The organism is Bacillus benzoevorans, assembly GCF_014207535.1.
Taxonomy (GTDB): Bacteria; Bacillota; Bacilli; order Bacillales; family Cytobacillaceae; genus Bacillus_BD; species Bacillus_BD benzoevorans.
The window spans coordinates 230687-288357 of record NZ_JACHGK010000003.1 but is presented as its reverse complement, the minus strand read 5'-3'; the positions used below and the strand labels follow the sequence as shown (position 1 = coordinate 288357).

Sequence of the window (57671 nt, the reverse complement as noted above, 5' to 3'; positions counted from 1 at the left end):
ATTAAGAGAAGTACTGCAATGGCTGACGGAAAATCAATTGATTTGCAATATTGAATTGAAAAATAATGTGTTTGCATATGCAGGAATGGAAGAAAAGGTGATCAAGCTGATACGTGAATATGGTTTATCGCATCGTATCATCTTATCTTCCTTTAACCACAATAGCTTGGTACTGTGCCGCAGACTGGCACCAGAAATTGAAACAGCTGCGCTTTTGTCACAACAAATTTATCAGCCATGGGTTTATGCCGCCTCCATTGGGGTGCAGGGAATTCATCCAAAGTATGTGCATCTTTCGGATGATACTTTGCAGCAATCACTGGCCAATGGTGTGGCGGTCAGACCATATACGGTTAATAAAGGAAAGCATATGCGGCGTCTATTTCACTACGGCTGTACCGCTTTTATTACGGATGATCCCGCTTATGCTGTATCACTCCGTCGTAATCTGAACAATCCTCATTTTGGTGTTTAAGACAGTCAATCGAATGGTATTCTTCCAAGCACATTTACATAATCAGACCACTCAAAAAGCCTGATGCTCATGCATCAGGCTTTTTGTCATCGTTCTTTTCGTCTGGTTCGCGATTTTGAAAACGTGATTGTACTTTATTCTTCTTTCGATCACGATGAAGAATAAAACCGGCAATGAACCATATACCTGCGATAAACATAGCCAGTCCAAGCAAAAATTGCAGCCAAAGAAACGGTATCGGTTTATAGAGAATCCCGAATACCATATCCTTCATTAGTTTAAAGCCAACTACAGCCATGATTCCCGGTAATAATAAAATAATAAGTGCTAGAATTCTATTCATGAAGAGACCCTTCTTTTTATCGTGATATCAAAATCATAAATCATCCAAAAGATTTGTCAAGGCGGGCAATAAAGAATAAAATAGAAATGCGAAAAATAATGCATAAGGCTTTGTTTTAATATGAAAAATTTTTCATAGGAAGAGGACGTCATGATGGAATCCATGATTCATGAATTAATATTTAATTCAACCAACGATGGCATGATTGTGATTAATAATGATGAAAAGATTATTCTTTATAATAAAAGCGCGGAAAAAATGATCGGGGAGGAAAGCTTCGCTGTGATCGGAAAGCATATTCACGAAGTGATTCCGTCCAGCAAGCTGCCGCGTGTGCTGCGAACGCGCAGAATCGAAACGAACCAGGAAATCCGTTTAAACAACGGGCGCAAAATCATTTCAGCGAGATTCCCGATCATTGATGAGAATGGGCGGTTAAACGGAGCGTTGTCTGTTTTCAAGGACATTACCGATGCCGTCCGTCTTGCGGAAGAAATTACGAATTTAAAAGAGGTAGAGACGAAATTACAGGCTATATTCAATTCCAGTGATGAAGCGATTTCGGTGGTAGATGAAAATGGGTACGGCATGATGATTAATCCGGCCTATACGAGAATTACGGGTCTCGCGGCCAGCCAGATTATCGGCAAACCGGCGACAACGGATATCGCGGAGGGCGAAAGTGTTCATATGAAAGTGCTGCAGACGCGGAGGGCTGTTAGAGGGGTGTCGATGAAAGTCGGACCGAATAAAAAAGAAGTCATTGTCAACGGTGCACCGGTCATAGTTGATGGAAAGCTGAAGGGAAGCATCGGGGTCATTCGGGACGTATCGGAAATTCAGGATTTGAGCAGAGAATTACACAAGGCAAGGCAAATCATCCGAACGCTTGAGGCAAAATATACCTTTGAAGATATTATCGGAACATCGACAGAAATGAAAACGTCCATCGGACAAGCTAAACTGGCGGCCAAAACTCCGGCAACCATTCTCCTGCGCGGGGAGTCGGGTACAGGAAAAGAAATGTTCGCCCATGCGATCCATGATGAAAGTGAGCGGAAATATAATAAATTTATCCGTGTTAATTGTGCGGCCTTAAGTGAATCCCTGCTCGAAAGCGAACTGTTCGGGTACGAGGAAGGCGCCTTTTCCGGGGCGAAGCGGGGAGGAAAAAGAGGTCTGTTTGAAGAAGCGCAAAACGGCAGTATTTTTCTTGATGAAATCGGTGATTTGCCTTTGAATACCCAGGTAAAGCTTTTGCGGGTGCTGCAGGAGAATGAAATAACAAGGGTCGGCGGAACAAAGCCGACTTCCCTAAATGTACGAGTCATTGCCGCAACCAATGTCAATCTGGAAAAAGGGATGCTGAACGGTTCGTTTCGTGAGGACTTGTATTACCGCCTGAGCCGCATGCCGATTTATATTCCGCCTCTTAGGGAGCGCAAAGATGACATTAAGCCGTTAGCTGAGCGGCTGATTGAAAAAATGAATCAGGAGTACGGTCGTAATGTGGAAGGATTAACCAATGCCGCGCATACCCGTCTAATGGCATATCACTGGCCGGGAAATGTCCGCGAGCTGGAAAATATTATAGGCAGAGCCATGATCTTTATGAATAAAAATGAAACATTCATTGATGAAAATCATCTGCATGGTATGACAAACGTTTTATCTTCGGAGAAAAAGGCGCAAGAAAGCATGGGTACCAACCGTACATTATCTGAGAGGATAGAGGAATTTGAGAAAAAAATCATTATGGAAGCTCTAGAGCAGCAGAACGGAAATAAAACATTAACGGCTAAGAGCCTCGGTCTTTCAGTGCGAAACTTATATTATAAGCTGGAAAAATATCATCTTGCAAATAATGACGTGCAATAAATTTCATAACCATGCAAAGTCTTTCATGTTTTCATTGTGAAAAGAATGGCAAGAATGGTCATAAAAGCGAATATGACAACTTTTTTCCTTCCCAAAAGTTGACTTCTAGTTGGCATGATTCTTGCATTGATATAATGTGAGTAAAAAGAAAAATGTATGCAAGCTCCAATTCAGTATGTAAAAATATTCTATTACTATAGTGAAATGACTGTGGTTAATTCTTTTACGATATATGTCCAGATGTTCCAACTATCCTGCCGGAGACGTCGAGACTGCTGCATTCTTTGACTTTCAAAGATCATTGGGAGGAATGGACGTGGAATTATTTCCTTATTTGGAAAAATACCATTATGAACAGCTGCTGTTTTGTCATGACTCTTCATCGGGCTTAAGGGCGATCATTGCCATCCATGATACAACTCTAGGCCCAGCGTTAGGCGGTACAAGGATGTGGACCTATCATTCAGAAGAAGCCGCCATTGAAGATGCCCTTCGCCTGGCACGAGGAATGACCTATAAAAATGCGGCATCCGGGTTAAATCTCGGCGGCGGAAAAACCGTCATTATCGGCGATCCAGAGAAAGATAAAAGCGAGGCAATGTTTCGTGCATTCGGCCGCTTTATCCAGGGCTTAAACGGCCGCTATATTACAGCAGAAGACGTCGGAACGACCGTTGCTGATATGGATATTATTCATGAAGAAACGAATTATGTCACAGGAATATCACCGGAGTCTGGCTCCTCGGGCAATCCTTCGCCTGTCACGGCGTATGGCGTATACCGCGGCATGAAGGCGGCAGCTAAAGAAGCATTCGGCAGCGATTCGCTGAATGGACTCTCGGTCGCTGTTCAGGGAGTAGGAAATGTGGCATATGTGCTGTGTCGCTACCTCCATGAAGAGGGAGCGAAATTGATTGTGACGGATATCAGAAAATCAGCCGTAGAGCGGGCCGTAGCGGAGTTCGGAGCAATACCCGTTGAACCGGATGACATCTATGAAGCAGATTGTCATATTTTTGCACCATGTGCTCTTGGCAGTGTCATCAATGATCAGACTATTCCGAAGTTGAAAGCGAAAGTGATTGCCGGGTCGGCGAATAATCAGCTAAAAGAGCCCAGACATGGCGACATCCTTCATGAAATGGGAATCATCTACGCTCCAGATTATGTTATTAATGCTGGTGGTGTGATTAATGTGGCCGATGAACTCCATGGCTATAACCGCGAGCGCGCGATGCGGAAGGTGGAAATGATTTATCAACAAATAGCCAAAGTACTGGAAATATCGAAACGCGACGAAATTCCAGCCCATCAAGCCGCTGACCGGATGGCGGAGGAAAGAATCGAACAAATGCGGAAGTCGCGGAGCCAATTTCTGCAAAACGGTCTTCACATTTTGAGCAGGAGATAAGGTGAAAATGGAATGGGGAGGCTTTCGTTCTTCCGGTCTCTCCTTTTTCCCCGCGGCAGGATGAAGAATTGAATGGAGGCGGTAACGTTGCGTGAACACAAATTTAGAATGCTCATCATGAGTCCAAGTTTAAACAGCACAAAAATAGGGATATTTGAAAATGAAATTTCGATTTTCGAAAAAAACATCACACATAATAGCGGAGAAAACAATTCTTACAAAAGAATTACCGATCAATACCAACTCCGGAAAAACGATGTGCTTGAAATATTACATAACGAAGGTATTAACATTTCAAAGCTGGATGCTGTATGTGCCCGCGGCGGGCTGCTGCGTCCAATTGAGGGGGGGACTTATGAAGTCAATGAGCAAATGCTGAGTGATTTGCGTACCGGCTTTTCCGGCGAGCATGCCTCCAATTTAGGCGGCATTATCGCCTATGAAATTGCTTCCGGTCTCAATATCCCGGCCTTTATTGTTGACCCGGTCGTCGTCGATGAACTGGATGAAATAGCGAGGGTATCCGGTTTCCCTTTAATCGAGCGGAAAAGTATCTTTCATGCTTTAAACCAAAAAGCGGCGGCCCGCAGAGTGGCAAAGGAGCTTGCGCGCCATTATGAGGAATTAAATTTAATTGTCGCCCATTTAGGCAGGGGCATTACGATTGGTGTGCATAAGCAGGGAAAAGTGGTCGATGTTAACGACGGCCTGCACGGCGAAGGCTCTTTCAGTCCGGAACGAGCTGGTACTGTACCGACGGGTGCTTTGATCAATCTTTGTTTTTCCGGCAAGTATAGCGAAGAGGAAATCATCGCAATGCTCGTGGAAAAAAGCGGTTTTCTCGGTTACTTGGGAACGATTGACCACAGACAAGTGGAAAAAAGGATTTTGAATGGAGATAAAAAAGCAGAACTGATTTTTTCCGCCATGGCTTATCAGGTGGCCAAAGAAATCGGCGCAGCCGGTACGGTCTTAGCGGGCAGGGTGGACGCCATTATTTTGACGGGAAAATTGGCAGAAAACAAAAGGTTAACGGAAAAAATTTCAGGCCGCGTCAATTGGATTGCCGATGTTTTTGTCCATCCGGGAGAAAATGAACTGCTCTCCTTGGCGGAGGGAGCCCTAAGGGTCCTTCGCGGGGAAGAGAATGTAAAGGAATATCCAAACGTGAAGGTATCGATTAGACCATAAACGACTATGACAGGCATTCTATACAAGGATATTCAACTTAAACAGGGGAAATGGAATTTAAAGGCCGAATAGGCTGGCATTCTTCCTCTACAGGGAGGTTAACGAATTGGCTACTGAATACGATCTCGTCATTCTTGGCGGGGGAACCGGCGGTTATGTCGCAGCGATACGCGCAGCACAGCTTGGACTGAAAACTGCGGTAGTAGAAAAAGAAAAACTTGGCGGTACATGTCTTCATAAAGGCTGTATCCCATCGAAGGCGTTACTGCGCAGCGCTGAAATTTATGCAACGGTTAAACGCAGTGAAGAGTTTGGGATCACAGTCAGTGATGCAGCGCTGAACTTTGCAAAAGTGCAGGAACGAAAAGAGAAAATCGTATCCCAGCTTCATAAAGGGGTCCAGCACCTGATGAAAAAGGGAAAGATTGATGTGTACGAAGGAAAAGGACGTATTTTAGGACCCTCGATATTTTCTCCTCTTCCCGGAACGATCTCCGTCGAAATGAACAGCGGCTGCGATAACGAAATGCTTATCCCTAAAAATGTTCTGCTTGCAACTGGCTCACGTCCGAGAACCCTGCCGGGGCTTGACATCGATGGGGAATATGTTCTGACTTCAGATGAAGCTTTGGTCTTCAAGGAACTGCCGTCATCGATCATCATTGTCGGCGGTGGAGTAATTGGAGTGGAATGGGCTTCGATGCTGACCGATTTCGGTGTATCAGTCACAATACTTGAATATGCAGAACGCATTCTTCCGACAGAAGATGCGGAGATTTCCAAAGAGATGGAGCGCTTATTTAAAAAGAAAGGGATCCAAGTGAACACAGGAGCTAAAGTGCTGCCAGAAACATTGCAAAAAGAGAACGGAGTTACGATCACCGCGATGATCAATGAAAAATTATGCGAATTCCAGGGAGATAAGCTGCTTTTATCCGTCGGCAGGCAGGCGAATGTGGAGGGAATTGGTCTTGAAAACACAGATGTTGTGCTTGAAAACGGCGTGATTAAGACGAATGAATATTATCAGACAAAGGAATCCCATATTTACGCCATTGGCGACTGTATCGGCGGTATTCAGCTGGCCCATGTCGCATCGCATGAAGGTATGACAGCAGTAGAGCATTTGGCTGGTGTTATGCCGCATCTGCTTGATTACAGCTTGATTCCTTCTTGCGTTTACAGCCATCCTGAGGCAGCGAAGGTCGGCTTCACAGAGGCAGAGGCGATAGCAAAAGGCTATAAAGTCAAAATAGGCAAATTTTCATTCCGGGCGATCGGGAAAGCGCTAGTATTCGGTGAAAGTGATGGTTTTGTGAAAATCGTTGCTAACGCAGAAAACGATGATGTGCTCGGAGTACACATGATTGGTCCAAATGTCACCGATTTAATTTCAGAAGCGGGGCTTGCCAGGGTGCTCGATGCTACCCCATGGGAAATTGCCCATAGCATCCATCCGCATCCAAGCCTTTCCGAAATTATGGGGGAGGCGGCATTGGCAGTTGACGGCAAAGCGATTCATGGATAAAAGGGAACTAAACTACCGTCAAAAAAGAGTGCTGTCCGTGAGACGGGTTGTAGAAAACTAGCCGTAAAGTCCAGAATCGAGCTTCTTTAGAAAATGGTTAGGGAGGATTTATATATGGGTGAAAATCGCCATCAGGCACTTGGTTTAACGGATAAACAAGTGTTAGAGATGTATGAAACGATGCTCTTAGCAAGAAAAATAGATGAAAGAATGTGGCTTTTAAATCGTGCCGGGAAAATACCTTTTGTGATTTCCTGTCAAGGACAGGAGGCTGCACAGGTTGGGGCATCATTTGCCCTTGACCGGAGCAAGGATTACGTTCTGCCTTATTACCGCGACCTTGGAGTTGTATTAGCCTTTGGCATGACGACAAAGGAAATTATGCTTTCAGCCTTCGCGAAGGCTGAAGATCCGAATTCAGGGGGACGCCAGATGCCCGGTCATTTTGGGCAAAAGAAAAACCGGATCGTTACTGGTTCTTCTCCTGTTACGACACAGGTACCGCATGCTGTAGGGATTGCTTTAGGGGCAAAAATGGAGGGGAAAGATCTCGTTAGTTTCGTGACATTCGGCGAGGGTTCCTCGAACCAGGGAGATTTCCATGAAGGGGCTAATTTTGCCGCCGTTCACAACCTGCCCGTCATCTTTATGTGCGAAAATAACGGCTACGCTATTTCCGTTCCATTAAAGAAACAAGTGGCATGCGAATACATTGCCGACCGGGCGATCGGTTACGGCATGCCGGGAGTGACGGTAGATGGCAATGATCCATTAGCCGTTTATACAGCGATGAAGGAAGCAGCCGATCGGGCACGGAGGGGAGAGGGTCCGACATTAATTGAAACGATTGTTTACCGTTTAACCCCGCATTCATCGGATGACGATGATTCCAGTTACCGGACAAAGGATGAAGTCAGTGAAGCGAAAACCAGGGATCCATTGTTCACGTTCCGCGCCTATTTAAAAGAAACAGGTGTTTTAACAGAATCCCTGCAAGAAGAACTGGAAAAGCGTATCGCGGTGATCGTCAATGAGGCGACAACATATGCCGAAGAGGCACCATATGCCGAACCACAACATGCTTTGCGGTATGTATACGCAGAAGAACAGGCAGGGGGGAAATAAGACATGGCTGTAATATCCTATATTGATGCCATCACTCTGGCCATTCGTGAAGAAATGGAGAGAGATCCGCGCGTGTTTATTATGGGCGAGGATGTCGGGGTAAAAGGTGGAGTATTTAAAGCGACACATGGACTTTACGAGCAGTTCGGCGAGCATAGGATCATTGATACGCCTTTGGCTGAATCAGCAATAGCCGGAGTTGGTATTGGCGCCGCAATGTATGGTATGCGCCCGATTGCCGAAATGCAGTTTGCCGACTTTATTATGCCGGCGGTGAACCAAATTATTTCTGAGGCGGCGAAAATCCGCTACCGATCCAATAATGACTGGAGCTGCCCTATGGTCATCCGTGCACCGTATGGAGGCGGGGTTCATGGTGCCTTATATCATTCCCAATCCGTTGAGGCTGTATTCGCGAATCAGCCTGGGTTGAAAATTGTGATGCCATCAACACCGTATGATGTCAAAGGTCTGCTAAAGGCAGCGATTCGCGATGATGATCCGGTATTATTTTTCGAACATAAACGGGCCTACCGTCTTCTAAAAGGGGAAGTACCGGAAGATGATTATGTTCTGCCACTGGGGAAGGCGGAAGTGAAGCGAGAGGGAGAGGATATCACCGTCATTACTTACGGACTCTGTGTCCATTTTGCTCTCCAGGCAGCTGAAAAGTTAGCGGCTGATGGCATTTCCGTCCATGTCGTGGATTTGCGGACCGTCTACCCGCTGGATCAAGAGACCATTATCGAAAGTGCGGCGAAAACGGGCAAGGTGCTGCTCATTACCGAGGATAATAAAGAAGGCAGCATTATCAGTGAAGTAGCGGCAATTATTGCTGAAAACTGCTTGTTTGATTTAGATGCACCGATTAAACGGCTTGCCGGACCAGATGTCCCGGCAATGCCATACGCACCAACAATGGAGAAATATTTTATGATGAACGAAGATAAAATAGAAAAGGCCATGCGCGAATTGGCTGAATTCTAAAGAAGGGGGAGGGTCAATTTTGGCCATAGAAAAAATTACAATGCCTCAGCTGGGCGAAAGCGTAACGGAAGGGACGATTACGAAATGGATGATCGCGGTCGGTGATCGGGTAAATCAATATGATCCCCTTGCTGAAGTGATGACAGATAAAGTAACGGCGGAAATCCCCTCCCTGTTTACGGGGATTATTACAGATTTAGGGAGTGAGGACCACACCTATGCCGTGGGTGAGGTGATTTGTTCCATCGAGACAGAAGCAGCCGGGGATGCAGCAGCCGTTCATCCTGTCTCTGTAAAAGCAGAGGGAGAACCTGCTCCACAAATGGAGGATGGGGAACAGACAGCAGGCAAAAGCCGATATTCCCCTGCGGTACTGAAGCTTTCACAGGAACATGACATTGATTTAAAAGCCGTTAAAGGAACAGGAGCGGGCGGGAGGATTACGCGTAAAGATGTGCAGCGCATTATCGAATCCGGCGTCATCCCGCAAGTCACGGAATCGGCGCAAGAAGCGACAGTCGTACAGTCGGAAGTGCAGGAGCCGGCATTGGCACCAGCTGCTCTTCCGCCCATGCCGGTCATCACCGGTATGGGGGATATTGAGATTCCGGTAACCGGAGTGCGCAAGGCGATCGCGTCAAATATGGTGCGGAGTAAGTCTGAAATCCCGCATGCCTGGATGATGATCGAGGCCGATGTCACGAATCTTGTGAAATACCGCCAGGAGATTAAAGATGAGTTTAAGCAAAAGGAAGGCTTCAATTTGACCTTTTTCGCCTTTTTCGTCAAAGCGGTAGCGCAAGCCTTGAAGGAGTTCCCGCAGTTGAATTCCACATGGGCCGGCGATAAAATTATTCAAAGAAAAGAAATTAACATCTCAATAGCTGTTGCTTCAAATGAAGAGTTATTTGTCCCTGTCATCAAAAATGCCGATGAAAAATCAATCAAGGCTATCGCTAGGGAAATTACGGAGCTGGCAGCGAAAGCGCGCACCGGACGTCTGACAGTTAATGATATGCAGGGCGGTACTTTTACGATTAATAACACAGGAACATTCGGTTCGATTCAATCCGTTGGGATTATTAATTACCCGCAGGCAGCGATCCTGCAGGTGGAATCGATCGTGAAGCGTCCGGTTGTCATCGATGATATGCTTGCGATCAGGGATATGATCAATCTATGTCTTTCTCTTGATCACCGGATCCTCGATGGATTAATTTGCGGTAAATTTTTATCCAGGGTAAAAGAATTGCTTGAGAAAGTATCAAAAGAACATACTTCTGTTTATTAACTATTAGATAAAAAAGCTGATTCATTCATGGTGAATCAGTTTTTTTCTTGTTGCTAGTTTTGTTATCGTGTAATAAAATTATGTTATGCGATGAAGATTTTGAATTTTATCACAATTTATTGCCAGCAATTTCTATTTTATGAGGATTTCGAAGGGGGGGAATGCTGTCTATTGCAGGCGGCATGTCATGAGTTTAGAGGATATCATTGGATACTCATTTCCAGAACAGACATTTGAAAGCTGGAGACAAAAGGCAGAAGAATCCTTAAAAGGCAAAAGTTTGGAAAGTCTTTCAAGGAAAACTTATGAAAACATTCAATTGAAACCGCTTTACACGAAAGAAGATCGGGCAGGGTGCGTTGTTCCGCAATTCCCTGGTCAAGGAGATTATCGGCGTGGAAGCAAGGCTTTGGGCTATATAGAAGAAAACTGGAAGATTGCCCAAAAAATCAATGCTCCGGATTTGGGGCAGCTGCAAGAACGTTTAACTTCATCGATGAATAAGGGGCAAAATACTGTTTCTTTTGTTCCAACTGAAGAGATCGTAAAGGAATTATCTACACTGTTGCAAAATTTGGATCAGAACATTCCGTTTGCGGTTAATGCAGGGGACTATCTGGAGGAGATCCTCGCAGCGGTCGAAGCAGTGGCTGATCAAAACAGCGGCTATATTGCCAAGGATCCAGTTTCTCTTCGTGCACAAAATGGCAGGAGTTTTGCGGGAGACGAGGTAGAATATGCCCAATTTGCACAAACGATTCAAAAAGGTATGGCAGCAAATCCAAACTTGAAAACGATTCTTACGGATACAACCGTTTACCATAACGGCGGAGCCAGTGCGGTTCAAGAGTTAGCGATTGCGCTCGCAACAGCCGTCTATCATATTGAACAACTGAAAAGTCATGGTCTGTCAGTCGATGACATTGTCCCGAAAATGGTCTTCCATTTTTCCATCGGCAGCCACTTCTTTACGGAAACAGCGAAATTAAGAGCTGCAAGAGTCCTTTGGAGTAAAATGACTGAAGCCTATCAAGTGGCAGAAGAACTTCAAGGGCAAATGGAGATTTCCGCTGATACATCCTGGTTTACGAAAACAGCTTATGATCCATATGTGAATCTATTACGCGCTGGAAATGAAGCGTTTGCCGCGGTATTAGGCGGAGTACAGTATTTACATGTTAGTCCCTTCGATGAGCCGGAAGGGAAATCTAGTGAATTTTCCGAACGGATTGCCCGCAATACACAGCTGCTTTTAAGAAATGAAGCACGTTTAGGTTCCATTATTGATCCGGCAGGAGGTTCCTGGTATATCGAATCACTGACAGACGAATTGGCTGAAAAGGCATGGGCACTTTTCCTTGAAATCGATGAAAAAGGCGGGATTGCCGCGGTGTTAGAAAGCGGCTGGCTGCAAGCACAAATCGAAGAAGTGAAAGCAAAACGGATGTATGATACTGCGACACGCAAACAAACGATTGTCGGTACGAATCAATATGCAAACCTCAAGGATAAGCCGCTGACAGCACAAGTTGAGGAAACGGGTTTAGTGACCGATTTCGCTCCGGTGAAACAGGAACGTTTAGCAGAGCCATACGAAAAGCTGCGGCAAAGAGCAGAGAAGTTAGCGCAGATGAATCAGGAACCTATCAGCGGGTTGATTTGCTTAGGATACTTAAAAAATCATAAAGCACGGGCTGATTTTATCGATGGATTCCTAGCTCCCGGCGGAATTGCGGCAGAGCGGAGCGGTGAATTACAATCATCTGAGGATGTTTCGAGTTTTATCAACGAAAAGAAATGTGATTTTTATGTACTATGCGGCTCAGATGCACAATATGCCGAATCAGGCTTAAGTGTAATAAAGACCATCCGTGAGAGTTTCCCTGAGCTTCAGCTTTATGTAGCAGGGCTTGCACCGGAGGGAGAGACAGAAGCTTGGAAGCAGGCCGGTGTTATTGATTTTATTACAATGAAAAGCAATTGTTATGAAACATTGCGTTCCTTTTTAAATGAAATAGAGGTGAAAAAGGTCCATGAGTAAGAAACCGGATTTCAAAAGCATCTCATTTGCTTCCGCCAAGAAGGGTGACGGCAGTAAATGGAAGGAAGAAGCAGAGCGTCAAATTGAGCGTTCGCTCGACGACCTATTATTTGAAACAAATGAAAGAATCTCAACGAAAGCTTTATATACAGAAGAAGACAGCGCAAATGCCGCTCATTTAAATGATAAACCGGGTCTTCCGCCTTATACACGCGGACCATACCCTACGATGTACGTGAACAGACCGTGGACAGTGCGCCAATATGCAGGTTTCTCTACAGCCGAAGAAAGTAATGCCTTTTACCGCCGCAACTTGGCAATGGGGCAGAAGGGGCTGTCGGTGGCATTTGACCTTGCGACACACCGCGGCTATGACTCGGATCATCCCCGTGTTGTCGGCGATGTCGGGAAAGCCGGCGTAGCGATTGATTCAATCGCGGATATGAAGATTCTTTTTGACGGCATTCCGCTCGATCAAATGTCTGTATCAATGACGATGAACGGAGCGGTTCTGCCAATCATGGCCTTCTATATTGTGACGGCAGAAGAGCAGGGTGTCACGCAGGATAAGCTTTCCGGTACGATTCAAAATGATATTTTAAAAGAATACATGGTGCGGAATACGTATATTTATCCGCCGGAAATGTCAATGAGAATTATCGCTGATATCTTTGAATATACGTCCAAATATATGCCGAAATTTAACAGTATCAGTATTTCCGGTTATCATATGCAGGAAGCCGGAGCACCGGCCGATATCGAGCTGGCATATACGTTGGCAGACGGTCTTGAATATGTCAGAACAGGTCTGAGAGCAGGAATTGACATTGACTCCTTTGCTCCAAGACTGTCCTTCTTCTGGGCTATCGGTATGAATTACTTTATGGAAGTAGCAAAAATGCGTGCAGCTCGTTATATTTGGGCAAAAATGATGCAGTCCTTCGAGCCGAAGAACAGTAAAGCCTTAGCCTTACGGACACACTCTCAGACTTCGGGCTGGAGCTTAACGGAGCAGGATCCATTTAATAACGTGATTCGTACATTGATTGAAGCCCATGCAGCGGCAATGGGTCATACGCAGTCATTGCATACGAACGCATTGGATGAAGCGATTGCCCTGCCGACAGATTTCTCAGCGCGAATTGCCCGTAATACCCAGCTATTCCTTCAAGACGAAACAGGCATCACGAACGTCATTGATCCATGGGGCGGTTCCTACTATGTCGAAGCCTTAACCAATCAATTAATTGAACGTGCTTGGGAACATATTGAAGAAATTGAGTCTTTAGGCGGAATGGCAAAAGCGATCGAAACCGGTCTGCCAAAAATGCGAATTGAAGAAGCAGCAGCAAGACGACAGGCGCAAATTGATTCACGCAAAGAAATGATTATCGGGGTGAACAAATACCGTCTTGATAAAGAAGAACCAATTGAGATTTTAGATATTGATAATTCGGCTGTTCGTTTAAAACAGATTGAACGATTAAATGAATTAAAACGCCTCCGTGATGATGAAAAGGTTAAAGACGCGTTATCCGCGATTGAACAAGCCTGCGTCATGAATGAAGGCAATCTGCTAGAGCTGGCCGTAAATGCGGCACGTGTCCGTGCTACCCTCGGTGAAATTTCCGATGCGATTGAAAAATCAGCAGGACGCCACAAAGCAACGATCCGTTCGATCAGCGGCGTATACAGCTCTGCTTTTTCAAATGAAGAAGAAATTACTGAAGTAAAAAAGATGACCGATGAATTCTTGGAAAATGAAGGGCGTCGTCCGCGTATCCTGATTGCGAAAATGGGACAGGATGGACATGACCGCGGAGCGAAGGTAATCGCTACCGCATTTGCCGACTTAGGCTTTGATGTGGATATCGGTCCTTTATTCCAAACACCGGAAGAAACGGCTCTGCAGGCAGTAGAAAACGATGTTCATGCGATTGGCATGAGTTCACTTGCTGCCGGACATAAAACATTGCTGCCGCAGCTAGTTGAAGAATTGAAGAAATTAGGCAGGGAAGATATTGTTGTCATCATCGGCGGCGTTATTCCGGCACAGGATTATCAATTCCTATCCGACAACGGTGCAGCGGCGATCTTTGGTCCTGGTACGGTTATTCCTGTAGCGGCACAAAAGGTTGTCCGCGCCATTTATGAAAAGCTCGGATACGAGGAAGTGAAAGCGTAAATGCCTGATGAAAAAAGGCCTGAATGGATTAATCCCGATGAGCCGGAAAAGTTTTCCACCGTTATTCGTAAAGGGGTCGAAGTCGAGGGGCAAACAACCTTTGTGAAAAGTGGTACCTTTAAGAAAAAAAGGCAGGATGATGTGACGACAGAGCAAATCTATGAAGGAATTCTCCGCGGCGAGCGTACAATGCTGGCACGCGGTATCACCCTGATTGAAAGCAATGCCGAGCATCATTTTCGCAAAGCGCAGGACCTGTTGCAAAAACTGCTCGCGAAAAGTGGCAGAGCGGTCCGGATCGGGATTACCGGGGTGCCGGGTGCCGGAAAAAGTACGTTTATTGAAGCCTTCGGTACCTATTTATGCAATGCAGGCCTGAAGGTGGCGGTACTGGCCGTCGACCCGAGTTCAAGTCTGAGCGGTGGAAGCATTTTGGGGGATAAGACGCGTATGGAGCAGTTGGCCCGCAATCCGCGCGCCTTTATCCGCCCTTCTCCTTCCGAGGGGAAGCTTGGCGGTGTTCACCGCAAAACAAAAGAAACGATGCTTCTATGTGAAGCTTACGGCTTTGATGTCATTTTGATAGAAACGGTCGGAGTCGGGCAGAGTGAAGTCATTGTCCGCGATATGGTTGACTTTTTCATGCTCGTCGTGCTGACTGGTGCCGGTGATGAATTGCAGGGAATGAAAAAAGGGATCATGGAGCTGGCTGATGCAATTGTTGTCAATAAAGCTGACGGAGATAACCTCACCTTTGCGAAGAAAACGCGGTCGGAGTATAATCAGATTCTCCATTTTCTCCAGCCGGCGACAAAGGGCTGGAGTACAAAGGCATATACATGCTCTTCGCTTCAAGGAGTGGGAATCGGCGAGATCTGGGAAGTGATCCAAAACTTTGTTTCCATAACGCAGCAAAGCGGTGTGTTTGATGAACGGCGCCGGGCGCAGACGAAGGAATGGATGAAGAATATGATTATCGATCAGCTGCAAACCGGTTTCTTCTTTAACCCGGCGATTAAGGAGCTGCTGCCGAAAATCGAAAACGAGGTCATTTCCGGCAATAAAACTGTTACCACCGCGGTGGATGAATTATTTCAGGTGTACTATAAAACGTTTAGATAAACGAACCGCCCGGATTCGGGCGGTTTTTCTATGAGACTAGTTTCAGCCCAATAGCAGCACATAAAACCATTGTGATAAAAACAAGCCTTTTCCAGTCTTTTGATTCGCCATAAAAGATCATCCCAATCAAAGTACCGCCAACAACACCAATTCCTGTCCAAATGGCATAAGCGGTTCCCATTGGCAGAAAGCGCATGGAGTAGCCTAGCAATAAAAGACTGGAGCCAAAACCCAAAATTAATAAAACGATCGTGTGTAAATTTTGCTTATGATGCAAGCGATTGATCATGGCAACGCCAAATGTCTCCAATAGACCTGCCAGGATTAAAGATAACCAAGCCATTAGGATTCAATTCCTTTCTCAACTTTGTTGTCTGTGACTAATTTCAACCCCAAAACCCCAATTAACAATAGGAAAATGAGCAGTATTTTTTCCCATCTGAATGGTACCTCAAAGAAAAGAATTTCTGAAATGACCGTACCTGCCGTACCTAATCCGACAAATATAGCATAGACCGTACCTGCAGGAAGAACCTGCCCTGCTGTAATCATGAGATAATTGCTGAAAATGATAGCAAAAATGGTCCCGGTCCACGTCCAAAAATTATGGGCATGAGTTAATCCAATCACCCAAAAGATTTCCAACAAAGCGGCAGCAAATACTTTCATCCAGTGTCGATTCATCAACAGCACCTCCAATTTCTTTCATTAAAAACAAAAAAGCCCTGAGAGAAACCTGTCATCCAGTTTCTCCCGGGCTTTTATCCCTCCGTGGCACAGCAAATGGTACTGTGAGTTTTCTCTCGGACCAGACCAAAAACATTTGCGGAACCCTAGAAAACATTTGATTTATCCAATTGTTTATTATTTTACATATTTTCATTACGATTTCAAGCTTAAAGAAATGGATATAAAGTTCTGAATAGTTTAAAGGATTCAATATTTTAAAGGGGTAGTGTGCTATAATTATTCTATCTTAAGAAAAATACGTGCATTATTTCGATTTTCTAGGTGATAAATTTAAATATAGCGCATTTAATTATGCAGGGGAGTGAAACAGAATGCGGGTTGATATTACACGAATGGAAGATGAACAGGCGAAAATCATTCTTCAAGAAACAGCTGGTTTAGCCATCATTACGATCCACCGGCCGCAAAAGAAAAATGCATTAACAGCCAAAATGTGGGAGCAATTATCTGAAATTGCACAGCATGTGTTGGATAACCCTAAAAATAAAGTGGTGCTGTTAAGAGGGTCGGGTCAGCAATTTACTGCGGGATCGGATATTGGAGAGTTTCATCAAATGTCATTAGAAGATGCCGAGCATTCTTTTGTCCTGATGGAAAAGGCAATTGCAACGATTGAAAATTTGCCCTTGCCGACCATCGGGATTATAAACGGACCGGCAATGGGGGCAGGACTTGAGCTTGCGCTGGCATGCGATCTGAGGGTTGGTTCGGAAAAGGCCAGATTAGGCATTCCAGTGGGGAAATTAGGAATTACGATCAATAATAAATTTGCCAAAAGGATCGTCGATTTAGTCGGACCCAGCATTACAAAGGAATTAGTCTATTTAGGACGTATTTTAAAAGCTGATGAAGCTTATGCATTAAGGATGTTAAATTATTTAGTAGAAGAATCCGAACTTGATCGGTATGCGATAAAGATGGGGAAATTAGTGGCTTCCATGTCCCCAGCCTCGCTTCTTGCCGTTAAAAATTCTGTTAATGAATGCATAAACAGTGCCCCTGTATTATGGCAGGGATCGACTCCATTTGTGGATAAAAATGATTTCCCAGAAGGGGTAGCGGCATTTGTTGAAAAACGCGCACCGAAATTTACCCGTCAAGTAACATCATAATGAAAACCGCAAACTCCTTGTTCAGTTATCTTCTTAAAAAGAACGGAAAGCTCACTAGTTTCTGGAGCCTTCCGTTCTTTTTGTCATGGAGATATATAAGTTGACTGAATAAAGTTCAATATTGAGCAGCTGAAGAAAATGATCGCGAATATCTTTTTGCAGGCACTCGGTCATCTGGACTAGATTGCTATGGAGAGGGTACTTTATTATGACAGCCGCCTTTAGTACCGGAAGACCTTTCAACTCAAATTGGACGGACTTGCACTCTTCAATATCTTTGAAATTCATACAAGTTCTTTTCACAATATCTGCAAATACTTTTTTATGAATGATGATCGAGTCACGGTGAAAATCAGGATGAACGATCGTATTTTCTCCAATTCTTTCTTTATTATGTGAAAAAATATCCATTCCCTTATAGATGAGTCTTTTGAATAAGTTTTGATCGACTTGTTGATAGGGAATAGGAATGATATGTTTTCCCTCTGTTTTTCTGACAAACTGAGCCGCCTTGATTTCGCTGGAGGTACGGATATCCTCGACATGGTAGAAATGTTGAATTTCTCCTAAATCTAGTCGTTTGGCAATTAACTGTGTCATCCGATCCGATGTCCCAATGATTAAGAGTTTTTCAATATAATAAGAGTTGAGGGCCCTTTGCACTTCCTTCGCATGGTCTGTGAAAAAAAAGGTTGCCCTTTTCACAGCGGTGATGGAGTTTTTTTCAAACTTTGCTGATGTACCAGCGATTTTTTCCCCATTTACAATCAATAAGCCATCGTCAATAATGGCTGTAATCTTGTGCTTATGCGCAAAAGATAAGGCACTTGTGCTTTTTCCAGACCCGCTCGGCCCGCTTAATGAAAGTATTTCCATATAGCTCTTATGTTCTCCCTTCCATAACAATGATCCTGCAATATTAAAAAAGATAGAGAAACGATTAAAGTAGTAAATTCGACAAATCGACTTTGAACTCCTTCTCCTAGATATGGTAGTGAGATAAAAGAAATCTAAAATTAACGAAAGATAAGCTTTATCCTATGATGCAAATCACCCCGCAAAGCATCTGTCTGTAATAGGATGGAATAAGAGGTGAAGGTATATGAAAAAAGATCGTTCAGTTTCATTAGAGCATGATGAATATGAAAATGATTTAGAATTGGTTGTGAAGGATGCTATTGAGGCGGTTGCGGAAACAGAAAGCGGGTACTACGTGAATCTTGTCACGCCGTCGAACCTGGGAAATCCTGAAGAGTATTTAACCGAGGCATTAAATACGGTCTTTAAAGAGACAATCAAAACAAAATTTATCGACCAATGCGGCTGCGGCGGCTATGTGCTTAGAGTATGGAAAAACTAAGTGATTATTCGATTTTAACCGGCTATTCAAATCGTCAGGTGATTTTGAACGAGTACTTGGATGAGGACTATCTTGAAGAGCGGCATGGATTTCATTTTCAGACTGTTGCTGTGACAGACTCCATTCTTGCTTTTTCAAGGAAAGGAAAAAGTGATTTTTACATTCCAATAGAGAAGTCCGCTCATTTCTATGTAAATGATGATTTTCAAAACTATTATATTTTGCGAAACGGTTCCAAAAGGCTGGAAATTTATTTCCCATAAGCTGTATGGGACCTTTTTTCTGGAAAAAGACGATGAGGGAACGATACTCGGATTGCAGAATGCAGAAGGGTATATTGCTGTAAAACTAAAATTAGGCGGTATTCGATGATGACATGTGAACACACTAATTCCATATGAAAACGGATACATAAAACGTAATAAATGAAAGGTATGTTTATCATTTATATTGGTTATGTAGAAGGAACTGAGATCGTAATCTCAGCCAACAAAGTAATAAGATCAATGGCTTACCAACCAAATCTTATTGACTAAAGTATAGCACCATAGTATTAAAAAGCCAATGGTAAATGTCGGTGAATGGCAAATATTTTGTCAATTTTAATACAAAAGCGGATCCACTGCATTTGTTTGGTAAAAAAGGAGATACGGATGCTGTATCTCCTTTTTTACGATATTGAATTATTATTCCGTGAAACCTTTAAATTCATGGATGAGCTGCTTTACACCATTATAAAGAATAGCACCATCCATCCCTCCTAAGAGAAAATGAAATCCCATCTCTACATGCTGCTCGATGGCGCCGGACCAGGTCATAATGGCCGGTGTCACTTGATGCTTTTCACATGCAGCAATGACTTTGCGGCAGCTTTCCTGCACGTCCGGATGATTTGGCTGCCCCGGAAGCCCCATGGAAGCACATAAATCATACGGTCCGACAAAGGCGATATCGATTCCAGGTACAGAAAGAATTTCGTCAATGTTTTCAACCGCTTCATAATGTTCAATTTGAACAATGACAAGCACCTCATTATTGGCTTCTGCATAATAATCCTTGTATCCCTCTGCGGCAGCGCCAAAGAGGACGGCTCTTCCTGCCCCTGTACCGCGAATGCCAGCTGGTGGATATTTAGCGTAACTAACCGCATTCTCAGCTTCTTCCTTCGTATTAATCATTGGAATCATGACACCTTCAGCCCCGGTGTCTAAGCCTCTTTTGACCAATGATTTTTCATTTCCGGCAACCCTAATCAGTGGAGTTGCTTGCGTACCGCGGATGACGGATACCATTCTGCCGGCTGTTTCAATATCCATTGAACCATGTTCGGCATCAATCATAATAAAATCGGCACCTGTATGACCAAGGATTTCGGCATTGTCGAGGCTGTTCGTCATAATCCATGTTCCAAATACTCTCTGTTTCTGTTTTAATTTTTCTTTCAGCGTATTTTTTCTCACAGCAGCCACCTCTGTTATGTATATTGTTTTTCTAAGTAAAGCATCTTTCAGTGAAATCGTTGTTCACAATTTGAAGGAATGGTCTACTAAATAGGAGCACAAGTATTAGCGCCACTATTATTATTCTCTCATTTGTTGCAGGAATAAAAAAGCATTTTTGCAGGAAATATTATTTATTTTTTCTGAAAAATAATCAGAGAAAAAGATTCATATAGAGCAATGAGAAAACAACAAAAAGAATGCAGGGCTTTCTGCAACATGAGCCCTGCCGTTTAATAGAACCTCTATATTTCAATAATAATTGGAAGAATCATCGGCTTTCTCTTTGTATGTTGAAATAAAAATTGTCCGACTTCTTTTTTTATGCTCTGCTTGATGATATTCCAAGAGTGGATATCTGCCTCAAGCAATGTGTTGACCGTTGTTTGAGCCAGTTCATTAACACTGCTTAAAAGTTCCTCGGCATCTTTGACAAAGACAAAACCGCGGGTAATTGTGTCCGGACCGGAAATCATTTTCTTGTCGCTCTTACTGATGGTAATGACAATCACGAGCATGCCGTCTTCAGACAACTGTCTCCGATCACGCAAGACGACGTTGCCGACATCACCGATTCCATTTCCGTCGACATATGTATCTCCTGAAAGGATTTTTCGCGTTACCCTGGCGCTGCCTTGCTCAATATCGACGACATCACCGTTCTTAATGATAAACGTATGCCCTTCTGCCACGCCGACTGATTCAGCTAATAATTGATGCAGATGAAGCATGCGATACTCTCCATGAATCGGAATAAAGTACTTGGGCTTCATCAGCGTCAGCATCAATTTTAAATCCTCCTGATAGCCATGGCCGGAAACATGCATGCCTGTTTTGCTGGAAGCCCCGTAAACCACTTTGGCACCGAGGGCGAATAAATTATCGACGATCCGGGAAACACTCCGCTCATTTCCTGGAATCGGAGAAGCGGCAATAATCACCGTATCTTCGGGATGGACCTCAACATCGCGGTAGCCGTTAGTTGACAGCCGCGAAAGAGCAGCCATTGGCTCTCCTTGACTTCCCGTACAGAGGATCGCCACTTTATCGGCGGGATATAGACCTACCTCGTGACCTTCAATCAGCATCCCTTCAGGAATCTGTACATACCCGCGTGACATCGCAACATCGACAACATTGACCATGCTCCGTCCAAGCAGGGCCAATTTTCGCTGCGTTTTGATCGCAGCATGAACGACTTGCTGTACCCGATTGACATTAGAAGCAAAGGTGGAGACGAACACTTTCCGTTTCGCCCTTAGGAAGGCTTCTTCTAACTGGTCTCCGACGAGCAGCTCAGACGGGGTAGAACCCGGACGCTCAGCATTGGTGCTCTCGGAAAGAAGTGCCAGAACCCCGTTTCGGCCAATTTCGGCCATTTTATGAATATCTGCGTATTGCTGATTGACAGGAGTTAAATCAAATTTAAAGTCACCGGTATGAACGACGTTCCCCTGTGGCGTTTCGATGACAATACCAAGGCAGTCAGGTATACTATGGCTCGTTTTGAAGAAGGTAATGTTCATGTCACCAAAACTCAAATTTGAATTGGAGTCAATCTGAGATAATTGTGAATCCCCGAGCAGTCGATGTTCCGTTAATTTTAATTCAATTAACCCAAGGGTAAAATTGGTTGCGTATATCGGTACATTGACTTTTTTGAGAAAATAGGGAATGCCGCCGATGTGGTCTTCGTGGCCGTGTGTCACGATCAGAGCGCGGATCTTGTCCTCATTTTCTTGCAGGTAGGTAATATCAGGGATAATCAAATCAATTCCCAGTAAACTTTCATCAGGAAACTTAGCACCACAGTCGATAATCACGAGTTCGTCGGCATATTGGACGACATACATATTTTTTCCGATTTCATTGATTCCGCCTAAGGCAAAAATGGAGAGTAAATTCTCTTTGCTGGCCAACCTTTATTCCCCCTATACTCTAGTTTTATTCAAAGTATCCCCTATCCTCATTTTTTTATGAAAAAAATTCAATGTATAAAGAAAAGACCGTGACTGAAATACTGAGGCGGCTTAATGAATAAATCGTTAGTAATTTGAAACAAAATTGTCATTGACCGTTAACATTAGTGGTGTAAACTTACACTAAAAAGGGATTGGATACATATGGAAAAAGAGGAGTTTATTGAGCTGATATCTGAGAAAATGAAGCCGGTTCGGACAGAGCAGGGATTTTCTCAGGAGAAAATGGCGGAAATCCTCGGTATTTCAAAAAAAACACTCGTGCAAATTGAAAAAAGAAGAACCAATTGCAATTGGACAACTGTTGTCGCAGTTTGTGCCCTGTTTAACCGCAGTGAATCACTCTTATCCGTAATCGGTGATGACCCGATTGATTTTGTCCAGTTAATTGCCCAGGACAGTGATGCGGCACCGCAGGAAAAAACATTGGGTGGCAAGGTTTGGTGGAAAGAAATTGAAAATCTGGGGGACTTCCGGCTGCAGCAAAATTTAATCAGCAATCATTTCCGGATTCTCGATGATGAGAATTACCGCTGGTTCAGCAGTTTTGATCAGGACGAAGCGATAAAGCGCTTAAATGAATTGCATTTTGGGAAATAGCATATTTGGAGAACGGTAGTTGTCCAAAAAGAGGGGAAAAAGGTGATTCCAGCACGAATGGAATCACCTTTTCGTTTAAGAATACTGACAAGGCTCTCCATACTTGCCCATAGCTTTGGCTGGAATGGTTCGAATACTATGTATTGATAATTAACTGTTGTAATATATCATCTTGAATAAAAAGCATGATACTATTAAACTACGACTATTATTATTTTTCGCATTTTTTAGACACCATAGAAAAAAAGGGGATATTATGAGCAGGAAAAAACTTCATTATGCTTGGATTATCGTTTTTGTAACATTTCTAGCCTTTTTAGCTGTCCAAGGGGGAAGGCTTGCATTCGGCGCGTTTATGGAACCGTGGGAAAGGGATCTCTCTATTGATCGGGGAACGACTTCGCTGATTTCAACGTTAAGCTTTGTGATTTACGGTCTGTCCCAGCCGATTATTGGCAGATTGATCGATAAACATGGTGCACGGATTGTGATTTCTCTTAGTACTTTATTAGTAGGAATTTGTTTTCTTGCTATTTCAATTGTCCAAGGGCCGTGGCAGTTATTTGTCCTTTATGCTTTTGTATCCGTTGGCGTAGGGGGAGCCTCTAACGTTGCCGGGACCGTTCTTGTCTCCAATTGGTTTACGAAAAAACGAGGGCTTGCTCTGGGAATTTTAGAAGCGGGATTTGGCTTTGGTCAGATGCTCCTCGTTCCAGGATCACTCTTGTTAATTCATTATTTCGATTGGCGCATCACCCATATCATTTTGGGGGTCTTATTGATGCTGATCATTTTCCCGGTTGTGCTGTTCTGTTTACGAAATCAGCCGAATGAAAAAGGAATGGAGCCGCTGGGGGGATACGAGAAGGAAGTTCATAGAGCAGCGGAACAGGAAAAGGTAACAGATGCTGAATTTTCACTGGGGGATCTTTTTCGCAAAAGAACCTTTTGGTTTGTCATGCTTCCTTTTGCCGTTTGCGGTTTTACATCGACAGGGTTAATGGATACCCATTTAATTCCCTTTGCAAGCTATTGTGGCTTCTCCCCGGCGGTAACAAGTGCGGCGGTGAGTCTATTAGCTGGATTTAATATTGCCGGCATCCTGCTCTCCGGTGTCATTGCAGATCGCTGGAGCAGCCGGAAACTGCTTGTCCTGTTATATTTCGTACGAGCTTTATCGATTGTGCTTCTCTTATTTATTCAAGATCCAATTTTGCTGCTCGTGTTTGCGGCCCTGTTCGGCATCGTCGATTTTTCTACAGTGGCACCTACACAAGTGCTGACGGCACAGTATTTTAAAAACTACTCACTTGGTTTTATCGTCGGATGCCTATTCTTAAGCCATCAAATTGGTTCCGCATTGGGCGCCTATATACCTGGGCTTTTGTACAGCAAGTTTGGCAGCTATGAAATCGCATTTTATGCGGCGATTGTCGTTCTTGTTGCGGCATCGCTGATGAATTTATTGCTGCCTGAGCCAAGGAAAGAAAAAACTGCGTGAAACTGGTTTTTGAATTTCAGGTGCTTAGAGGGATCGTGAAGCTTGGCTTCACTCTGTGGCTGGATGAGTATGGAGGGAAGAAGCGAATCGAATAAATAATTTGCAACGAGCTTATCAGCTTGGTCGAAATATCAGATAAATAGAGCCATACTGAGTACAGGAGTACATGCAGAAAGAGTCGTGCTTTAGCTGTCAAAAAAACATGACTCACCTCTCAATCAGTTAAAAGATTGTGGGGTGAGTCTATTATTATTGGAATATTATTTTTTCACAGCATGGATGTAATGAATGGTTTCGAATGCGGATAAATAGTCTGTACGATTATGAAAGAACTGATGATTAATCGTATCTGGTGATAAATGTTCATAAATGAGTAAACCTGAGTTTTCTAACATTTTCTCCTTGATTCATTATTCTTCATCGAATAATCCTCCATTAACAAAAATAAGATTCCCCTGGCCAGGAGAATCTTATTATACATATTAATTTTTAAAATGTAAATTATATCATAAATATATTATTTTGTCAATAATAATGTTGAATGAACAGACTTGATAGAAGGGAGGAGTGGGGGACGGCAAAAAACAGGCACACTTCATTCATTTCTCATCTTTTCCAGGCGTATAGTAATGGGGATCATGATGATGATTAATCATTACGTTATCATCTATAAATAGGGTTCCATCTTCTAAAAACGTCGCTAACATGATATTTTCTGCCGTTTTCCCTCTTTTTTCTACCTCGTTCATTAGCCATTTTTGTTCAAGCTGCAGGTATTTTAAATTATGATAAATGATTTGACCATCCATGATCAGTGGAATCGGAAGAAATTCTTTTTTTACCTTCCAATTTAAATCATTCGGCTGAATCGGTCTGTATTCCGCCTTAGGAATCACACTGATACTACCTGTTTCCTCCATCGCTGCCATCGCGATTTGCTGCGTATCCGGATACCCTTTTACCCTTAGATTCGACAACAATTCATTCATTGGCATACGTACCTTCTTCAAACCTTTTCTATCGATATCACCATTACGAATCAACACGGTTGGGCGTGCATACAGGATCCATCTTAATTTATTATTTAAGGATAAACGAATAAAAATTTTATACAAAATAACGATAAGTACAGCATAGATTAAGGCCTTACCTACACTTTCTTCTTCTAAGGGTGAACTAATAATATTTGTAAGGACAAAGATATACAATAAATCGAAAGTGTTCATTTCAGAAACGGCCTTTTTTCCAGTCACTCTTAACAACACATATCCTGATATAAATATAATGATGCCATGGTAAACTATCTCCAAATTTACATCTCCCCTAAAACTACAACACACAGTAAACACACTAATGAAAAAATGAAAAAGAATCCGTTCAAATCAATCATTCATCCTTATCAAAAGGGTTTAAATACATTGTTATTGTCTCTAAATTCTTTCAAATTATTATGCTGGCAGGTTGTTGTTCATCGTGGAATTCACCCTGCCAAAAGAATGATTTGCGCACCTTCAGCATATCTATTATAGGATTCAGAAGAAACTTCCTTTTAATGTTCAAGATGTTGGCAGAACGACTAAATTCTAAGATGAAAGACCAGCAACGATAAACGGATTTTTATGGGGTGATGATGATATGATAAGAGTAGGAAAAGATTCTTTTGTACAGGGGTTTGTACCACATCATAATCATGGTTCGGTTGACTATACGGCTGTAGCAGATGGTCATGTTCATCAGTGTTTAGATGTGACATCTCAACCGATTCAAACTCAAGACGGAAGCCATATTCATTATACGGAGGGTTATGTTCTTTTTGAAGATGGACATGTCCATTCTTATAAAGCTTATTCGGGTCCTGCCATACCAGTCGGAAATGGCATGCATGTGCACTATTATGACTTTTATACGACAGAAAACAACGGACATAAGCATCACGTAAAAGGTGTTGACCAAGCAGCTCCTGGTGATAAATAGATGGCTTTATAATTAAAAAAGGTAAAGGGGGGTCTTCTAATCTGCCCCTTTTATTTATGATTGTCAATATCAACGGTAACGATAAAAATCATAGTGAATGCCAAAGTCGCTTCATGGAATAAAAAAATAATCATCATTAGGCAAAAATGAAACGCGGGAACCGAACCAGTCCCCGCGTTTCATTATTTTTTATCACTATATTATTTTTTTATTCCCTATATTTTGAAAATATAAACTATAATAGATTTAAATCAATCTACAGGTTCAATATGAATACAGGAAAGGTGTCTAAATGAAAAGTTCTAATAAAAGCCGGGGGTTATTTTTAACCGCAGTGGCGATGGGTGCGATGTTGAATCCGCTTAATTCTTCGATGATCGCATTGGCTCTCTATCAAATTCAAAAGGATTTCGGTCTATCCTATTTGACGGTTTCCTGGTTGATTTCTTCATTCTATTTAGCCAGTGCAGTGGCTCAGCCTGTAGCTGGAAAACTTGGCGATTTGATTGGAAGAAAGAAAATGTTTCTAGGCGGTCTTATTTTAGTGACCATTTCCGCTGTAGGTGCTCCTTTAGCTCCGGCATTTGCCATTTTAGTAATCATGCGATTATTTCAAGCAGTCGGAAGCGGGTCCATTTATCCTTCGGGAATGGGGATGGTTCGCGATCATATTCATGAGAGGCAAGGTGCTGCGCTCGGTTTCATCTCTGTATTTATGTCGGCGATGGCAGCTTTGGGACCAACGATCGGCGGGATTCTAATCGCCTGGGGAGGGTGGGAAGCAATCTTTTTAGTCAATATACCGGTCCTGCTGTTTTGTTTTTTCCTGGCGTGGTTTGTATTGCCAAAGGATGAAAGCAGGAAGAAATTGAATTTGCATGAACTGAAGCAAAAAATGGATATAATAGGAACCCTGTTATTTTCAGTGGGTATTGTCGGTATTCTTTTGTTTTTACTATCCTTTAAAACAACGGTGAATGTTGGTGCAGGAATGATTGGTGTTAGTTCTATATTATTGTTTGTCCGCCATGAATTGAATACAAAAGTTCCATTTATCGATATTCGTATATTTCGTTATAATCGAAAATTAACTTTGGTGTATCTGCAATATATTGTTCTAAATCTCATTTATTATTGTCTGTTTTTTGGACTGCCGGGTTATTTTCAAGATGGTTTGCATTTAAGTGTGAGTTACAGTGGAATGCTGATGCTTTTTGTGTCAGGAATGGGAATCATCACGGCCCCGTTAATTGGTCGTTGGATTGATAAAGCGGGGGTCAATACACCTATTTTGGCGGGAAATCTGTTAATCGTAATCGGTGCCTTACTGCTATGGCTATTCTTTGATCATGTACCGATTATTGTCATGGTGTTGATAATATCTCTTATTGGAGCGGGATGCAGCTTTGGAAATGTTACGTTACAAGCAGCGATGCTTGAAGCAAGTCCAGGCAGTATGATTGGAGTATCAACAGGATTGTATCAAATGTGCCGCCATTTAGGCTCTACTCTTTCCGCCGTTACACTCGGGTTAATTTTTGGAGATCATTTTAATCCTGAGCATTTTACAACACTAATCCTGGTTCTTATTACGGCAGGTATCGTTATTTTCCTGCTTGGTATGAGATTCTCTAGAACTAAATCCGAATCAGCAGCTGCTTAAGTTTATGATAGTCATAGAATCCAGTTGCAATTAGTATATCTTTTGGAGGTCAACATGGATGGAAAGGACTACATATCGAACAAGTCAATTATGAGAAATTCTAGGTGTATCACGTGCCAAACGTTTAGTTTGTGAAGGAAATATGGCAGGTTTGTATAATATAAAAAGTGGGCAGGTTAGTATTATTCAATACAAGGGGTGATGGTATGGCGGTAAATGCATATTTAATTTTTGACGGAAATACGAGAGAGGTTGTTCAGTTTTATGTAAAAGTATTCGGGCTAGAGGAACCTCAATTCATGACCTTTGGTTCGATACATGCTGAAGAGATTCCTCCAGAAGCACGGGAACTGATTATGCACACGTACCTAGAGATAGCGGGAGATAAAGTGATGTTTTCCGATAATTTCCCGGGAATGCCTTATCAACAGGGCAACAACTTTACGCTTGCATATATTAGTAGTGATGAGGCAGCTATTAGAGATGCATTCCAAAAGTTGAAGGATGGCGGTTCAGTTAAGATGGAACTGCAAGAAACACCTTGGAGCAAATGTTACGGCAGCTTAACGGATAAGTACAACATCCAATGGCAATTTAGTCATGAAGCTTAGAATAGTGTTTGGCAATGAACTTCAAAACAGCGCATTTCTCATAGAAATGCGCCTGTTTTTTTGCCTGTAAGGGTCAGTTTATCGAAGAAGGTTTTGGCGAAATCTGTGGTAGTATATTGAAGGGCAGGGAATCATTTGGTGAATGAGGTCATTAGAGGTAAATGGTGGTTCCTGGCTGCCATATTGTAACGAATTCACTATAATCGAAAAATGGTTAAGGTGAGACGCTGGACAGAATTAGAAAATGTCCGTACCTACTATAAATTTTTCAAAAAACATGAAAACGAGTTTTAAGAACATTGATGATAAAAGGAGAGTGTATGGTGATAAAGAAAATAAGTATATTGTTCACTACTTTGTTTATCGGTCTATTATTGGCTGCTTGTCAATCGGATGACAAAGCAAAGAATAACGAAGTTGAAGCAACATTTACGGGAACCATTTCAGAGATAAATCAACAAAATGCTCTCGTTGATATTGAAACAGGGGATATTCTAAAATCAGGGGACAAGGTCTATGTGGACCTATCAAAGAGCGAAGCCAATTTTAAAGTTGGCGATAAGGTTGAAGTGGGATACGATGGGGTGATACGAGAATCCTATCCGCTTGGAATTAATGTCGTTTATGTGGAATTAATTAAAAGATGAATCATCCGCTTACAAAGTTAGTGTAAAATTAAAGCAGGGGGATGAAATGGCAAAAATCATTTATATCCTGACAATGCTGATAGCAATCATTTTTATTTCATATTTTTACGGATTAAAAACCTTTTTAATCATATTTTCTTTGTTCATTTTCCTTTTTATCCCAGTTGTTTATTGTATATCAAAAGTAAACAAAGGTTAGTTGTGTTGTTGTTTCCTTAATTAATGTATAGGCAGGAGGGGCAGGATGCAGAAAAGAAATGTGTTCACAATGGTTTTGCTTGTTCTTCTTTTTAGTCTTATCTCTTGCTCTAAGCAAGATCAAGATCAGAGTGATAAAGAGATAATTGTTGAAAAGCAAGAAGGCGATTTTGAACTGAAATTGTTTTCACAAAAGGGAAGGTATGCGGCGCATGAAAAGATAAATATATATGCGCAAGTAAAATATATCGGTCCGAAAGAAGAAGTGATGATCGAGCACGGCGGGTTTACCCCTATTAAATATGAGGTGGTTGAAAATAAAAGAGGGATAACCATTCCCACAGTGGAATCTTCAATCTTAAATCAAACGACGCTAAAAAGAAATCAATGGTATACGTTCAAATTTGAAAAATCGGGCGAAGTAAAAGAAGATAAATTTCACCAAGAATATTTTAACGAGGAAGGCTTTCCGAAAGGAAGTTATACCATTGAAGCCGCTTTTTCATTCCAATCAGATGAGGAAGATAGGTACCGTATTACTGGTAGTGGAGCTGCGATTGTCACAGGAAGTATTGATATTATAGTAGATTAAAAAAGAATGGAAAAGAAAAGGTTATATGAGAACTACTTCATTGCACCGGATATTGCGTTGTAAACCATTATACTAGTCATCCTTTTGGCTTTAAACGGAATATTTTCCTTTCTCCTATTGAGAAAAAGCGAGCCTGCATACAATTAAATAGAAAGTAAAAAGGAGAACGCTGTATTATTGGTGTGTTCTCCTTTTGGTGCAAATTTATTTTTCTCCAAACAGCCCATTCAAATACTGCAGCGCACTCGCTCGGCTGCCGCGGTATTTCTTTTCTCTTTCTTCATCTTTTTTAATTTTTTCCAATGTGATCGACAGGATTTCCTCTTCTTTTTCCTTCGGTACAACGATGACTCCGTTCGCATCGCCGACAATGATATCTCCGGGCTTCACGCTGACACCGCCGACTGAGACCGGAACCTGTAATTCTCCCGGTGCAATCTTAAGACTCGCCGCTATCGTTGCGGCACGATAAAATACAGGAAAATCAAGCTCCCGAATTCCTTGAATATCCCGAATCGCTCCATCAAGGACAATCCCCTGAATGCCCGCGTCTTTTGCCAGTCCAAGCACAAAGTCACCTGAAACAGCCCTTTCCGTATAGCCCTTTCCATCCACCACTAATAAATCCCCCGGATTCGCTTCTCGGATGGCGCGTAAAATTCCCGTATTGTCTCCGGCTGGAATATTGACAGTAAACGCCCTCCCGGCAATTTTGTGGTTATTATTCAATGGCTTGATTCCTGAATCCATATGCTGGAACCCTTTTAAAGCATCAGAAATAGCGGTTGTTGGCAGTCCAAAAAAACTTTCTTCGATTAACGCCATAAAACAATCCCCCTGAATTAAAGTTTTGATATAGAAAGCATATCACGAGTTAGTTTGATTAGTAAAAATAATCCGAAAACTCATCGAGAAATTTTTCATATCTCTTTGTCATAAAACCATATGTTGATGACAGATAGATGACAAGTGTGATGAAAATATCTAAAATGCTAACATCCAATCAAAACCTCTAGACGAATAAAAATAAGATGTGGTAGTCTTATATTCGGAAAGTGGAGGGGATGTAGATGAAGGTCAGGGATGCGTATTATGATAATGCGAAATTTCTGTTGATTTTCTTCGTCGTTTTTGGTCATTTTATTCAATCGTATATTAATGATGACCAGTTCATATATGGCTTGTATGTAACGATTTATACGTTTCATATGCCAGCATTTATCTTAATCTCAGGTTTTTTTGCCAAAGGATTTCATAAGAAAGGGTACTTAAAGAGAGTAGCAAAAAAATTAATCATACCTTATTTAATTTTTCAAGGAATTTATACTATATACTATTATTTCATTGATCAACAACAGGAGATTGCGCTGGACCCGCTACATCCACAATGGTCTCTGTGGTTTTTAATTAGTTTATTTTTCTGGAATGCGCTGCTGTTTTTATTTACCAAATGGAAGCCGGTGATTTCTCTTTCTGTCGCCGTTGCTCTAGGTGTCATCGTGGGTTATTTTAATGAAATTGATGATTTTTTAAGTCTGTCCAGGACGTTTGTTTTCTTTCCGTTCTTTTTGCTAGGCTATTATATAAAAAAGGAATACTTTGAAAAAATACGCGAAATGAAATTAAGATATCTTTCAATTATTGTTTTTGCCATCATTTTTATTGTCATGTATAATCTTCCAGATTTTAATTATAAATGGCTGTTTGGCTCCATACCATATGAGGTTCTGAATACGACAGAAATAAATGGCGGCATCATTCGCCTAGCTGTTTATGGTGTGACATTGTTGGCAACACTCAGCTTCCTTGCATTGGTACCAAGCAAAAAACACTTCTTTACCAAATGGGGGACAAGTTCAATTTATGTTTACCTGCTGCACGGTTTCTTTGTTAAATATTTCCGAAACAGTGAACTCGTTGACATCCTAGCGGATACAGAGCAGATACTCGTATTCCTTATCGTTTCACTTTTATTAATTGCTTTTCTATCGAGCAAGATGATTCGAAAAGTTGCTCAGCCGCTAATTGAATTAAAAGCCTCCTTTTTCAAGGTCCATAGTTTCAGCTCTGGTCATCATAAACATTAATCCAACATACTCCCGGCATGCTTGAAGCGTGGCGGGAGATCTTTTATTATGGAAAATATAAGAAATAATAGTAGGAAAAGAATCTGTACGGTCTGGGAGTTTTTTGATGAAAAAATATTACTTTGTCATGGGTATCATGCTCTTGCTTGTTATCCTCTATACTTGTAGAATTATTTACTCTGCTGGTTCCAATACGATACATCTTACAGCCATCGGTGATTCCATTACATATGGGACAGGTGATCCCGGTCAAAAAGGATATATAGGAAGAGTAAAAGAGCTGCTTCAGGAAGAGAAAGGAATCCTGGTAGAATTATCTAACTTTGGTGTTCCAAGATATACCACGGATCAAATTTTACAGCAGCTGCAGGATCGAAAAATCATAAGGGAGGTCAAAAAAGCCGATTACATTATTCTTTACGCAGGAACAAATGATTTTAGAAAAAGTGCTGCCTATACATTGGATTCTTTGAAAATTCAGCAAATGAAGACAGGAAAAGAACGATATTCACAGAACCTTCATCGAATTCTTGACCTTATCAGACTGGAGAATACCTCCGCCCCTATCCTCGTTTTAGGGTTATACCACCCCTATTCAGAATATCAGAATGAAGAGGAAATTCTGAATCTGATCCAGCAATGGAATCAAGAGATTGAAGCTAGTGCCGCTAATTATGAAATGACTTACTTTGTGCCTGTCCTTGATTTATATATCAATCAGCCGAAAAAAGACTATTTTAGCGATAAGATCCATTTGAATCCAGCAGGTTATCAATTAATGGCTGAGCGCTTATACCAAAAACTAATCTTGCTGCAAGAAGGAAGTGATAATATATAGACGGGTAAATCATCCGATTTGCTGCCCGTAACTTTTTAAGAAAGACCTGCTGACATTTCCAATCTAACAATAGGGTTTAGAACGAAATTGTTAACAATTTGTTAACAATGAAGTTAAAACTGGCAGGTTTTACTTCTTTATTTTAAAATACTAGTATGCAAGCGGTTTTTTGATAAAAACCTTATTTTCGGGTACTCCTAACTATGTCTGCTTTACTTTTTCGGTAAAGAGCATTTAGATAAGATTCCGCTGAAGATTAATACTTGCAGGAATACAATCTCTTGATGACATCTAAGCGAAGTAATGGAGAATGTCATTCCAAAGAAGGGGAGAAAAATAATACGATGACACAGGCCACAATGACTAGAGTTAACTTAAAAGCAATGCCCTACAATTTAACTGATGCTGATATCCAATGGGTAGAAGACACCATTCAATCCATGACAATGGAAGAAAAAATTGGTCAGTTATTTGTCAATATGGGTTCGAGCCGTACAAAAGAATATTTAACCGAGATGTTAAATAACTACCATATCGGGGCTGTACGTTATAACCCCGGCAAAGCGGAGGAAGTCTATGAGCAAAATAAAATCCTCCAAGAAAACAGTAAAATCCCATTATTAATTGCCGCGAATACGGAAGCCGGCGGGAATGGGGCATGCATAGATGGAACAGAAGTGGGTTTAGAAGTAAAGATCGGTGCCGCACATGATGAAAAATGGGCCTATGAAATGGGGCGTGTTTCCGGCGTAGAAGCTTCAGCAATTGGCTGTAACTGGAGTTTTGCTCCGATTGTTGATATTAACTATAACTGGCGCAACCCGATTATTTCAAGCCGTTCTTTTGGTTCTGATCCGGATTTAGTCTTAAAATTAAGTCTTGCTTACATGAAAGGGATTCAAGAAAGCGGGATTGCCCCGGCGGCGAAACATTGGCCTGGTGATGGAATCGATGAACGCGATCAGCATTTATCTTTCTCAGTAAACAGCTTGTCTACGGAAGAATGGGATGCTACCTACGGTAAAGTCTATCAAGGCTTAATTGATGCCGGTCTTCCGTCTATCATGGCAGGGCATATTCACTTGCCTGCATACCAAAGACACTTCAATCCGGGAGTGAAAGATGAGGAGTTGCTGCCTGCAACCCTTTCAAAAGAAATTACAACCGATTTATTACGCGGTAAATTAGGCTTTAATGGCGTTGTTGTAACCGATGCCAGCCATATGTTAGGTCTTACTGGTGCTATGAAGAGAAGCAAGCTGATTCCGACAGCGATTGCAGCGGGCTGCGACCTATTCTTATTCTTTAATGACCCAGATGAAGACTTCGGTTACATGATGGATGGATATAAAGAAGGAATCATTACAGAAGAGCGTCTGCAAGAAGCGCTAGAGCGCATTTTAGGGTTGAAAGCGAAATTAGGTCTTCATCATAAGGCGAAGACGGAAATTTTACCGCCAAAAGAAGAAGCGATGGCAAAAATCGGCCTGCCGGAAAACAAAGCATTGTTCAAACAAGTTGCTGACCAGGCGATCACGCTGGTGAAAGACAAGCAAGATATCTGGCCGATTACTCCGGAAAAATACAAACGCGTATTATTAGTTGACGTGAAAGGTGTACAAGGAGGATTCGGTGCATTGATTGGCAGTAAAGAAAAAGCTGTTGATATTATGAAAGAATTGCTCGAAGCACAAGGATTCCAAGTGAGCATTTGGGAATCAACTGAAGAGAAAATCATGAAGCTGCCGGAAGATGAAAGAGCAGCGGCAATTGCCAATGTCTATGCGCAAAAGAGACCAATTAGTGAGCTGACAGACAATTATGATCTCATCATTAACCTTGCCAGCGTAAACCCAGGAACGGTACAAAGAATCGTATGGCCAGCAAGTAAAGGAACACCGGATATTCCATTCTATATCCATGAAGTGCCGACGATCTTTATTTCTGTGCAATATCCATACCATTTAGCTGATGTACCACAGGTGAAAACGTACATTAATGCCTATGACAGCCGTAAGGCAAATCTTGAAGTGCTGGTTGAAAAATTAATGGGTAAATCTGAATTTAAAGGCGTCAGCCCGGTTGATGCTTATTGCGGATTTGTTGATACACATATTTAATAAAATAATAAGTTAGGAAATGTGAAGAAAAGGTCGAATCATAGGATTTGACCTTTTCGCATTATTGTTATCACCTAGAGATGAAGCAATTTATATTGAAGGGGATTGAAGGAAAATAGGTTATCATTATAGAAAGGAACCAGAAACCAAATGGGAAAGAGAAAATAAGGAAGAGGGTATTTCAAATGATAAAAAGATGCCATTGGGTTACAAAGGAGCCTCTATATATTGAGTATCATGATAAAGAATGGGGAGTACCTGTTTACGATGATAGAAAATTATTTGAAATGCTCTGTCTTGAAGGAGCGCAGGCAGGACTCAGCTGGTGGACCATTTTACAAAAAAGGGAAAACTACCGCATGGCATTTGATCATTTTGAAGCAGAAAAGGTGATCCAATATCCGGAAGAAAAATGGCAATTATTAAAAGAAGATCCTAGCATCGTGCGCAATAAATTAAAAATACAAAGTGTCCTAACGAATGCTCGAGTGTTTTTAAGAATTCAAAAAGAGTATGGTTCATTTTCACATTACATTTGGAGCTTTGTCGAACACGAACCGATCATTAACCATTGGGAAACAGGTAATGAGGTACCAGCAACGAGTGAAATTAGCGATGCGATGAGTAAGAGATTAAAAAAAGACGGGTTTAAATTTGTGGGTAGTACCATTTGCTATTCCTATATGCAAGCGGTGGGAATGGTTAATGACCACACTTTGGATTGTTTTTGTCATCCCTCCAATGTAAATTAAACCAAATGGTTTTAGACGGCGTGTAACTGGAAACAGTTAGCACGCCATTTTTTTGTTTAAGAAATTAATTTTATCTCTTTCAACCCTTGAATCGATTCATTTGCCGGAGTAATTTTTGTAATAATTTTATCTTTATAAATGTGTTTTAGCTCGTTTTTCTTTTGCTTAGCTAATGCATATTGATGTTTATCTGAAAAGAAAATGAAAGATTGATTGTTAAATGGCTGACCTTCGATAGAAGTGGGATCATGTAAGTCAAAAAACAAATCTAATAATTCACGATAAGATACTTTCCAGGGATTAAACCATATTTCTACTATATCTAGATTTGTTCCTTTTTGGTGACCTAATCGAACATGTTCAATGCCGCGATAACCGGTAATAAACGCCTTTTGACTAAAAAATCCGCTTGCTCCAAATACTGCTCTTTCCATTTGATTCCGCTCCTTCTGAGCGATAGCCTCTTTCCATTAAAAAACCTCTCTTTGATAATAAAGAGAGGTTCGTATAAGATATACTTTCCTCTCATCTTTCAAAGGTTAACACCTTTGCAGGAATTAGCACCGTTCAAGCATTCTATTGCTCGATGGTTGCCGGGTTTCACAGGGCCTGTCCCTCTACCACTCTGGATAAGAAGTTATCGCTATTTAATTTTAATTAAGTATTGTTACTGATAATATCATTCAGTTAGCTAAAATTCAAGTAATATTTTGAAAAAAATTAAACGGTTTGCTGCATGCTTATTTTGATAAATTAAATTGCCAGCCAATGCACTTATCAATAACGTATCCATATTTTTCTGACCAAAATGTTTTATCTAATGGCATGACGACTTTCCCTTCTTTGCTAAATCATTGAATGGTTTCTCAATCATATTCAGTTAAGCTATATAAGAATCTTAAATTTATATTGCGATAATAATTTTAAGTGATATAACATGTAGGTAGTTGTTTAACTAAAGTTATCATAAAGGAGCTTTTTAATGTTAGAAAATATTACGTTTAAAGATGCGAGTATTGAAGATTTACCCATTATAGTGGAAATTTATAATTCGACAGTTCCTAGCAGAATGGTAACCGCTGATCTTGAACCTGTATCTATAAACGATAGATTGGATTGGTTTCATGAACATAACCCTTACAAAAGACCTTTGTGGGTTGTAGAGCATGAAGGTGAAATATGTGGCTGGGTAAGTCTGCAATCTTTCTACGGAAGACCAGCCTATAATGCAACTGCCGAGATAAGTATTTATCTTCATAATGATTTTAGAGGTAAAGGACTTGGGAGAAAAATAATAAACAAGGTTATCGAGGAATGTCCTAAGTTTGAAATTGATACCTTACTTGGATTCATCTTTGGACACAATGAGCCTAGTTTAAGACTATTTTCAAGTTTTGGTTTTGAGAAGTGGGCTCATTTACCCGAAGTCGCTAAATTAGATGGAATCAAACGAGATTTGGTTATCCTTGGGAAAAGGGTTTCTTAACTTTCATAATTTTAACAGTTGAATTGAATTTTCCCTTTCAAATGCCTGTTTAATTTTTCACGACGAAAGAAGCTAAGGTAAAGAGGATGGTAAAACATGATGGAGGAATCAGGATGGGCACACCATACGTAATATCTCTTGATCTTCTCTAATTTCTAACTGTTAATATAAAACCAACATTCATATATACTAAAACCATAACAAGTATAAATAATAAAGGTGGAAACGAACATGGCAAATATCAACAATATAAAAGAGTTGTCATTAGAACAACGTGAGGAATTACTCGGATTATTGAAAGCCCGCTTCGAGAAAAATATGAACCGCCATAAAGGTCTTGAATGGGTTAAAGTTCAGACAAAGCTGGAAGAAAATATTGAAAAACTGTGGTCACTCAATGAAATGGAGAGTACTGGTGGCGAACCGGATGTGGTTGGATATGATAAAGGTGGGGACGAATACATTTTTTATGATTGTTCGACGGAAAGCCCTAAAGGTCGCAGAAGTGTTTGTTACGACCGTGAAGCACTGGAATCGAGGAAAAAAAATAAACCAGAAAATAATGCTGTTGATATGGCAGCTGCCATGGGTATTGAACTATTAACAGAAGAACAATATCGAACGTTGCAAAAGCTTGAAAATTTCGATATGAAAACGTCGAGTTGGGTGCAAACACCCTCAGATATTAGAGACGTCGGTGGTGCCCTTTTCTGCGATTATCGCTACGGGCACGTCTTCGTGTACCACAATGGGGCAGAATCCTACTATGCTGCCAGAGGTTTCCGCGGATCGTTAAGGGTGTAATAAACAGGGGGGCGGTTTTCGTTTCCCTGGTTTTTACCATTGAAGGAGAACCAGTATATTAGCTGTTCAAGAAAAATAGAAGGAAGAAGCAATTAAAATACTATCAGCGGTGTTGATTAGTATGGAGGGATCAAGATGCGCGCATCTAATGTACAAAAACTATTTGTAGGTAAAGTGAAGAAAATGGGAGATCCTGATGCTTCCAATTGGATGGAGCAACCATGGGAGAGCGGCATATTTAAAAATAGTGTTTATGAAAGAATATGGCTTAGTAAAACAGGTTTAACCGGTGATGAAGTGGCGGATACAAAGAACCATGGTGGGCCTGAGAAAGCAATCTTTGCCTATCCCACGATCCATTATGACTTTTGGAAGGAAGAATTGGATTTACAAGAAATGAGGATGGGTGCAATGGGAGAGAACATAGCGGTCCATTCGATGGATGAGCACTCTGTTTGCATAGGGGATACCTACCAATTCTGTGATGCTGTAATCCAAGTATCACAACCACGGCAACCATGTTGGAAACCCGCGCGGCGTTTTAAAATGTTGGACTTTGCTTTACATATCCAGCGGTCGGGAAGAACAGGGTGGTATTTTCGAGTTCTAAAGGAAGGTTTTGTACAAGGTGAAAGGGAGATGACATTGCTGGAACGTCCCTATCCACAATGGACGATCGCTAAATGTAATGAGGTCATGCATGTAAAAACAGATGATTTAAAACTTGCAAAAGATCTCTACACATGTGCGTTTCTCGCTGAAAACTGGAAGCAAACTTTATTAAAACGACTGGCTGGAGAGAAGTCATCCATCGATAAGCGTGTGTATGGCCCAAATAAGGATTGAGTTTTAGAATGGTTTGATATTAGGATCGGTATTATTGGCAACAGCGGGTTGTAATCCTGTTGTTCCGGGTAAAGAAAAAGAAGAGATTATTTCTGTAAAAAAAGATAACGTTAAAGAATTAAATATTGAACTAAATTTAGGTGCAGGTGAATTAGCAGTTTCTAATGGTGCAAAAGAATGGTTAGATGGACGTATTATCTATAAGGGAAAAGACTTAAAACCAAAGGTTACTTATAAGGATCAGGGGAATAAAGGCAAAATTATCATTGAACAAAAGGATTCTACAGCTGTGAATATTGGTCATTTTAAAAATGAATGGGATCTAAGCTTTCTGAAGATATACCGTTAGATCTTGAAGTAAACTCAGGTGCTTCTGATACAAATCTTGATCTACAGGGTTTGAAACTTGAAAGATTAGATATTGAGACAGGTGTCGGGGATTTGAACGTTAATTTAGGCGGTGATTGGAAAAAAAGTTTTGAAACCAATATAGAGACGGGCGTTGGCTCAACCACTGTCATTTTACCTTCAAAGGTGGGTGTGAAAATCATATCGAGTAAAGGGCTTGCAGAGACTAACGTAACCGGCTTTATTTCGAGGGGGAATGGAGTTTATGTAAATGAGGTCTTTGATGATGCGGACGTTATTTTGAACGTGAACACTGAAATCGGGGTTGGAGAGGTAACCTTTGAAATTGAAAAGTGAATCAGGGGGACGGTACTTAAATTTACCTGATTTTTACCAATTGAAAGGTCCAGGACGAATTCTCTCTTTTTAATAATATTGAAGGAGAACGGGTGGGAACTTATTTTCCAATCATTCGTACTAAGTTAGGTGGATAACGCTTGTTTCCCCAGATGAACAAGACGGTACTGAGCTTCTGCTCGAACCGAATGTACATCCTGCTGCCAAAGAATATCAAAAGAAAATATTTGCCGACGGCATTCCAACAACAATGTTTGGCGTTGCCGATATTCACAAAGAGTATAATCGCTTGATGAAAAAAGGTGTGAAGTTTACTATGGAGCCGACAGAAATGGGAGAAGTCATAATAGCTGTATTCGACGATACATGCGGCAACCTTATTCAGCGCAGAAGTAGCTTTATGTCGAAATAGTAATAAAAGAAGATCACACAGTATTAGCCATCTATAATTTGTGATCTTCTTTATTTTTTTGGGATTTTTAATCATTTAAGAGCTTGAACATGATCATTTTAAAATGTACGATTTTGCCTGTTAATCGTTTTACAACATCCTATTTAGATAAATTAAATTGCCAGCCAATTCCGTACTTATCAATAACGTATCCATATTTTTCAGACCAGAATGTTTTATCTAATGGCATGATGACTTTCCCTTCTTTAGCTAAATCATTGAATTGCTGTGTTAATTTTGCTTCATCTTGTGTATCAATGACAAGCGTGATATTGTTTCCCATATTTAAGGTTAGTCCCATATTTGGAGGAACATCAGAGAACATGACTTTATTATTTTCGATCATTAAACTAGCATTCATGATTAAGTCTTTTATCTCGTTTGCTACAGGAAATTCCGGGTTTGGCGGTAAATCTGCAAATGTAAATAAATCCGTACATTTGGCATTAAACACTTGCTCATAAAATGCAATCACTTCTCTTGACTCCTTTTCAAAGTTTAGATAAACTCCTAATGCCATTTTGCATCATCCTTTTCCCAGTTATTGTTTTGCTTAAAAATCCCTAGTAGTATATCACGGAACAAAATTGTAATACCATGAAAGTCAGACCATAGCCCACAATCATTATCATTTGTCCAACAGGAAATTACTCTATTTGTTCTATTGCCAATTATCACTATACCATTCTCTGTAATGTTTGATTTATCATTAAAATCTACACTTCTTTTAGAACTTTCTTTGATCATTGTGGTCCTGTTTGTAATGCCGCTATTTTTGAAATTATCTAATAAAGAAGAACCGTTATTCTGAACCTCTCGGTATTGAAATACCGAGGTTCTTAAACTACCGACTTCAAAGGCACTCGAAAGTACCCTCACTCCTAGGTAGTGTCAGAACATTTGCGAAGAATCACATTCCTCTGAATGCGTTTGCACAAGTGCCTTCGCTTGATTTTATAGTTGGGAGATGGTCAACCTCCCAACTTTTTTTGCTAAATAGCCATTATATTTGATTTAATACCGCTGTACATATTTGTGGAATAAACTCACCAAAAGGGTTTTCAAAGTTTTGGGAAAATTATACAATGGAAACGGAATGAAAAAACACGATTCGGTTGGTAGTCCGAATGCAACTTTGAAGTTGTCAGTAACCTTCCCCTCCTCGGGATGTCCATCATTCCAATATTTTTTTGAGGAGGGACCTATAGTGAAACTAACCATTTATTATGATGGTCAATTTTATGTAGGTATTGTGGAAACAGTAGATGGAAATACCCTTAGAGCCTATCGGAATATTTTCGGCCCAGAACCAAATGACCAAGATGTATTGGAATTTATTTACAGTGATTTGTTGTCTCTTATTGAGCGAAATAAGCAAAAGGGATTAATTGCTGACCAAGATATTCAAAAGAAAATAAACCCTAAAAGACTTCAAAGAATAGTTTCCAAAGAAATAAAGCAAGCGGGCGTTTCTACAAAAGCACAAGAAGCAATCAAAGAACAATATGACCTGCGAAAAAAAGAAAAAGTAATGAAAAACAAACAACTTAGAGACAAGCAGAAACAGGATAAGAGAGAGAAAAAAATACTGAAGGCTAAAAATAAACATAGGGGTAAATAGGATTATTTTATTGCTGGCATTACTTTTTGCCAGTTTTTTTGCGTAAATTATTAGGAGGGAGCCTATTGCAATTGATGCCAATTTCGCTAGAGGTCTCCAACTGTTTTGTGGATACTTTAGCTTAGACTTCATTTCTCAAAAATAGTTTTATAGTAAAAATAGAAAAATTAAAAATTTTCCGATTTTGCAACTTTTTATAAGGTTGCTTCGTGGGTAGAGTGAAGGGGGGGGAAATGGATTTAGATGAGGCGTTTGAAGTGTATGTAGATGATCTTTATCGCTACTTATTTGCCCTTTCGAAGAATCATCATACTGCGGAGGATTTAGTTCAGGAGACGTTTTACCGAGCGTTTCTCCAGTTAGCGGGAGATGACATTAGCCAAATTAAACCTTGGCTCTTTAAAGTGGCCTATCATGCTTTTATCGATTTTACTAGAAAATATAAAAGGCTGGTCATTACCGATGAAGTACATAATCGAATGGACATGAAAACACCGGAAATGGATCTTTTAGAGAAAGAAGGCTTTAGGGAACTCATGAACGATATTCATTCCTTAAAGGAGAGTGAAATGCATGCAGTGCTGCTTTGTGATTTGCACCAGGTAAGTTTAAAAGAAGCGGCTGAAATTCTGCAATTTAATATAAATACCCTGAAGAGCCATTTATCAAGGGGAAGGAAAAAGGTAGTTGAAAGGGTAAAGGAAAGGAGGAGGCAAGATGGATAAAGAGCAAAAGCAAAACGATGAGGAACTTTATCAATCTTTTTTAAATGAATCGATGCAAGACTATGAAAAAAGCTATAAGGTATCGGAACAAAAGCAAAAAAGACTGATTAAAATGGGAAGAAATCATGCATTTATGACAAATATTATGATCAGCCTCGCTGTATTATTACTAATTGTGCCAGTGCTTACGTTAAGCAGTTATTTGTATTACGCGATTGGCGGAAAAGCGAACCATCTCATTGACATCGCCACAAAAACTATTTATGTAACGGAACCAAATATGAGTGTAGAAGAGATGGAGTTAGAAGAGGATATCGGATTTTTTACAATGAATCTTTATTTTGATGTGTTTAAGCGGATTGGGAAAGCAGATTATAAAGCAGGGGATTACTCGGTTAATTTTGCCTTGGATCAGCCAAATTTTCCTGAGCGGGATATGAAACTGGAAAGGCCGCTTCCCATTACGGGAGACATGGAGACCGACATGCTTTATCATCCGGACGGGCCATATGGCAAAAACGTCCATTCGGACTGGGAGATTCTCGAACATCTGCCGGATGGAACGGTGGGGGAAATATATCTTTCTTTGAATCAAGTAATGAAACCGGAGGAGCTTGAAAAACAGCTTGGAAACAATGTCGAGGTAAGATGGGCAGCTGTTGATACGGGGCTTGAGGATAAGATTTTATATGAAGCGGGATCTTCGGTTGCGCCAATCGGCTATCCGCTGCAGGTCGATACCACTACATGGTCACCATTTAATGGACGAGGTAAATCAAATGAGAAAGTATTCTTAGATAGTTTAAAATTCCTTGCCAAGGATGAAAAAACAGCCGAGAAAATATCACGGGCAAGATCGCTAGCTTTAAAAAAAAGAATCCCGTATATCGAGAAAAATGGGATCCAAGTCTATGGAGCAGTAGTCACAGGACCAACTCCGGAATTAAGAAAACTAAAGGATAACGAATTGATTAGAATCATGAAGGTGGGGGAAGTGAAGCTATGGAACTGGAAATGAACAATAAGAACAAAGAAAATCTAAGAAAACTGCCAGCCATTATGGGATTCCTATCCTTCCTGGTCGCTCTTATCGCACTAGCGGGGGTTAATATTACATTATTAATGGATATTGACGATTTTCCAAAAACGCTTCTCGTTAACCTGCCAATTGTGGGCTTTTTCTTAGGGCTATTTGGGATGATTACATCTAAAAAATCAAGATTACATGCATTTTGGGGAATTGGGATTAGTTTGTTTATTTTCGTTTTTACCTTTTTAATGATCGGACTATCCTGGGTGGGGATTAATCCGAAGCCTTGATATCATATTTAGGGCACATTGATTTTATGTTCTTAGAAGGTTTTTGTTAAACAAAGAGGCAATTGTAGTGCAGCACAGACAGCAAATGAGCAATATATATTAAATTGAAACTTTTCTATTCTAGATAAGAATCACCTTTGATCAATCTTTTTTTCAAAATGGATTCTTTTATTTATTGCAGCGGATTGGTTTAGAAGGTTATTTTAATAGCAGCAATGGTTTTTTTAGTAAAAGAGGATAGCAGGAGGGAGAAGCGGTGAAGATCGTTATTGCGGGAGGGACTGGGTTTGTTGGGCAGAAACTAACGGAGATACTTCTTGATAAAGGGCATGAAATCGTCATATTATCACGGGGACTGAAACCTGTGGATGGAAAGGTTTTTTATGTGAGATGGCTTGGTGAAGGAGCGGCACCGGAACAGGAAATCGAACGGGCCGATGCTTTCATTAATTTAGCCGGTGTTTCGATTAATGCCGGACGTTGGAGTCAAAAGCATCAGCAGCAAATATATGAAAGCCGAATGACGGCGACGAATGAACTGCTGAGAATTATCGCTGCTCTGGAAGAAAAACCGGCTGTGTTCGTGAATGCCAGTGCGATCGGGATTTACCCTGCATCAGAAGAGGCGATTTATACGGAAAAGTCACGAGAAAAGGCGGATGATTTTCTGGCGCGGACGGTGGCTGATTGGGAAAAGAAAGCCCTTGTTGCTGCAGATTACGGCATCCGAACGGTCATGATGAGATTTGGTGTTGTATTGGGCAAAGAAGGCGGGGCACTGCCGCTAATGGCGCTCCCCTATAAATTATTTGCCGGGGGCACTGTTGGCTCCGGCAAACAGTGGGTATCATGGGTCCATGCCAAAGACGTGGCACGATCTATTTGTTTTGCTCTAGATCATGGCTCATTACATGGACCTGTTAATGTCACGGCACCAAATCCGGTAAATATGAAAGACTTCGGCGAAACGATTGGCTCTGTCCTGCATCGGCCGCATTGGCTGCCCGTTCCTGCTTTTATGATGAAGCTGGCACTTGGGCAAAAAAGCAAACTTGTGCTGGAAGGACAGTACGTTCTACCAGAGCAATTGCTGGAAAATGGCTTTAAATTTTCCTACCCTGCATTGGAAACTGCATTGAAGGATTTACTTTTATCATGATACATTTATTATGATTATAAAGAGTGAACTATCAGGAGTGGGAAAAATGAATCAAGACATGATCGCAACATGTACAAATTTCATTAGAAATGCCCGCAATATTGTCGTCCTAACCGGCGCGGGAATCAGTACGGAATCAGGCATTAAAGATTTTCGTTCCAGCAAAGGAATTTATACATTAGCCCCGGAATATGTCCTTTCTCTGGACTATTTTTATGAATATCCAAATGAGTTTTATCAATTTGCCCTTGAACATCTTTATCATCCAGAAGCCCTTCCGAATAAGGGTCATGAGATTTTGGCGAAATGGGAAAGGGCGGGGAAAGTGTCGCATATTATTACGCAGAATATTGACGGCCTCCATCAAATGGCAGGCAGCAAGAATGTGATTGAATTCCATGGTACGATTGCCACCGCTGCTTGTCTTCATTGTGGTCGGAGTTATACGACGGAAGAAATGGTGCATAGGGGCAAGAAGATGGAAGAATTCTACATCTGTCATGAATGTAATACGCACCATGTGGAGGACCGTTATATTAAACCGGATGTTGTTTTGTACGGCGATGCGGGGGAATGGTTTACGCAAAAAGGATTTGAGACTATTTTAAACATGATCTTTGAAGCGGATTGCATCCTGGTGCTCGGTTCAAGCTTAAAGGTGACCCCGTTCTCTACGTTTCCACAGCATCGAAAAAATGCCGCACCGATGATCATCGTTAATATTGGGGAAACTCCATACGACCACAGTGCTGATACCTTTTGTATCAATGATTCGATCGGAAAGGTTCTAGAGGAGATGGATAAGATCCTTTAAGGATAAATGAAGGCTGCAGATATCCCATTGAATTGATTTTTCAGAAAAAAAGAAATGGACAGATATTCTGCAGTCTTGAAATTTCCAATGCTAGTGCTACCGTTTGCAATAAAGAACTACGATTCCTGTGATGATGAGTCCAATGATGAAAAAAGGGAGAATCCCTGAAGTGTAGACAATGTATATCTTTATACTGCGAACCACGTGTATGACAAGAAAAACCAGTAAAATCGAGGACAAAACCATAATGATCGGCGTACGTTTCTGTCGGTACAAAGCAGCCAGCCCTTTCGTTTTGCGGCGTTTAATAACCTGAGCCAGAAAGTAAAGGAAGATAATGAGCCCTTTAGCCTGATATAAAACACTATGCTTTAGCTATCTTGTATTATTCGTTTTGCTAATTATTTTCCTTCTTCCAGCAGTAAACTGTAAAGTGCGATTTCAGCAGATGTTTACAGACTACAAAGCAACATATTTGATCGCAAATAACACTATTGTTATGATGTAAATGCATTAAAATGAAAAAGGAGCGATCTTATGAATAATATTGATTTCAACCTGTTTATGAACGATGCCGTCCTTCAGGCACGTCAGGAAATCGCGAACGCAGGCTATACCGAATTAAAAACCACAGAGGAAGTGGAAGCGGCCCTTGCAAAACAAGGCACAACGCTTGTGATGATTAATTCCATCTGTGGATGTGCCGGAGGTATTGCCCGCCCTGCAGCCAATCATTCTCTGCATTATGACAAACGTCCTGATCATTTAGTGACGGTATTTGCCGGACAGGACAAAGAGGCTACAGAAAAAGCACGTTCATACTTCACAGGTTATGCACCATCCTCACCATCTTTTGCCCTGTTAAAAGACGGTAAAATCGTAACGATGATCGAGCGGCACGAAATTGAAGGGCATGAGCCAATGGCTGTTATACAAAAATTACAGCAGGCATTTGAGCAGTATTGCGAAGAAGTATAATACAAGATCCACCATAGGTTTCTGTAATTTGAATATAGATAAACTTAGCAATCCGATAGTCAATAGATTATTGGATTTTTTTATTTATGGATAATATTTTATGTTGGTTTTGATTACAATATAAGATATAAAAGAGATTTAGGTGATTTTACAGAATATAAAATATTATATAACAATAATATTTTATATTGCATATAGCAGGCTTTGTGTTAAAATTCATTCTGATGAATAAACATAAATATAAGGATAACTAATCGTTCATACATGACTTATTACATACTAAAGGAGGAGTAACGTTGAAAAAATTATTTTCTTTATTCATGATGGGCATCCTGCTTATCGGCATTCTCGCCGCATGCGGCACTGGAGCTAAAAAGGAAACAGAACAGAAGGCAGCAGAAGGTGCTGATACTGAGACTAAAGTGTTAACAATGGGAACATCAGCCGATTATAAACCTTTTGAATATATCGATACAGCGAAAGGTGACAAACCAATCGGGATTGATATTGAAATTGCCAAGACGATTACAGACAAACTTGGTTATGATCTGAAAATCAATGATATGGATTTTGGCGGTCTGATTGCAGCTCTGCAAAACGGACAAGTTGATTTCGTTATGTCCGCTATGTCGGCAACCGACGAACGCAGAAAAAGCGTTGATTTTAGTGATATTTACTATACTTCCAAGCATGTCATTGTTTCGAAAAAAGGCAGTGGCATTAAAACGGTTGCTGATTTGGAAGGAAAAAAAGTCGGAGCCCAGCTTGGTTCCATTCAACAGGATAAAGCAAATGAACTGGCAAAAGAAACACCGTTCACTGTAGATGCGCGTAATCGTATTCCTGAACTAATCCAGGAAATCAAGGTAGGACGGATGGATGCAGCGATTATTGAAGACACCAGTGCTAAAGGATATCTTGATGAAAATCCGGATATCGAAAGCTTCACGATTGAAGATACAGATGGCGGATTTGCTATTGCCTTTCCAAAGGACAGTGAGCTGACGGAGAAGTTTAATCAAGAATTAAAAACGATGATTGAAAATGGCGAGATCGATAAGATTGTAAAAAACTATTTTGATGCTAAATAACAATCAGATAGAAACGGAAACGTTCAGAAAAACTTCATTCTGAACGTTTTTATACGTTAATTTGATATTGAATTTGAGAGGGTGCGTTCAGGTCATGAATTTAGATTTTAGCTCCGTTCTCCCTTCGTTTCCCTTTATCCTGAAAGGGGTAGGAGTAACACTTCAGATTGCTTTTTTTGCCGGTCTGCTGGGATTTGTGTTCGGAATTATTTTATCGTTATTTAAAATTAGTAAAATAAAACTATTAAATGGGATTGCCGATTTCTATACATCGATATTTCGCGGTACGCCGCTTGTGCTGCAGTTAATGATTATTTATTTTGGCTCGCCGCAGCTGATCGGTTACCAAATTGAGCCGTATACGGCGGCAATCATTTCATTTGCCTTAAATTCAACGGCTTATATTTCTGAAATTATCCGTGGGGGTATTCTTGCTGTCGATAAAGGACAAAGTGAAGCGGCGATGGCGCTCGGAGTGCCATACAGTCCGATGATGATCAATATCGTATTGCCGCAGGCGTTGAAAAATATCCTGCCTTCACTGATGAATGAATTTATAACATTAACGAAGGAATCAGCAATCGTTACGACCATTGGAGTCATGGATGTCATGCGCCGCGCTTATCAGGTCGGATCCGACACATTCCGCTTTATCGAACCGTTGCTTTTAGCCGGTATTATTTATTATGTTTTAGTCATGTTCCTTACCCTGATTGGAAAGGCTGTCGAGAGGAGATTGAGAAAAGGTGATTAAAGTTGAAGGATTAACGAAGAATTTCGGCAGACTTGAAGTTTTAAAAGGGATTACGACCACGATTAAAGAGGGTCAGGTTGTCGCGATTATTGGTCCGTCCGGCTCAGGAAAATCGACCTTTCTACGCTGTATGAATCTACTGGAAAAACCGACAGGCGGGCATATTTACATTAACAATATGGATATTACCGATAAAAAAACGAACATTATGAAAATGAGACAGAACGTCGGAATGGTGTTCCAGCACTTTCATTTGTTTCCACATATGACTGTTTTAGAAAACCTAACCTATGCTCCGATGAAGGTGAAACGGCTGTCAAAAAAGAATGCCGAGGATAAGGCGATGAAACTGCTCGAAAAGGTCGGTCTCGCGGAAAAAGCAAAAGAATATCCCGGCCGCTTATCCGGCGGACAGAAGCAGCGTGTCGCCATTGCCCGCGCATTAGCGATGGAACCGAAAATCATGCTCTTTGATGAACCGACTTCCGCCTTAGATCCGGAAATGGTAAAAGAAGTTCTTGATGTGATGAAGTCACTCGCTGAATCGGGAATGACGATGGCCATTGTAACGCATGAAATGGGCTTTGCTCGAGAAGTGGCTGATCGGGTTCTGTTTTTAGATGGCGGTGTACTAGCAGAGGATTCTCCGCCAGAAGAATTCTTTACTCAGCCAAAGAGTCAGAGAGCGAAAGAATTTTTGGAGAAAATCCTTTAACGTTTTTAGTGCGACAGGTATCTATATGCATCAGCTAAGTATTTGAATTGAAAAAGTTTTGCCGCTCAATCTGAACGGCAAAACTTTTTTTTGTGAAATTATACATGGTAAACTAATAGGAACAGGAAAAACTTTAAGGGAGATTGGGGAATGAAATTTCGCATTGGGTACCGGACGATTAAATCGGCGATCGGGGCAACGGCTGCGATTGTCCTGGCGCAATATTTTGGACTGCAAAACTTTGTTTCGGCCGGTATATTAACCATTTTATGTATTCAGGTCACAAAAAGAAAATCACTGCAGGCTTCATGGGAACGGATTCTCTCCTGCTTAACAGCCATGGCGTTTGCGATCCTCTTTTTTGAAGGAATTGCCTACCATCCGCTAGTCATCGGCTTATTGCTGCTTCTTTTTATCCCGACGGCGGTGATGCTCAAGGCCAGCGAGGGAATTGTATCGAGTACCGTCATTGTCTTTCACTTTTTTTCACAGGGCAATGTCACGCTTGCGTTCATCTGGAATGAAATCGCTATTATTTTCATCGGGGTCGGGGTGGCTCTTGTCGTTAATACGTATATGCCAAGTGTAGATCATAAAATCATCGATTATCAGAAAAAAATTGAGGCGAACTTCAAAACCATCTTTTTAGAAATTGTCCGCTTCCTACGCGAGGGAGAGTATGACTGGGATGGCCGCGAAATTCCCGAGACGGTCAAACTGCTCAAGGAAGCGAAGCTGCTTTCCATTCAAGTGATGGAAAATCGCTTTTTGCACCACGACGACATCTACTATACCTATCTTTCCATGAGGGAAAAGCAGTTTGAAATTATTGAACGGGTACTGCCTATTATTACGTCCATTTCCCATACGGTTACGCAGGGGAGGATGATTGCCGCATTTATAGAGGAACTTGCCGAGCATATTCATTCAGGGAATACAGCGGTGCTTTATTTAGATCAATTAGCCGAAATGCACCACGCGTTTGAAAAAATGGAACTGCCAAAAACGAGGGAAGAATTTGAGATTCGCGCGGCACTGCTTCATTTTATTAAAGAAATGGAACAATACTTGCTGATAAAGCAGGCATTTAAAGGGATGGAGGACAGAAAGAAAAAAGCGGCAAACGGATGATCCTTAATTAGCTGATGCTTTCGTGATTTAACCCCTTACCCTATGCGGGATTCGACACCACAAGTGTTTTTTCCTCACTGCTTTATTTATTATGCAGGAATTCCCCCTTTTTTCTCGAATATTATTCAGAAAAAAGGAGATGAGGGTTTGTGGAGCATGTTGAGGAATCAGTCAAAGTTCAGCAATGGGAATGCTCTAATTGTAATCAGATCATTTTAGATGAAAATGAGTATATGGATAATGATGGTGTTTGTGATGCATGCTACAGCCTGCCGCTTAAAAGGCGCATCGGTCTAGTGAAAAAATAGCATTGGGATCGATCGGGAAAGGAAAAAAAGAATTTGAAAAGAGAACATGGAAAAGGAGACGAATCTATCTGCTAAGATATCCTGATTAGCAAAGTTGTTCGTCTCCTCTTTTATTACATATAATTCATATTGTTTAATAAATCTCCGAAAAAGAATGCCCCTGTAAATGCAAAAATAACCATAATAATTGCAAAAACGATTCCAATAATAAAAAGAATGCCCATGACTTTAAGGTATTTGGCAAAGTTATTAAGCAGTTCCGCCAACGGTCGTTCATCGTACTCTCTCAATAGGTTTTCTGCTTCTTTTCCGGCGCGAAGAAGAAATATTCCAAGAAAGATCATAATAACACCCGGCAGCGCACCGACGATAAAAGCAAATAATCCAAATAATGCATCAATCGCTCCAACTACGATATAAACATAGCCGAGAAATTTCCCCCACTTCGCAATGGAATTTAAATGTGCTTGCATTTCCATTTCCCCCCTTTCACTTTCATTCTATAGGATATGAGGTGAATGTGGAAGTATATTACTATAATACAAGCTGTTAATTCAAAATTTTTTAACAGTTTATTCATTTCTAAAAGGTACCATTGTTTCGAAGTGGATATTTTCTTGAAAATAATATAAAAAAACCCCTATGGCAGGGGTATATACAAGCTCGTGCTAGAACAGGATGGCAATGCCAGTTAAGAATGTTGAAGCTAAGATGGCGAAAATCATGAGATAGACAACAATCTTCATTTTGTTTTTACGCTTTTTAGACAACCTTAATATCCCTCCAATAAAATGAATCCCTAAATATCCATGCAATAAATTACGTTCAACTCTTATTTTACAAGGAAAAGGAGGATTGGACAACTTGTCAAAAAAAAAGAAATTGAGCAACCGTTCAGAAAAGTGAGGAATTTTTGAAAGATTTATAGTAAACTAATAATTACATAGAAAAATTTAATAATTGGCTTAACTTTTTCAACGAAGAGAGGGATTGGGGAAATGATTAACAGGGTGGACCATATTGGAATCGCTGTCAAATCTCTGGAGGAGTCTCTGCCGTTTTATACGGACGTACTGAAGCTGAAACTTCTGGGAATCGAGACTGTGGAAAGTCAGAAGGTAAAGGTGGCATTTATCGACACGGGCAACACACATATTGAGCTGCTTGAGCCGATGGGGAATGACGGCGCGATTGCGAAATTTATCGAAAAACGCGGTCAAGGCATTCATCATATTGCTCTTGGAGTCACTTCTATTGAAGAAAGAATTCAAGATATGAAAGAGAATGGTATCAAAATGATTGATGAACAGCCAAGATTAGGGGCCGGCGGCTCACACGTCGCATTTATGCATCCCAAATCTACCGGCAGTGTTTTAGTTGAATTATGTGAAAAGAAAGGAATGGGCCACTGAAATGATGGACATCTATGATACTATACATGATTTATATGACAGAAAGTCTGCCATCGAGCTAGGCGGAGGGGACGATAAGATTGAGAAGCAGCATAGTAAGGGGAAATTAACAGCAAGAGAGCGGATCGATTTGCTTTGTGATCCGGGAACATTTGTTGAGATTAATGCCTTCATTGAACATAACTGTGTCGATTTTGGTTTAGATAAAGATAAGAGTCCCGGTGATGGGGTTGTCACGGGATTTGGTAAAGTGAATGGCCGCCCAATTTACTTGTTTGCTCAAGACTTTACCGTATTTGGCGGAGCCCTTGGCGAGATGCACGCGAAGAAAATTGCCAAGGTAATGGATCTTGCGGCAAATAACGGTGCTCCTTTTATCGGCCTGAATGATTCCGGCGGCGCGAGAATCCAGGAAGGTGTCGTATCGCTGGACGGATACGGACACATTTTCTACCGCAACTCGATTTATTCCGGTGTGATTCCGCAAATCTCTGTTATTATGGGACCTTGTGCCGGCGGTGCCGTGTACTCTCCTGCGATTACAGACTTTGTCTTCATGGTAGAAAAAACAAGCCAAATGTTTATTACAGGTCCAAAGGTTATTGAAACCGTTACCGGGGAAAAGATTTCTTCTGAAGATCTTGGCGGTGCAAAGGTGCATAACTCCATCAGCGGTAACGCTCATTTCCGGGCTAAAACAGAAGCAGAGGTTATCGAACAGGTTCGTAAACTATTAAGCTATCTGCCGCAAAATAACGAAGAAAAACCGCCAATGCTGGAGGCGGCGGATGATGATGATTACCGTCCGGATTTAACCGAAGTGATTCCATTTGATACAGTCCGTCCATATGATGTGCGGAAAGTCATTGACCAGGTAGTTGATACGGACTCCTTCATGGAAGTGCAGCCTGACTTTGCGAAAAACATCGTCATTGGTTTAGCACGCATTAAAGGAGAAGTAGTGGGACTTGTGTGCAACCAGCCGAAATTTATGGCCGGCGGATTAGACATTGACTCATCTGATAAAGCTTCCAGATTTATTCGTTTCTGTGATGCGTTTAATATTCCGCTTATTACATTTGAAGATGTATCCGGTTTCTTTCCAGGGGTTAAACAGGAACATGGTGGAATCATCCGCCATGGTGCGAAAATTTTATTTGCCTATTCTGAAGCAACAGTGCCTAAATTAACGGTTATTTTACGAAAAGCCTATGGCGGTGCTTATGTGGCATTAAATAGTAAGTCGATTGGTGCTGACCTTGTATTTGCTTGGCCAAATGCCGAAATCGCTGTCATGGGTTCGCAAGGAGCTGCGAACATCATTTTTGCAAAGGAAATTAATAATAGTCCAAACCCTGAAGAAACACGGGCGCAAAAAATCGAAGAATATAAACAAAAATTCTCCAACCCTTATGTGGCCGCATCAAAAGGAATGGTGGACGATGTTATCGACCCGCGCGAAACAAGAATTAAAATTGTTCAAGCGCTTGAAATGCTTCGGACGAAGAAAGAATCACGACCATATAAAAAACATAGTAATATTCCTTTATAATCTTGAAGAGGACAGCAGAAAGCAGCCGGTATGTGCCGGCTGCTTTTTCTGTTCAAAACTGGAACGGCTTAAAATATTTGATGCTAAATTGTGGTAGATGTATACTAGAAAAAATGAAGCACAAGGAGGTCTGATCATATTATGAATCAAGAACGATTATTAAATGAATTTTTAGAGCTTGTTCAAATCGATTCCGAAACCAAATATGAGGCGGAAATTGCGAAGGCATTAAAGGGAAAATTCACCGCCCTGGGTGTAGAAGTATATGAAGACGATACAACAGCCGTAACCGGACATGGTGCGGGTAATCTGATTTGCACACTGGCAGCAACAAAGGGAGGAGTGGATCCGATATATTTTACCTCCCATATGGATACAGTTGTACCGGGAAAAGGAGTAAAGCCATCGATTAAAGACGGCTATGTGGTAACCGATGGAACAACGATCCTTGGAGCGGACGATAAAGCAGGACTTGCCGTAATGCTTGAGACCGTCCGCGTGCTGCAGGAAGAAAAGATTGCACATGGTGAGATTCAATTTATTATCACGGTCGGCGAAGAATCAGGTTTAAATGGTTCTAAAGCACTTGACCGCAATTTAGTTAAAGCGAAATTCGGCTATGCTCTCGACAGCGATGGGAAAGTAGGAAACATTGTTGTGGCTGCGCCGACGCAGGCGAAAGTCAAAGCAATTATTCACGGAAAAACGGCCCATGCCGGTGTAGCGCCAGAAAAAGGCGTTTCCGCGATAACGATTGCCGCCAAAGCCATTTCGCGCATGCCCTTAGGCCGCATCGATAAAGAAACTACAGCTAATATCGGACGCTTTGAGGGAGGTCAGCAGACAAATATCGTTTGTGACAGGGTTGATATTCTCGCTGAAGCCCGCTCTTTAATTCCGGAAAAAATGAAGGCCCAGGTGCGGAAAATGAAGGATGCCTTTGAAGGCGTGGCGAGTGAAATGGGCGGCCATGCCGATGTCGAAGTAGAAGTGATGTATCCCGGCTTTAAATTCGCTGACGGTGATCATGTTGTCGAGGTGGCAAAGAAAGCAGCCGCGAAAATCGGCCGCCCGTCAGAACTCCAGCAAAGCGGCGGAGGAAGTGACGCCAATGTCATTGCCGGTTTAGGCATTCCAACAGTAAACCTAGCTGTCGGCTATGAGGACATTCATACAACAAATGAAAAGATCCCTGTGGAGGAATTATATAAACTCTCCGAAATGGTCGTAGAGATTATCAAAGAGGTGGCAGGGGAATAAAGGGGTAATTTCCCTTTAATTGGATTGTGAAGGACAAAATCGAGTCAAGGCCACCGGAAAATGTCCTTCATCAAACCTGAAGACCCGATTTTTTAAACGGCTTGTACTAGAAATAGGAAGTGCAAACAACATGAAGGAAATGTATCCGAAAAAGGGACGGGTCATTCTGCATGTCGATATGAACAGCTTTTATGCTTCAGTTGAAATGGCCTATGATCCTTCGTTAAAGGGAAAGGCGCTCGCGATTGCCGGTAATCCAGAGGAGCGAAGGGGTGTCGTCGTTACCTGCAGCTATGAAGCGAGGAAATTCGGAGTAAAAACAACGATGCCGGTTTGGGAGGCAAAGAAACTGTGCCCAAATCTGATTGTCAAAAGGCCAAATTTCGAGCGCTACCGGACAGCCTCAAAGGGCATGTTTGAAATTCTGCAGCAGTATTCAGAGTTGGTTGAGCCCGTGTCGATTGATGAAGGATATGTCGATATTACCGATAGCTATGAACTCGGTTCCCCGCTCGAAATTGCTGAACAAATTCAAAAGCAGCTCATGCGTGAACTTGATTTGCCATGCAGCATTGGCATCGCGCCGAACCGTTTTCTAGCCAAAACCGCTTCCGATATGAAAAAACCGCTTGGCATTACCGTCCTGCGAAAACGGGATGTGCCAAAGTTCCTCTGGCCCCTTAAGGTCATTGAAATGCATGGAGTCGGCAGAAAAACAGCGGAAAAGCTAAATAATATTGGCATCATGACAATTGGTGATTTAGCTAAAGCCAATGAAATTCAGTTAAAAGCACTGCTTGGAATTAACGGGCTGCGCCTGAAGGAACGTGCCAACGGTATCGATAACCGCCCGGTCGACCCGGAAGCTGCAGCCGAGTTTAAGAGCATCGGCAACTCCACCACGCTGCCGCGGGATATTTCCAACCAGCATGAACTTCTCGTCATTCTGGAGCATTTAGCGGAAAAAGTCTATTTAAGGATGAAGCGGAAAAAGGTCTTTGCTGCTATAATCGGGGTGACTATTCGCTATAAAGACCGCCATACGATTACCAGAAGTAAAAAGCTGCCATATAATATCAGTTCCAAGGAAGAAATTTTTACAGAAAGTAAAGACCTTTTTTTGAAAAACTGGAACGGAGATTCCATTCGGCTGCTAGGTGTGACCGCATCAGATCTTGTAGAGAAAAAGCAAGCGGTGAAACAGCTTGATTTATTTTCCTATGAAAAGGATGCCGCAAAGGAACCGTTAATGGAAACGCTCGAGCAATTACGAAGAAAATACGGGGAAACGATTATTGAGCCTGCTGCCGATCTTGCCCAACCGCCGCAGAACGAGCATAATAGCGTTTCTGAAACGAGCTTTAGCAAAGATTTCCTCGACTTTTTTAAAAAAGAGTAAGTCCGAAAGATTAATTCCCTCTGATTATTGTCAAACTATAGAGAGAACTATCACAGATAATGGGGAAGGACAGTGTTTTCTTGATAGAGGACTGTTCATTTCCTCAAGATACATAGGTTAGAAGGGATGTTAAGATAATGACAAAACAACAATTTGGTGTAATCGGCTTAGCAGTCATGGGAAAAAACCTGGCGATGAATATTGAATCAAGAGGCTATTCCGTTTCTGTTTATAATCGTTCACGGGAGAAAACCGATGAAATTCTCGCAGAGACAAAAGGGCGGAATATTACCGGTACCTATTCAATCGAAGAATTTATTCAATCCTTGGAAAGCCCGCGAAAAATCATGCTGATGGTTAAAGCGGGGGCGCCGACTGATGCAACGATTGAACAATTAATTCCCCTTTTGGAAAAAGGAGACATCCTTATTGACGGAGGAAATGCCTACTTTGTTGATACTCAAGCCCGCAATAAACGATTAAGTGAGCTGGGGATTCATTTTATTGGTACCGGGGTTTCGGGTGGAGAAGAGGGGGCCTTAAAAGGACCTTCTATCATGCCGGGAGGACAAAAAGAGGCATATGATTTAGTGGCACCGATTTTTAAAGACATTTCTGCTAAAGTTGGGGGAGATCCGTGTACAACCTATATCGGACCAGATGGCGCCGGACACTACGTCAAGATGGTCCACAATGGCATTGAATACGGTGATATGCAGCTAATCTGTGAAGCTTATTACATATTAAAACATGTATTGGGCTTGAGTACCGATGAGCTTCATGAGGTCTTCTCCGAGTGGAATAAAGGGGAGCTCGACAGCTATCTTATTGAAATAACAGCGGATATTTTTACGAAAAAAGATACTGAGACCGGTCAGGCGCTAGTCGATATGATTCTTGATACGGCCGGACAAAAGGGTACCGGTAAATGGACGAGTCAGAATGCTCTTGATCTTGGTATTCCGCTGCCGATTATTACGGAATCGGTATTTGCCCGCTTTATTTCGGCTATGAAGGAGGAGCGGGTTGCAGCAAGCAAGGTGTTAAACGGACCGCAAACACCTGTATTCACCGGCGACCGAAATGCGTTTATTGAATCTGTGCGCAAAGCACTGTACATGAGTAAAATTTGTTCTTATGCCCAAGGGTTTGCGCAAATGAGGGCTGCTTCGGAGGAATATGACTGGAATCTGCAATATGGTGATATTGCGATGATTTTCCGCGGCGGCTGCATTATCCGGGCGCAATTTTTACAGCGGATCAAGGATGCATATAACCGC

Annotated in this window: 60 protein-coding genes, 3 pseudogenes and 2 riboswitches (2 of these 65 running past the window's edge); of the genes and pseudogenes, 48 read left to right on the top strand and 15 right to left on the bottom strand. The window is 41.4% G+C overall.

Annotated elements, in window-relative coordinates:
- On the top strand, positions 1-475 hold the 3' portion of the coding sequence (locus HNR53_RS07165) for a glycerophosphodiester phosphodiesterase (protein ID WP_184524302.1). It extends 257 nt beyond the left edge of the window; 475 of the gene's 732 nt are visible here — the last part of the coding sequence; its start codon lies beyond the left edge, outside the window; its stop codon occupies positions 473-475.
- A gap of 67 nt (positions 476-542) precedes the next feature.
- Here the strand turns inward: HNR53_RS07165 and HNR53_RS07160 are convergent, their stop codons facing one another.
- Positions 543-818: a DUF2627 domain-containing protein gene (locus tag HNR53_RS07160; RefSeq protein ID WP_184524300.1), complete on the bottom strand. Its 276-nt coding sequence runs from the start codon at positions 816-818 to the stop codon at positions 543-545.
- Between the two features lie 150 nt (positions 819-968).
- On the opposite strand from HNR53_RS07160, the gene HNR53_RS07155 reads away from it, so the two are divergent.
- From HNR53_RS07155 to meaB, 10 genes are all read left to right on the top strand, one after another.
- On the top strand, positions 969-2696 hold the full coding sequence (locus HNR53_RS07155) for a sigma-54 interaction domain-containing protein (RefSeq protein ID WP_184524299.1): 1728 nt from the start codon (positions 969-971) through the stop codon (positions 2694-2696).
- Between the two features lie 316 nt (positions 2697-3012).
- Complete coding sequence (bcd, locus tag HNR53_RS07150) at positions 3013-4107, top strand: branched-chain amino acid dehydrogenase (RefSeq protein ID WP_184524297.1); 1095 nt, start codon at positions 3013-3015, stop codon at positions 4105-4107.
- An 87-nt stretch (positions 4108-4194) separates the two neighbouring features.
- On the top strand, positions 4195-5298 hold the full coding sequence (gene buk / locus HNR53_RS07145) for a butyrate kinase (RefSeq protein ID WP_184524295.1): 1104 nt from the start codon (positions 4195-4197) through the stop codon (positions 5296-5298).
- Positions 5299-5404: 106 nt separating this feature from the next.
- Entirely contained in the window at positions 5405-6826 is a 1422-nt protein-coding gene (lpdA, locus tag HNR53_RS07140) for a dihydrolipoyl dehydrogenase (protein WP_184524293.1), read from the top strand.
- A gap of 114 nt (positions 6827-6940) precedes the next feature.
- Positions 6941-7951: a thiamine pyrophosphate-dependent dehydrogenase E1 component subunit alpha gene (locus tag HNR53_RS07135; RefSeq protein ID WP_184524291.1), complete on the top strand. Its 1011-nt coding sequence runs from the start codon at positions 6941-6943 to the stop codon at positions 7949-7951.
- Between the two features lie 3 nt (positions 7952-7954).
- Positions 7955-8938 (top strand): alpha-ketoacid dehydrogenase subunit beta, encoded by a 984-nt coding sequence (locus tag HNR53_RS07130; RefSeq protein WP_184524289.1) that lies wholly within the window; start codon positions 7955-7957, stop codon positions 8936-8938.
- A gap of 19 nt (positions 8939-8957) precedes the next feature.
- Positions 8958-10229 carry a dihydrolipoamide acetyltransferase family protein gene (locus tag HNR53_RS07125; RefSeq protein ID WP_184524286.1) on the top strand — a complete coding sequence of 424 codons (1272 nt, stop codon included), beginning with the start codon at positions 8958-8960 and terminating at the stop codon, positions 10227-10229.
- 187 nt (positions 10230-10416) lie between these two features.
- Complete coding sequence (locus HNR53_RS07120) at positions 10417-12270, top strand: methylmalonyl-CoA mutase family protein (RefSeq protein ID WP_184524284.1); 1854 nt, start codon at positions 10417-10419, stop codon at positions 12268-12270.
- A complete protein-coding gene (scpA, locus tag HNR53_RS07115; RefSeq protein WP_184524282.1) occupies positions 12263-14455 on the top strand; it encodes a methylmalonyl-CoA mutase in 2193 nt (730 codons plus the stop codon). Before HNR53_RS07120 ends, scpA begins: the two co-directional genes overlap by 8 nt.
- On the top strand, positions 14456-15577 hold the full coding sequence (gene meaB, locus HNR53_RS07110; RefSeq protein ID WP_184524280.1) for a methylmalonyl Co-A mutase-associated GTPase MeaB: 1122 nt from the start codon (positions 14456-14458) through the stop codon (positions 15575-15577). It abuts the gene before it with no gap.
- Positions 15578-15605: 28 nt separating this feature from the next.
- Here the strand turns inward: meaB and HNR53_RS07105 are convergent, their stop codons facing one another.
- Together HNR53_RS07105 and HNR53_RS07100 are read right to left on the bottom strand one after the other, a co-directional pair.
- Positions 15606-15920 (bottom strand): DMT family transporter, encoded by a 315-nt coding sequence (locus HNR53_RS07105; RefSeq protein WP_184524278.1) that lies wholly within the window; start codon positions 15918-15920, stop codon positions 15606-15608.
- Complete coding sequence (locus HNR53_RS07100; RefSeq protein ID WP_184524276.1) at positions 15920-16261, bottom strand: DMT family transporter; 342 nt, start codon at positions 16259-16261, stop codon at positions 15920-15922. Before HNR53_RS07100 ends, HNR53_RS07105 begins: the two co-directional genes overlap by 1 nt.
- A 64-nt stretch (positions 16262-16325) precedes the next feature.
- Positions 16326-16425: riboswitch (guanidine-I (ykkC/yxkD leader) on the bottom strand.
- A gap of 213 nt (positions 16426-16638) precedes the next feature.
- On the opposite strand from HNR53_RS07100, the gene HNR53_RS07095 reads away from it, so the two are divergent.
- Positions 16639-17439: an enoyl-CoA hydratase/isomerase family protein gene (locus tag HNR53_RS07095; RefSeq protein ID WP_184524274.1), complete on the top strand. Its 801-nt coding sequence runs from the start codon at positions 16639-16641 to the stop codon at positions 17437-17439.
- 54 nt (positions 17440-17493) lie between these two features.
- Here the strand turns inward: HNR53_RS07095 and HNR53_RS07090 are convergent, their stop codons facing one another.
- Complete coding sequence (locus HNR53_RS07090; protein ID WP_184524272.1) at positions 17494-18315, bottom strand: P-loop NTPase family protein; 822 nt, start codon at positions 18313-18315, stop codon at positions 17494-17496.
- Between the two features lie 226 nt (positions 18316-18541).
- On the opposite strand from HNR53_RS07090, the gene HNR53_RS07085 reads away from it, so the two are divergent.
- Both HNR53_RS07085 and HNR53_RS07080 read left to right on the top strand, forming a co-directional pair.
- Positions 18542-18799, top strand: coding sequence for a CGCGG family putative rSAM-modified RiPP protein (locus HNR53_RS07085; protein ID WP_184524270.1), 258 nt, complete (start codon positions 18542-18544; stop codon positions 18797-18799).
- Positions 18787-19062: a hypothetical protein gene (locus tag HNR53_RS07080; protein WP_184524268.1), complete on the top strand. Its 276-nt coding sequence runs from the start codon at positions 18787-18789 to the stop codon at positions 19060-19062. The genes HNR53_RS07085 and HNR53_RS07080 overlap by 13 nt, the downstream gene beginning before the upstream one ends.
- 423 nt (positions 19063-19485) lie before the next feature.
- On the opposite strand, the gene HNR53_RS07075 is transcribed toward HNR53_RS07080, so the two are convergent.
- Together HNR53_RS07075 and HNR53_RS07070 are read right to left on the bottom strand one after the other, a co-directional pair.
- Entirely contained in the window at positions 19486-20259 is a 774-nt protein-coding gene (locus tag HNR53_RS07075) for an aldolase/citrate lyase family protein (RefSeq protein WP_184524266.1), read from the bottom strand.
- 284 nt (positions 20260-20543) lie between these two features.
- Positions 20544-22217: a ribonuclease J gene (locus tag HNR53_RS07070; RefSeq protein ID WP_184524264.1), complete on the bottom strand. Its 1674-nt coding sequence runs from the start codon at positions 22215-22217 to the stop codon at positions 20544-20546.
- Between the two features lie 204 nt (positions 22218-22421).
- On the opposite strand from HNR53_RS07070, the gene HNR53_RS07065 reads away from it, so the two are divergent.
- Entirely contained in the window at positions 22422-22877 is a 456-nt protein-coding gene (locus HNR53_RS07065) for a helix-turn-helix transcriptional regulator (RefSeq protein ID WP_184524262.1), read from the top strand.
- Positions 22878-23133: 256 nt separating this feature from the next.
- Positions 23134-24378, top strand: coding sequence for an MFS transporter (locus tag HNR53_RS07060; RefSeq protein WP_184524260.1), 1245 nt, complete (start codon positions 23134-23136; stop codon positions 24376-24378).
- A gap of 260 nt (positions 24379-24638) precedes the next feature.
- Here the strand turns inward: HNR53_RS07060 and HNR53_RS07055 are convergent.
- Both HNR53_RS07055 and HNR53_RS07050 read right to left on the bottom strand, forming a co-directional pair.
- Positions 24639-24779: pseudogene (locus tag HNR53_RS07055) on the bottom strand (class I SAM-dependent methyltransferase); the annotation flags it as partial.
- A 198-nt stretch (positions 24780-24977) separates the two neighbouring features.
- Positions 24978-25688 (bottom strand): DUF421 domain-containing protein, encoded by a 711-nt coding sequence (locus tag HNR53_RS07050; RefSeq protein WP_184524258.1) that lies wholly within the window; start codon positions 25686-25688, stop codon positions 24978-24980.
- A gap of 325 nt (positions 25689-26013) precedes the next feature.
- On the opposite strand from HNR53_RS07050, the gene HNR53_RS07045 reads away from it, so the two are divergent.
- The 5 genes from HNR53_RS07045 (at position 26014) to HNR53_RS07025 (ending at position 30063) form a co-directional block, all read left to right on the top strand.
- Complete coding sequence (locus HNR53_RS07045) at positions 26014-26352, top strand: YmaF family protein (RefSeq protein ID WP_184524256.1); 339 nt, start codon at positions 26014-26016, stop codon at positions 26350-26352.
- Between the two features lie 292 nt (positions 26353-26644).
- Complete coding sequence (locus HNR53_RS07040; protein ID WP_184524254.1) at positions 26645-28015, top strand: MFS transporter; 1371 nt, start codon at positions 26645-26647, stop codon at positions 28013-28015.
- A gap of 206 nt (positions 28016-28221) precedes the next feature.
- Entirely contained in the window at positions 28222-28626 is a 405-nt protein-coding gene (locus HNR53_RS07035) for a VOC family protein (RefSeq protein ID WP_184524252.1), read from the top strand.
- A gap of 320 nt (positions 28627-28946) precedes the next feature.
- Positions 28947-29273, top strand: coding sequence for a DUF3221 domain-containing protein (locus HNR53_RS07030; RefSeq protein ID WP_184524250.1), 327 nt, complete (start codon positions 28947-28949; stop codon positions 29271-29273).
- Between the two features lie 244 nt (positions 29274-29517).
- Positions 29518-30063, top strand: a complete 546-nt coding sequence (locus HNR53_RS07025) for a hypothetical protein (RefSeq protein WP_184524248.1) — start codon at positions 29518-29520, stop codon at positions 30061-30063.
- 204 nt (positions 30064-30267) lie between these two features.
- Here the strand turns inward: HNR53_RS07025 and HNR53_RS07020 are convergent, their stop codons facing one another.
- Positions 30268-30888, bottom strand: coding sequence for an RraA family protein (locus HNR53_RS07020; RefSeq protein ID WP_184524246.1), 621 nt, complete (start codon positions 30886-30888; stop codon positions 30268-30270).
- Between the two features lie 245 nt (positions 30889-31133).
- Between HNR53_RS07020 and HNR53_RS07015 the strand changes: the two genes are divergently transcribed.
- From HNR53_RS07015 to HNR53_RS07000, 4 genes are all read left to right on the top strand, one after another.
- Positions 31134-32150, top strand: coding sequence for an acyltransferase family protein (locus HNR53_RS07015; protein ID WP_184524244.1), 1017 nt, complete (start codon positions 31134-31136; stop codon positions 32148-32150).
- A gap of 106 nt (positions 32151-32256) precedes the next feature.
- A complete protein-coding gene (locus tag HNR53_RS07010) occupies positions 32257-32988 on the top strand; it encodes a GDSL-type esterase/lipase family protein (RefSeq protein ID WP_184524242.1) in 732 nt (243 codons plus the stop codon).
- Positions 32989-33332: 344 nt separating this feature from the next.
- A complete protein-coding gene (locus HNR53_RS07005) occupies positions 33333-35108 on the top strand; it encodes a glycoside hydrolase family 3 protein (protein ID WP_246439382.1) in 1776 nt (591 codons plus the stop codon).
- A 185-nt stretch (positions 35109-35293) separates the two neighbouring features.
- Positions 35294-35860 carry a DNA-3-methyladenine glycosylase I gene (locus tag HNR53_RS07000; RefSeq protein ID WP_184524240.1) on the top strand — a complete coding sequence of 189 codons (567 nt, stop codon included), beginning with the start codon at positions 35294-35296 and terminating at the stop codon, positions 35858-35860.
- A gap of 56 nt (positions 35861-35916) precedes the next feature.
- Here HNR53_RS07000 and HNR53_RS06995 read toward each other — a convergent pair whose 3' ends face one another.
- Together HNR53_RS06995 and HNR53_RS23170 are read right to left on the bottom strand one after the other, a co-directional pair.
- Positions 35917-36294 carry a peptide-methionine (S)-S-oxide reductase gene (locus HNR53_RS06995; protein ID WP_184524238.1) on the bottom strand — a complete coding sequence of 126 codons (378 nt, stop codon included), beginning with the start codon at positions 36292-36294 and terminating at the stop codon, positions 35917-35919.
- Between the two features lie 88 nt (positions 36295-36382).
- Positions 36383-36496, bottom strand: a riboswitch (SAM riboswitch).
- A 104-nt stretch (positions 36497-36600) separates the two neighbouring features.
- Positions 36601-36699 (bottom strand): annotated as a pseudogene (locus tag HNR53_RS23170) (VOC family protein); the annotation flags it as partial.
- Between the two features lie 143 nt (positions 36700-36842).
- Here HNR53_RS23170 and HNR53_RS06990 point away from each other — a divergent pair.
- The 6 genes and pseudogenes from HNR53_RS06990 to HNR53_RS06970 all read left to right on the top strand — a co-directional run.
- Complete coding sequence (locus HNR53_RS06990) at positions 36843-37346, top strand: GNAT family N-acetyltransferase (RefSeq protein WP_184524236.1); 504 nt, start codon at positions 36843-36845, stop codon at positions 37344-37346.
- Positions 37347-37577: 231 nt separating this feature from the next.
- Positions 37578-38150 (top strand): DUF4256 domain-containing protein, encoded by a 573-nt coding sequence (locus HNR53_RS06985; RefSeq protein WP_184524234.1) that lies wholly within the window; start codon positions 37578-37580, stop codon positions 38148-38150.
- 135 nt (positions 38151-38285) lie between these two features.
- On the top strand, positions 38286-38996 hold the full coding sequence (locus HNR53_RS06980; RefSeq protein ID WP_246439379.1) for an MOSC domain-containing protein: 711 nt from the start codon (positions 38286-38288) through the stop codon (positions 38994-38996).
- A 34-nt stretch (positions 38997-39030) separates the two neighbouring features.
- Positions 39031-39345 carry a toast rack family protein gene (locus tag HNR53_RS23165; protein WP_246439376.1) on the top strand — a complete coding sequence of 105 codons (315 nt, stop codon included), beginning with the start codon at positions 39031-39033 and terminating at the stop codon, positions 39343-39345.
- Entirely contained in the window at positions 39312-39701 is a 390-nt protein-coding gene (locus HNR53_RS23160; RefSeq protein ID WP_246439374.1) for a hypothetical protein, read from the top strand. The genes HNR53_RS23165 and HNR53_RS23160 overlap by 34 nt, the downstream gene beginning before the upstream one ends.
- A gap of 127 nt (positions 39702-39828) precedes the next feature.
- Positions 39829-40113, top strand: a pseudogene (locus HNR53_RS06970) (VOC family protein); the annotation flags it as partial.
- Positions 40114-40252: 139 nt separating this feature from the next.
- On the opposite strand, the gene HNR53_RS06965 reads toward HNR53_RS06970, so the two are convergent.
- Positions 40253-40672, bottom strand: coding sequence for a VOC family protein (locus tag HNR53_RS06965; protein ID WP_184524232.1), 420 nt, complete (start codon positions 40670-40672; stop codon positions 40253-40255).
- Positions 40663-40899, bottom strand: coding sequence for a hypothetical protein (locus HNR53_RS06960; protein WP_184524230.1), 237 nt, complete (start codon positions 40897-40899; stop codon positions 40663-40665). The genes HNR53_RS06965 and HNR53_RS06960 overlap by 10 nt, the downstream gene beginning before the upstream one ends.
- 460 nt (positions 40900-41359) lie before the next feature.
- Here HNR53_RS06960 and HNR53_RS06955 point away from each other — a divergent pair, with 460 nt between their 5' ends.
- The 12 genes from HNR53_RS06955 (at position 41360) to HNR53_RS06900 (ending at position 50768) form a co-directional block, all read left to right on the top strand.
- Complete coding sequence (locus tag HNR53_RS06955) at positions 41360-41773, top strand: DUF2992 family protein (RefSeq protein WP_184524228.1); 414 nt, start codon at positions 41360-41362, stop codon at positions 41771-41773.
- 233 nt (positions 41774-42006) lie between these two features.
- Entirely contained in the window at positions 42007-42498 is a 492-nt protein-coding gene (locus HNR53_RS06950; protein WP_184524226.1) for a sigma-70 family RNA polymerase sigma factor, read from the top strand.
- Positions 42491-43516: an anti-sigma factor gene (locus HNR53_RS06945; RefSeq protein ID WP_184524224.1), complete on the top strand. Its 1026-nt coding sequence runs from the start codon at positions 42491-42493 to the stop codon at positions 43514-43516. The genes HNR53_RS06950 and HNR53_RS06945 overlap by 8 nt, the downstream gene beginning before the upstream one ends.
- On the top strand, positions 43501-43818 hold the full coding sequence (locus HNR53_RS06940; RefSeq protein ID WP_184524222.1) for a hypothetical protein: 318 nt from the start codon (positions 43501-43503) through the stop codon (positions 43816-43818). The genes HNR53_RS06945 and HNR53_RS06940 overlap by 16 nt, the downstream gene beginning before the upstream one ends.
- Positions 43819-44074: 256 nt before the next feature.
- Positions 44075-44977, top strand: coding sequence for a TIGR01777 family oxidoreductase (locus HNR53_RS06935; protein ID WP_184524220.1), 903 nt, complete (start codon positions 44075-44077; stop codon positions 44975-44977).
- A gap of 46 nt (positions 44978-45023) precedes the next feature.
- Positions 45024-45791, top strand: coding sequence for an NAD-dependent protein deacylase (locus HNR53_RS06930; RefSeq protein ID WP_184524218.1), 768 nt, complete (start codon positions 45024-45026; stop codon positions 45789-45791).
- A gap of 537 nt (positions 45792-46328) precedes the next feature.
- Positions 46329-46769 carry a BrxA/BrxB family bacilliredoxin gene (locus HNR53_RS06925; RefSeq protein WP_184524216.1) on the top strand — a complete coding sequence of 147 codons (441 nt, stop codon included), beginning with the start codon at positions 46329-46331 and terminating at the stop codon, positions 46767-46769.
- A 296-nt stretch (positions 46770-47065) separates the two neighbouring features.
- Entirely contained in the window at positions 47066-47860 is a 795-nt protein-coding gene (locus HNR53_RS06920; RefSeq protein WP_246439372.1) for a transporter substrate-binding domain-containing protein, read from the top strand.
- A gap of 94 nt (positions 47861-47954) precedes the next feature.
- Complete coding sequence (locus tag HNR53_RS06915) at positions 47955-48614, top strand: amino acid ABC transporter permease (RefSeq protein WP_184524214.1); 660 nt, start codon at positions 47955-47957, stop codon at positions 48612-48614.
- Complete coding sequence (locus HNR53_RS06910; protein WP_184524212.1) at positions 48607-49329, top strand: ATP-binding cassette domain-containing protein; 723 nt, start codon at positions 48607-48609, stop codon at positions 49327-49329. Before HNR53_RS06915 ends, HNR53_RS06910 begins: the two co-directional genes overlap by 8 nt.
- A 150-nt stretch (positions 49330-49479) precedes the next feature.
- Positions 49480-50460, top strand: coding sequence for an aromatic acid exporter family protein (locus HNR53_RS06905; protein WP_184524210.1), 981 nt, complete (start codon positions 49480-49482; stop codon positions 50458-50460).
- Between the two features lie 149 nt (positions 50461-50609).
- Positions 50610-50768 (top strand): hypothetical protein, encoded by a 159-nt coding sequence (locus tag HNR53_RS06900; RefSeq protein WP_184524208.1) that lies wholly within the window; start codon positions 50610-50612, stop codon positions 50766-50768.
- Positions 50769-50881: 113 nt separating this feature from the next.
- On the opposite strand, the gene HNR53_RS06895 is transcribed toward HNR53_RS06900, so the two are convergent.
- Together HNR53_RS06895 and prli42 are read right to left on the bottom strand one after the other, a co-directional pair.
- Positions 50882-51241 (bottom strand): DUF5362 family protein, encoded by a 360-nt coding sequence (locus HNR53_RS06895; RefSeq protein ID WP_184524206.1) that lies wholly within the window; start codon positions 51239-51241, stop codon positions 50882-50884.
- Positions 51242-51436: 195 nt separating this feature from the next.
- The gene (gene prli42, locus HNR53_RS06890; protein ID WP_246439370.1) at positions 51437-51538 is read right to left on the bottom strand and encodes a stressosome-associated protein Prli42; all 102 of its coding nucleotides are present in this window, start codon (positions 51536-51538) and stop codon (positions 51437-51439) included.
- A gap of 228 nt (positions 51539-51766) precedes the next feature.
- Here prli42 and mce point away from each other — a divergent pair, with 228 nt between their 5' ends.
- From mce to gndA, 5 genes are all read left to right on the top strand, one after another.
- Positions 51767-52180, top strand: a complete 414-nt coding sequence (gene mce / locus HNR53_RS06885) for a methylmalonyl-CoA epimerase (RefSeq protein ID WP_184524204.1) — start codon at positions 51767-51769, stop codon at positions 52178-52180.
- A gap of 1 nt (position 52181) precedes the next feature.
- A complete protein-coding gene (locus HNR53_RS06880; RefSeq protein WP_184524466.1) occupies positions 52182-53732 on the top strand; it encodes an acyl-CoA carboxylase subunit beta in 1551 nt (516 codons plus the stop codon).
- A 138-nt stretch (positions 53733-53870) separates the two neighbouring features.
- Positions 53871-54992 (top strand): M20/M25/M40 family metallo-hydrolase, encoded by a 1122-nt coding sequence (locus tag HNR53_RS06875; RefSeq protein WP_184524464.1) that lies wholly within the window; start codon positions 53871-53873, stop codon positions 54990-54992.
- A gap of 130 nt (positions 54993-55122) precedes the next feature.
- Complete coding sequence (locus tag HNR53_RS06870) at positions 55123-56391, top strand: DNA polymerase IV (RefSeq protein ID WP_184524202.1); 1269 nt, start codon at positions 55123-55125, stop codon at positions 56389-56391.
- Between the two features lie 137 nt (positions 56392-56528).
- Positions 56529-57671 carry the 5' portion of an NADP-dependent phosphogluconate dehydrogenase gene (gndA, locus tag HNR53_RS06865; protein ID WP_184524200.1) on the top strand. The gene runs 267 nt beyond the window's last position, so 1143 of the gene's 1410 nt are visible here — the first part of the coding sequence; the start codon lies at positions 56529-56531; the stop codon falls past the right edge of the window.

What these genes read in the sequence shown, in the direction of transcription:
- HNR53_RS07160 (WP_184524300.1), bottom strand. Translation starts at nt 818, where the DNA reads ATGAATAGAATTCTAGCACTTATTATTTTATTATTACCGGGAATCATG.
- HNR53_RS07155 (WP_184524299.1), top strand. Translation starts at nt 969, where the DNA reads ATGATGGAATCCATGATTCATGAATTAATATTTAATTCAACCAACGAT.
- HNR53_RS07135 (WP_184524291.1), top strand. Translation starts at nt 6,941, where the DNA reads ATGGGTGAAAATCGCCATCAGGCACTTGGTTTAACGGATAAACAAGTG.
- HNR53_RS07130 (WP_184524289.1), top strand. Translation starts at nt 7,955, where the DNA reads ATGGCTGTAATATCCTATATTGATGCCATCACTCTGGCCATTCGTGAA.
- HNR53_RS07120 (WP_184524284.1), top strand. Translation starts at nt 10,417, where the DNA reads ATGAGTTTAGAGGATATCATTGGATACTCATTTCCAGAACAGACATTT.
- scpA (WP_184524282.1), top strand. Translation starts at nt 12,263, where the DNA reads ATGAGTAAGAAACCGGATTTCAAAAGCATCTCATTTGCTTCCGCCAAG.
- meaB (WP_184524280.1), top strand. Translation starts at nt 14,456, where the DNA reads ATGCCTGATGAAAAAAGGCCTGAATGGATTAATCCCGATGAGCCGGAA.
- HNR53_RS07105 (WP_184524278.1), bottom strand. Translation starts at nt 15,920, where the DNA reads ATGGCTTGGTTATCTTTAATCCTGGCAGGTCTATTGGAGACATTTGGC.
- HNR53_RS07100 (WP_184524276.1), bottom strand. Translation starts at nt 16,261, where the DNA reads ATGAATCGACACTGGATGAAAGTATTTGCTGCCGCTTTGTTGGAAATC.
- HNR53_RS07095 (WP_184524274.1), top strand. Translation starts at nt 16,639, where the DNA reads ATGCGGGTTGATATTACACGAATGGAAGATGAACAGGCGAAAATCATT.
- HNR53_RS07090 (WP_184524272.1), bottom strand. Translation starts at nt 18,315, where the DNA reads ATGGAAATACTTTCATTAAGCGGGCCGAGCGGGTCTGGAAAAAGCACA.
- HNR53_RS07085 (WP_184524270.1), top strand. Translation starts at nt 18,542, where the DNA reads ATGAAAAAAGATCGTTCAGTTTCATTAGAGCATGATGAATATGAAAAT.
- HNR53_RS07080 (WP_184524268.1), top strand. Translation starts at nt 18,787, where the DNA reads ATGGAAAAACTAAGTGATTATTCGATTTTAACCGGCTATTCAAATCGT.
- HNR53_RS07065 (WP_184524262.1), top strand. Translation starts at nt 22,422, where the DNA reads ATGGAAAAAGAGGAGTTTATTGAGCTGATATCTGAGAAAATGAAGCCG.
- HNR53_RS07060 (WP_184524260.1), top strand. Translation starts at nt 23,134, where the DNA reads ATGAGCAGGAAAAAACTTCATTATGCTTGGATTATCGTTTTTGTAACA.
- HNR53_RS07045 (WP_184524256.1), top strand. Translation starts at nt 26,014, where the DNA reads ATGATAAGAGTAGGAAAAGATTCTTTTGTACAGGGGTTTGTACCACAT.
- HNR53_RS07040 (WP_184524254.1), top strand. Translation starts at nt 26,645, where the DNA reads ATGAAAAGTTCTAATAAAAGCCGGGGGTTATTTTTAACCGCAGTGGCG.
- HNR53_RS07035 (WP_184524252.1), top strand. Translation starts at nt 28,222, where the DNA reads ATGGCGGTAAATGCATATTTAATTTTTGACGGAAATACGAGAGAGGTT.
- HNR53_RS07030 (WP_184524250.1), top strand. Translation starts at nt 28,947, where the DNA reads ATGGTGATAAAGAAAATAAGTATATTGTTCACTACTTTGTTTATCGGT.
- HNR53_RS07025 (WP_184524248.1), top strand. Translation starts at nt 29,518, where the DNA reads ATGCAGAAAAGAAATGTGTTCACAATGGTTTTGCTTGTTCTTCTTTTT.
- HNR53_RS07020 (WP_184524246.1), bottom strand. Translation starts at nt 30,888, where the DNA reads ATGGCGTTAATCGAAGAAAGTTTTTTTGGACTGCCAACAACCGCTATT.
- HNR53_RS07015 (WP_184524244.1), top strand. Translation starts at nt 31,134, where the DNA reads ATGAAGGTCAGGGATGCGTATTATGATAATGCGAAATTTCTGTTGATT.
- HNR53_RS07010 (WP_184524242.1), top strand. Translation starts at nt 32,257, where the DNA reads ATGAAAAAATATTACTTTGTCATGGGTATCATGCTCTTGCTTGTTATC.
- HNR53_RS07005 (WP_246439382.1), top strand. Translation starts at nt 33,333, where the DNA reads ATGACACAGGCCACAATGACTAGAGTTAACTTAAAAGCAATGCCCTAC.
- HNR53_RS07000 (WP_184524240.1), top strand. Translation starts at nt 35,294, where the DNA reads ATGATAAAAAGATGCCATTGGGTTACAAAGGAGCCTCTATATATTGAG.
- HNR53_RS06995 (WP_184524238.1), bottom strand. Translation starts at nt 36,294, where the DNA reads ATGGAAAGAGCAGTATTTGGAGCAAGCGGATTTTTTAGTCAAAAGGCG.
- HNR53_RS06990 (WP_184524236.1), top strand. Translation starts at nt 36,843, where the DNA reads ATGTTAGAAAATATTACGTTTAAAGATGCGAGTATTGAAGATTTACCC.
- HNR53_RS06985 (WP_184524234.1), top strand. Translation starts at nt 37,578, where the DNA reads ATGGCAAATATCAACAATATAAAAGAGTTGTCATTAGAACAACGTGAG.
- HNR53_RS06980 (WP_246439379.1), top strand. Translation starts at nt 38,286, where the DNA reads ATGCGCGCATCTAATGTACAAAAACTATTTGTAGGTAAAGTGAAGAAA.
- HNR53_RS23160 (WP_246439374.1), top strand. Translation starts at nt 39,312, where the DNA reads ATGGGATCTAAGCTTTCTGAAGATATACCGTTAGATCTTGAAGTAAAC.
- HNR53_RS06965 (WP_184524232.1), bottom strand. Translation starts at nt 40,672, where the DNA reads ATGGCATTAGGAGTTTATCTAAACTTTGAAAAGGAGTCAAGAGAAGTG.
- HNR53_RS06960 (WP_184524230.1), bottom strand. Translation starts at nt 40,899, where the DNA reads ATGATCAAAGAAAGTTCTAAAAGAAGTGTAGATTTTAATGATAAATCA.
- HNR53_RS06950 (WP_184524226.1), top strand. Translation starts at nt 42,007, where the DNA reads ATGGATTTAGATGAGGCGTTTGAAGTGTATGTAGATGATCTTTATCGC.
- HNR53_RS06945 (WP_184524224.1), top strand. Translation starts at nt 42,491, where the DNA reads ATGGATAAAGAGCAAAAGCAAAACGATGAGGAACTTTATCAATCTTTT.
- HNR53_RS06940 (WP_184524222.1), top strand. Translation starts at nt 43,501, where the DNA reads ATGGAACTGGAAATGAACAATAAGAACAAAGAAAATCTAAGAAAACTG.
- HNR53_RS06930 (WP_184524218.1), top strand. Translation starts at nt 45,024, where the DNA reads ATGAATCAAGACATGATCGCAACATGTACAAATTTCATTAGAAATGCC.
- HNR53_RS06925 (WP_184524216.1), top strand. Translation starts at nt 46,329, where the DNA reads ATGAATAATATTGATTTCAACCTGTTTATGAACGATGCCGTCCTTCAG.
- HNR53_RS06915 (WP_184524214.1), top strand. Translation starts at nt 47,955, where the DNA reads ATGAATTTAGATTTTAGCTCCGTTCTCCCTTCGTTTCCCTTTATCCTG.
- HNR53_RS06905 (WP_184524210.1), top strand. Translation starts at nt 49,480, where the DNA reads ATGAAATTTCGCATTGGGTACCGGACGATTAAATCGGCGATCGGGGCA.
- HNR53_RS06895 (WP_184524206.1), bottom strand. Translation starts at nt 51,241, where the DNA reads ATGCAAGCACATTTAAATTCCATTGCGAAGTGGGGGAAATTTCTCGGC.
- mce (WP_184524204.1), top strand. Translation starts at nt 51,767, where the DNA reads ATGATTAACAGGGTGGACCATATTGGAATCGCTGTCAAATCTCTGGAG.
- HNR53_RS06880 (WP_184524466.1), top strand. Translation starts at nt 52,182, where the DNA reads ATGATGGACATCTATGATACTATACATGATTTATATGACAGAAAGTCT.
- HNR53_RS06870 (WP_184524202.1), top strand. Translation starts at nt 55,123, where the DNA reads ATGAAGGAAATGTATCCGAAAAAGGGACGGGTCATTCTGCATGTCGAT.